Genomic DNA, 55,565 nt, shown 5'->3' on the forward strand with positions numbered 1-55,565 from the left:
GCCGCGCCCGCGACGCTGCTGGGGACCGGGGCGGACGGTGCCCTGCTGGCCGCGGCGCGGGCCGAGACCCCGGATTGGTGAACACGTGCCCGACCAGATGATCCCCTCGTCCACCGCACGCGTGTCGCCGCTGCGGTACGTCCTGCCGGCCGGTACCGAGTTGTGGCGCGTTCACAACGCCCAGTGGGGCGCCACGCAGTTCAAGCCGGTCCAGGCGGATCTCCACTGGGGCGGCGGCCGGTTCTGCGACATCCCGGACGGGCTGCGCCGCGGCAAGGTGCCGTACCTGTACGTGGCGCAGTCGCCGCTCACCGCGCTGTGCGAAACGCTCGGACGGGACCTGGAGGTCAAGGACGGCCGGCGGCGCATCACCCAGCCCAAGATCCGGGACACGCTCCTGTCGAAGGTGGTCGCGGCGGCGGACCTGACGCTGGTCGACCTCACGACCGGGGAGGGCCTGGCCGCCGTGCACCAGGACCACTGGCTGGTCACGTCCTCGGCCCGCCACTACGCGCGCACGCGCCGCTGGGGCTCGTGGATCCGGAGCCAGGCGCCGTGGGCGACGGGCTTCCGCTGGCCGTCCCGTCAGGACTTCGGCCCGCACGTGGCCGACGCGTACGCCCTGTACTCGCCCGAGGGCGGCCCGGACCTGCTGAAGCCCTCCACGGAGGACCCGCTGGAACTGAACACCCCGGCGGGCCGCGACTATGTCAACTCGCTGCTCAAGCCGATGAAGATCCGGGTCGACACTCCCCGCAAGCGGCGGTCCTGAGGGCCGGCCCGGAAGGGGACGAGGGGTGTGGGGCGATCCCCGGCCCTACGGCACTGAAGGCGACTGATCATCGCCGTCTTCGTCGTCCTCACCGTCTTCGTCCTCCTCGTCGTCGATGGCGAGGTCGTGTCGCATCGCACCCCGCATGGTGGCGAGCAGGGCCCAGCCGGCGTCGAGGTACTCGCCGAAGGAGGCGAGTTCGCTCCGCGCGGCGGGGTCGGCGCCCGCCGCGACGATCCGCTTGAGCGTCCCGTAGCCTCCGTTGAGCCATCGGCTCGCGCCGCCGACCTCGGACAGAACCGCGTCCGGGACGATCATCTGCGCCTCGGCGTACCCGGCGCGGAAGGTGATGCGCCGCTCCTCCAGCTCCTGCAGGCAGGTCTGGGTGTCACCGCGCCCTCTCAGTGCGTACGAGAGGTTCACCTGGGCCGTCAGGTAATGCCGGGCGGCGGTGTTGAGCGTGATGTAGCAGCCTCGCCGCATCTCGATCCGCTCCCGCAACCGCTGCTCGGCCCGCTCGGCGACCCGCACGGCCTCGGCGTGCCGGCGCTCCACCCGCTGCTGCTCCGCGGCCGCCCCCAGCTCGAGCCGCTTCGACCGGTCGGCGCGCGACTGGGTGAGCAACGCCGCCCCGAGCGTGCCCACGACGCCCACCGCGGCGACGACGAGCGCGATCCACTGCTCCCCCATGAGTGTGCTCCCCCTTCGCGTCCTACGGTCCGACCGCATGCCGCTCATGTCGGCGGACTACGACGGTACTTCCACGACGAAGAACAGGAAACACGGGCCGGTCGAGAGGGCATGGAAGCCCTCGGAAAACAACTCGCGTGCGGCTGGGTCGGGTTGTGGCTCGCTGAGGGCCGTGATGCGGAAGCCCGCGATGGTGAAGGCGTCGGTCATCGCGTGCAGCGGCCTGCGCCAGAACTTCATGGGGACGGACCGCCCGCTGAACGTTCACTCGAAGGCATAGCTGGTGGTCGCGGAGTAGTCGGGCCGGGGGTCCTGGAACGTGTAGGCCACGAAAGGGTGGTCCACCGACGCGATCAACCGCCCGCCGGTCCTCAGCACGCGCCGCATCTCGGCCAGCGTCGGCCCCCAGTCCTCCAGATAGTGCAGCACCAGCGACGCGACCACGTCGTCGAACGCGCCGTCGTCGAACGGCAGCCGATCACGCAGGTCGACCAGGTGCAGGTCCGCCCCGTCACCGAGCCTCCGTCCGGCCAGTGCCAGCATCCCGGCACTGGCGTCGACGCCGGTGACGATCGCGCCGCGGTCACGCAGTGCGGCGGACAGGGAGCCCGCGCCGCAGCCGGCGTCCAGGACCCGACGGCCGGTCACGTCTGCGGCAAGGGACAGCATCCCGGGCCGCTCGTAGTACGCGTTGACGAGGTTGTTCTCGTTGTCGGCCGCGTACGCCTCGGCGAAGCCGTCGTAGTCGTTCACCCCGGCCTCGGCCGGTCGCACGGACGGGGCGGGACTCTCCGGCACATCGCTCAGGCGTTCCATCGTCGCAGCCTAGTGGTGACGTGATCCACCGGCCAGGTCGGCGAACCAGCGCACGATCGACGACGTGGCCGCCACGTTGGATCCCAGGTGTCGGGACCCGTGGTAGTCGACCTCGCCCAGATCGACGACCGGAGCGTCCACGCCGTTCCTGAGCAGAGCCGCCCGACAGTGGTCCGTGTTGTCGGTGACGGCCTGCTCGTCGCCGGTCGCCATGTAGAGCCGCACCGGGGCGCGGGGCGCCCAGTCGGTGCACACGGCGTCGGTCTCGCGCAGCGCCTCCGCCAGCGGACCCGTCGGGTGCGCGAACAACGCGCGGCCGTGCTCGGTCAGCAGCGCGTCCAGAGTGCCCGGGGTGCCCCGCATCAGCTGCTCCCCCGTGTGGGCGCCGTCGAAGAGCGCCTCGACGGTGCTGTCGTAAGGGGCCCGGAAGACTTCTCCGGGGCTGTCGTAGAGGGGGTGGAGCCGGTTGAACGCGACCAGCGTGTACGCCGCGTACAGCACGCTCGACTTGGGCTCCAGCCTGCCCGCCAGCAGCGCGGGCAGCTCCGCGCCACCGAAGTCGTACGCGCCGCTGACCGGTGCCAGCGCGCCCAGCCGGAACCAGCGGTCCTCGCCCGCCTCCAGTGCCCTGCCGAGCCCCAGCGCCGCCGAGGCGCCCTGCGAGAATCCGGTGACCATGACCTCGCGCTCCAGCACGTGCCCCGTGCGGGGCGCGAAGGCACGGGCCGCCCTCAGCATGTCCAGGGACGCCGTGGTCTCGGACGGGATGTCCATCCAGGGGTGCGGACCGGGTCCCTTGCCCATCCCCAGGTAGTCGGGCGCGACCCCCGCGGTACCGGCGGCCGCATGCGCGATCACCGGCGCGGACACGAACCTGGCACGCTGCATGGACGGGGAATCGTCCCTGTGACTGCCCGTGCCGTGGGCGAAGGAGACGGCCCGGAGCCGTCGTTCGCCGCTGACCGGCAGCACGAACAGCCCGCTTGCCGTGGTGGGTCGGCCGTGCGCGTCGACGGTCCGGTAGACCAGCCGGTACGCGACGACGCCGTACCGGACGGTGTCGTCGGCGAACCCGGCCGCGCCCAGTTCGGTGGACACGGCCCCCGGGGTCGCGAGCGTGTACAGCTTCTCCGCGGAGACCAGCGTGCCCCGGCCCCGCTCCTCGTGCTGAGCCTGGGCACGGGCGGCGGGCTGGGTCGCGGCGGACGGAGTGGCGGCGGCGGAGACGACCGACGCACTCAGCAGCAGGCCGCAGCAGGCGGCTGCCGCCACCCGCGCCCGGCGACGGCCGCGGTACGGGGTTGCGCCGCGCGGCGTCTTTGTCGAGGTGGAGTCGGAGACGGAGATGGCCACGGGTTCCCCCAAGTAGGCGTCGATGACTGCCCCTTCAGCCTCACGTGTCGCGCCCGCCGACGCACGGGTGCTGTCCCCCGGCTCCACCTGACGCCTGCACCCGCTCACGCGCCAGTGGTTGCCCCGGGATCGCCGTCGGCGCGGACGTCGGCGGTTGCCGGTTCGTACACGTAGGTGGGTGTAAAGGAACTCGCCGCGACGTCGCGTGTCGTGAGGACGTGGACCATGTCGTACCGCGAGAAGTCCACGGACGGACCGGCCGCGGCGACGGCGTCCTTGAGGTAGCCACCCTCGGGGCCGGTCATGGCGAAGGCTCGTCTGCTGGGCGCTACACGACGTGGCCGTGGGTTCGGACGGGCATGTCCAACCGGTCGCCCACCTCGGTGAGGACGTCGGGGCAGAAGTAGTACCAGCGCAGGCGTGTGACCCCGCCGTCGGCCGTCTCGGCGCGAAGGACGTCCTCGACCGCCTCGGGGCCGCTGCCGTCGGCCGGAGTGGCCCACATCAGGACCAGCGGGTCGCCGTCCAGCTCCCTGACCTCGGCGCGCCACCGGACGGACGACTCCAGAACCAGGGTGTGGTGCAGCGAGCCGGCGGCGATCCGGGTCCGTCCGACTTCGTGGGCGACGCCGATCACGTCGCTGATGGCGTCCTCGACGAAGAGGTTGGCCAGTCCGTCCAGGTCGTACGCGGTGAACGCCGCGGCAAGGGCGTCGAGGGTCTCGCGCTCGGGAGCCGTACGGCGGGCGAGCGCAGCTGCCCGCTCCGGATCGGCCAGGCGCCCGCGGCCACGGTGCAGTGCGGCCTTCACCGCGCCCTCGGTGGTGCTCAGCATGGCGGCGATCTCCTTCAGCGGCAGGTCGAACACGTCCTTGAGGACGACGGCGGCCCGCTCCTGCGGCGCCAGCAGGGTGGTCATCTCCGCGAGCGCGTCGCGTACCTCGGCGGGGTCGGCGGCGCGAGGGGCGGCCCGCTCTTGCTGCTCCACGAGGAGCGGGGCCGGACGGCGCACCTGGTCGAGGTAGGCGTTGGTCGCGATCCGCACCAGCCATGCCATGGGGCGCTCGACCGGCTGGTGGGTCTGTGCCGCTCGCGTGAACGCCCGGGCGAGTGCCTCCTGGGCCAGGTCCTCGGCGTCCCACACGCTGCCGGTCAGGCGCCGGCAGTAGCGGAACAACTCGCCGCGCAGCGGCTCCAGCGCGACCAGGAACTCGCGGCGCGCGTCCTGCGCCGCTGCCGGCAGGGGCTGCGGCAACCGGCCGGGGTCGGGGGACAGAGAGGGCTGAGGCATGCTTCACGGCTCCTTGCAGGGTGAATGGCTGTACACACCGGTACGACGGGACAGCCTGCAAGTCGGATACGTAGCCGAAGCAGTGATCTGGCTCACGCCATCGGCCCCCGTGGTGGCACCAGTCGTGAGGACTCGCGGGTGAGCGCGGCCTGACGCTCCATCTCGTCTACGGCGTTGATGGTGCTGACGATCCGCCGTCGCGCGGCCCGTACCTCCGGAGCACCACCCGCTCACCCTCCCTTTCCGTGCTGGATTGGCGAGCCGGCAACCCTGCGGGACCGGGCGGCGCGTTGAGAGGGGCTCCCGCTCGCCTGGTCTGATCGCCGACTGCGGTGGCGGACGTCTCACAGCGCCTTTGACCGCGGGTATTCTCTGGCGATGTCGAATCGGTCAGTGGCGGCGGGAGTCAGTCTCGCTGGTGTGATGGCGCACTGTGGCGGAAGCCTGGTGGGCGCCGTTGAGCTTCTGGTGGGGGCAATAGCCTCGGCGCCGGCGGCTCCGGAGCCCTACGGGGCCCTCGCCGAGTTGTGGCAGGACCGACGCTCGGAGTTGAAGGAGAGCCTCGAAGAGGACGGCTCCTTGAGCGCTGTGCTGGCGCAGGCGTACTTCTTGTTCCTTGAAGGGGACATGGACGACGCGGTGATGGCGCTTGGTTCGGTCACGGGCGTGCGGCCCGACGTGGCATGGGGCGCCGCACCTTGGTTCGGCGACGCACGCTTTCTCAGCGCGGTGAGTGCTGCGGCGCTGGCCGAGGCGTGTCTGCGGACGTTGGACTACGGCCACGACCTGGACACCGATGCGATGCGGGAGCGGTTCGCGCCCTGGTTCCATGCCCTCGACGTGGTGTCCGAACGGAATCCCGTGCCGGAGTCGCCGGCCGCCATGGCCCGGCTGCCCCGGGCCTGCGGCCGGCACGAACGGTCCTTCGCTCTGTGCGACCACCTGGCGCGCGTTGGGCGACCTGGATCAGGCTGCTGCGGCCTTCGAATGCGCCCTGCTCCTTCTGTCGTGCCAGCCGGTGCCAGTCAGGATGGCCTTCCGGTTCCTGGTCACGGACAGCGCCTACGGGGTTGCCGATCACGTGACGCTCTGCCCTTCCACGACACTTTCGGGCATGCCCGGGGGCGGTTCGTTCTCCGGGTCGGACGGGAGGGCGATCAACGCGAAGGCGAGCGCGACTGTGGCGGGCACCGCCACCGCCCACCACGCACCTGGGCGGTTGTCGGCGTCCACGAAGGCCGCGACCAGCAGCAACAGGGCCGCTGGAAGAAACAGGAACATGCCGATCACGGCACCGATCAGCGACCAGGCCAGCAGGCCCGTCCCGATGACGAGGCAGGCCCGGGCGAAGACCTTCGGCTGCTCTCGCGACCACAGCGGTACGGATGCCACTACCGCGCTGACGACGAAGAGCCAAGCCAGGAGCGCGGCGAACATGAGGCCCAAGAGCACAGCACCCCCCGCCGCGACGACCGCCGCCACAGCCCAACTCCGCTGCCGGGCGGACACTCTCCGGCATTCCTCCATGACGGCCCCCATCTTTGAACGCGTTCAGTTGAACGCGTTCAAAGTACCGCACGCGCGGTGCGGCGCCAACGGGAGACCGAACAGGCCCTAGGAGTCGGGCCGTCCGGCAGAGCCGGGCCGTTCGGCCGCGATCGAGGTGAGGAAGTCGTCGAGCATGGCGGTCTGCACCCGCTCGGAGAAGCGGTCGGGGTCGAAGAGCGCCTGGACGACGAGACCGTGGGTGAACGCGACGGCGGCGGCGGCGAGTTGCTCCGGGTCGGCGACCTCGGGCAGCTCGCCCTGGTCGCGCGCGGCTTCGAGGTGGGGGCGGAGCGTCGACCGCAGGCGGGTGTAGCGGGCGGCCTGGTCCGCGCCGAGCGCGTCGTCGGCGAGGGCGAGGTCCCACGAGCTGACCCAGATGCGGTTGCGGGCGGTGTCGTCGGGGGTCAGCGGCAGGATGTCCAGCAGCATCGCCCTCAGGGCGGCGAGCCCCTCCGCGGGGCGTGCGCGCCGGGGCCGCTCGGCGGTGCGCTTCTCCAAGAGGTCCAGGGCGTGGGAGACCAGGGCCCGTTTGGTCGGGAAGTAGTGCATGAGCATGCCCGTCGAGGCGCCCATGACGGCGGCGACGGCCCGGAGCGTCAACCCACCGAACCCCTTGTCGGCGAGCACCTGCCACACCGCCTCGGACACGTCCTGACGGCGGGCTTCACGGTCTCCGGGTGCGGGTGGCATGCTGCTACGTTACATGCCGAACGCTCGTTACGTACCTGGAAGGTGACCGTGTTCGCACTGCCCCTCGGCGACAACGCGCAGCTCCGCCCGCTGGAACCCCGGCATGCCCCGGAGTTCCTCGCGCACATGGACCGCGCCCGTCCCTATGTGGACCCCTGGATTCCCTGGGCAACGCTCAGCACCGACCTCGCCTCCGCCACCGCCGTCCTCCAGCGGTACGCCGACCACCAGGCCCAGGACACCCGTCGGATCTACGGGATCTGGCTGGAGGGCACACTGGTCGGCGGCGTCATGTTCACCAGCTTCGACACCGCCTCCGGGGTGTGCGAGATCGGCTGCTGGCTGGAGGAGGGCGGGGCGGGCCGCGGGCTGGTGACCCGGGCCTGCCGGGTACTGATCGACTGGGCGTTCCGGGAGCGCGGCATGAGCCGGATCGAATGGTGGGTCGCGGCGCACAACACCCGCAGCATCGAGGCCGCTCGCAGGCTCGGCATGACCCGCGACGGCGTGCTGCGGCAGCGTTCCGTGTACCGGGACATGCGGCACGACATCGAGATCTGGTCACTGCTGGCCGATGACGCGGCGGCGCCGTCACCGCGGCCGGACGATGCCGTGACCGTGGCCGAGACGGCCGAGACCGCCGGCACCACCGCCGCCGACGTCAAGGCGGAGCTCGACGGGTTGATGCGCGCCTTCCTCGGCGCGTTCACCAACACCGGCGGCGCCACGGCGAACCTCGACGTCGTCCGGGAGGTGTTCATCCCGCAGGGAACGATCATCAAGAACATCGGGGCCGAGCCCGTCGTCCACGACCTCGACGCGTTCATCGAGCCCCGCCGGAAGATCCTCTCCGACGGGACCCTGACGGAGTTCTCCGAGTGGGAGGTCGCCGAGCGGACCGAGATCGCCGGGACGATCGCGCACCGGTTCAGCGAGTACCGCAAGTCCGGCGTCCTGGACGGCCAGTGGTTCGAGGGCTCGGGGCGCAAGACCACCCAGTTCGTCCGTACGCCCGCCGGCTGGCGGATGAGCTCGATGGCCTGGGACGACGAGTAGTGATTGGATTCTCTGTGTAGATCTGGAAAGTGCGTCTAGGGTGGGGAGGAAGGGGTGCCCCGCGGGCCGCGAGACCCAGCGGGCCCAGTGACGCCCAGTGGCACCCAGCAGGTCGAGCGAGGAGAAGCCGGAACCGCGCATGAACGCCGAACAGCCCTCAGCCGTCACCGCCCCCTACCTCTACGACCGGTCCGGAAGGCGCTACTCCCTGGACGACCCCCGCTGGCGGGGCGAGGACGGCGGCCCCCTCGCCGTCAGCGCGATGCCGGGCCTGCGTCCCGAGCAGATCGCCCTCACCGAACGCTCCCTGTGGCGCTACCACGCGGCCCTGCCCGTCCCGGCCGCCCAGCGGGTGAGCCTGGGCGAGGGGTGCACGCCGATGGTTCCGGTGAACTGGGGCGGCCGGCGCGTCCACTTCAAGCTGGAGTGGTTCAACCCGACCTCCAGCTTCAAGGACCGGGGCGTGTCGGTGATGATGTCCCACCTCGCGGCGCACGGCGCCGAGCACGTACTCGAGGACAGTTCGGGCAACGGCGGGTCGGCGGTGGCCGCCTACGCCGCCGCCGCCGGCATCCGCGCCAAGATCATCGTCCCCTCCGCCACCTCGGCGGCCAAGATCCTCCAGGCCCGCGCCTACGGAGCCGAGATCCAGCTCGTGGACGGCACCCGCGAGGAGGTATCCGACGAGGCGATCCGGCAGTCCGAACGGATCCCCTACGCCAGCCACAACTGGCACCCCATGTTCATTCAGGGCACCAAGACCGTCGCCTACGAGATGTGGGAGTCCCTAGGCTTCACCGCACCCGACAACGCGGTCCTCGTGGCCGGAGCCGGCAGCAACGTCATCGGGTGCGACCTCGCGTTCGGCGAGCTGCTCGACGCCGGCCAGATCGACCGGCGCCCGCGGCTGTTCGTCGGGCAGCCCGAGCACTGGGCGACCATCGCCGACACGTTCCACGGCATCGAACCGGCCGACCGCGGTGAGCGGCAGCCGACGATCGCCGAGGGCGCGTCCATCGCCCACCCGGTCCGGCTGCCCGAGGCGGTCGAGGCCATCCGCCGCTCCGACGGCGCCGCCTACGCCGTCCCCGAGGCGGAGATCCACGCCGCGGTCCGCGCACTGAGCGCGCGAGGCCTGTACGCCGAACCGACCAGCAGCGTCGCCGCGGCGACCCTCGACCACTTCATCGCGACCGGCGAGATCGCTCCGGACGAGACGACCGTGGTCGTGCTCACCGGTGCGGGGCTGAAGTCCGCCGAGACGATGGCCGCGGTGTTCGCCGGGCCCGGCGACGGCGCTCAGGAATCGAGCGGCGCGCGATGACACACTCCACCGGTCCACGAGACGCCCACCGCGCCGACCGCCCCGCCGTACCGGAAGACGGGCACCACCCGCCGGAGGACGGGCGCCGCCTACCCCAAGGCGGCCACCACCTGGCGGAGGACGGGCGCCGCCTACCCGAAGACGACCACCACCTGACGGACGACGAGCATCTCGTACGGGAAGTCGAACGCATCGCCGTCGCCGTCGGGCGTGTGTTCCCCGGTCTGTGCGAGGTCGTCCTGCACGATCTGCGCCGACCGGACAGCGCCATCCGCGTCATCGAGAACAACCTCTCCGGACGGCAGGTCGGCGACTCCGCCACCGAACTGGGCCTGCGCCGCATCGCGGACCCCGACTATCCCGGCGTCATCCAGAACTACAGCAACCGGTTCCCCGACGGACGCCCGGCCAAGAGCACCTCGATCGGCATCAGGAACGCCGAGGGGCGTTACGTCGCGGCCCTGTGCCTGAATCTGGACGTCAGCACGCTGTCCCCGCTGGCCCTGACCCTCGCCGGTCTCGTCGCCACCGACGTCGACGACCAGGGTGAGAGCCTGGAGACGCCGCGCGACCGCACCGGGCGCGAACTCCGCTCGGCCATCGACTCCTTCGCGGCGCAGCGCTCCAGTACCCCGCGTGGCCTCAACCGTGACCAGAAGCGCGAGCTGGTGCGGCGGCTGCACGGCGAGGGCTTCTTCGAGACCCGGAGCTCCGCACAACTCATCGCCGACCAGCTCGGCGTCTCCCGGGCGACCGTCTACAACTATGCGAAGGAGCCCGACCGGTGATCGTCCGCCGGGCGTCGCCGTGCGCCCAGGGGCGATGTCCTCGTGGTGCACCGCGTCCCCCGGGGCCGCCCGCAGGCCGGTGGTGACCGTTTGCCACTGGTGACAGCGATGTCATCGCGGGACCGGGAAGGTGGAACGGTGGGGCCGGAGGAGCTCGGGCTCACGGCGGACGAGGCCGCCGTCTACCACGCGCTCGTCGGCGCGCCTTCGGCGCTGGGCCCCGCCGTCGCCGACGCGACGCGACTGCCGCGGGAGCGGACCGACGCGGCCCTGGGTTCGCTGCCGGACCGGGGTCTGGTGGTTCTCGGCGGCGAGGGAAACGGACGGTTCGCGGCGGTCCATCCGGCCGTCGCCCTCGGCGGCGAGCTGGTCGCGCACCGCGAACGCCTGCAGCACGCCGAGCTCACCGTCGCCCAGCTGGTGGAGACCTACCGGGCGACCTCTGTCGACCGGATCCGGACCCGGCGATCGAATCCTGTGGACGTCCACATCCTCCGTCTGCTGCTCGCCGGTCGGCCTAAGCGTGTTCCCCGCGCGGGGGAGGGCACGAGGCCCGCCACCGGCATGCTCGTCGACGGCCCGGTCATGCCAGGGCCTTGCGCAGGGTGTCGGTGGCGAGACCGATGGCGAGTTCCGCGGCCCGCGTCTCGCGCAGTGCGTTCAGCATGACGAAGTCGTGGATGGCCCCCTGGACGCGGAGGGCGGTGACGGGGACGCCGGCGGCGCGGAGCTTCGCCGCGTACGCCTCGCCCTCGTCGCGCAGGACGTCGGCCTCGGCGGTGATGACCAGGGCCGGCGGCAGTCCGGTGAGCTGTTCGGTGGTGGCGCGCAGCGGCGAGGCGGTGATCTGCGCGCGCTCGGCCTCCTCGGTCGTGTACTGGCCCCAGAACCACTTCATGGCGTCGCGGCGCAGGAAGTAGCCCTCGGCGAAGAGGCGGTACGACTCGGTGGCGAAGGTGGCGTCGGTGACGGGGTAGAAGAGCACCTGGTGGGCGATGCGGACGTCTCCGCGCTGCCAGCGCGGCGGTGGCGACCGGGCGCTGGGTCGCGGCCATGACCGCCGCGTCGGCGGCGGGGACGTCGGCGGCGAACTGCCGGTGGAACTTGCTTCGTTCGATGACGAGTTCGGTGCCGGTGCCACTGCCGGGCAGCGGGTACGACCGCGGGTTCACCGCGTCGCCGAGGGTGGCGCCGGGGAACCTGGCGGCGAGCTCGGCCGCGCTCTCGCCCGAGTCCGGGGTGAACGCGGCGATGTAGACGAGGGCCTTCACCCGGCTGTCGCCCCATGCGGCACCACTGATGACGGCGCCGCCGTAGGAGTGTCCGACCAGGACGACGGGTCCCTGGACGGCGGCCAGCTCGCACCGCGGCCCCGGCAGCTGCCCGCGCCCCTCGGCGCCGCCGTCTTCCCCTGGGGACCGTGCTGACCTATCCCCCGGTTCACTGAAGAGCGCCCACGCCAACGTGACGGGCACCGTCGCCGGCCGGAATCGACCACAGGTGTTTACTGAACCAGCCCCCGTGATTCAGCTCCTCGGAGCTAAAGCAGTGCGCAAGCTTGACACCCCGTCGGCCCACAGTGCCTCATGAGGGAGAACCCCCAACCTGCGGACCAGTGGCTCGGGTTCGTGAATTCTGACAACGTTGTCCAACTGGTTGATCAGGATTCTCGGCGCAGGTGGGGGACCCCTTCCCGTTCCTTTGGAGGACAGGCATGTCAAGGTCGCCACACAGCACGTGGTTCACGGCAGTCGGGAGCGCCGTCGCCGGCGTCGCCGGTCTGTTGCTGCCCCTGCTCGGCCCCACCGGAACCGCTCAGGCCGCCGACACCGGCATCCACGTCCGTGACGGTCGCGTCTACGAGGCCAACGGCAACGAGTTCGTGATGCGCGGGGTCAACCACGCCCAGGCCTGGTACCCGAACGAAACCGGTGCTATCGCCGACATCTCCGCCAAGGGCGCCAACACCGTCCGTGTCGTCCTCGGCAGCGGCGACCGGTGGGCCAGGACCGACGCGTCCAAGGTGGCTTCGATCATCGACGACTGCAAGGCCCACAAGGTCATCTGCGTTCTGGAGGTGCACGACACCACCGGTTACGGCGAGGACGGCGCGGCCGCCTCCCTCGACAAGGCCGCCGACTACTGGATCGGCATCAAGAGCGCTCTCCAGGGTCAGGAGGACTACGTCGTCGTCAACATCGGCAACGAGCCCTACGGCAACAGCGGTTACACCGCCTGGACCGACGCCACCAAGAACGCCATCGGGAAGCTCCGCGGGGCCGGCATCTCGAACGCTCTGATGGTGGACGCGCCCAACTGGGGCCAGGACTGGTCGAACACCATGCGGGACAACGCCGCCTCCGTCTTCGCCGCCGACCCTCACCGCAACACCATCTTCTCCGTCCACATGTACGGCGTGTACGACACGGCCGCCGAGGTCCAGAACTACCTGAACCACTTCGTCGGCCATCGACTCCCCCTCGTGGTGGGCGAGTTCGGCGACAACCACAGCGACGGCAACCCCGACGAGAACGCCATCATGGCCACGGCCCGCTCGCTGCGCGTCGGCTACCTCGGCTGGTCGTGGAGCGGCAACGGCGGCGGCGTCGAGTACCTCGACATGGTCAACGGCTTCGACGCCGGCTCGCTCACTCCGTGGGGCAACCGGTTCTTCTTCGGGGCCGACGGGATCTCCTCCACCTCCACACGGGCCACGGTCTTCGGCGGCGGGGGCGGCACCGGCGGCACGGCTCCGAACGGCTACCCGTACTGCGCCAGTGCGTCCTCCGACCCCGACGGCGACGGCTGGGGCTGGGAGAACCACCGCTCCTGCGTCGTCCGCGGCAGCGCCGCCGACCACTGAGCGAAGGGTGCCCTCCCGTCCGCGCGGACCGGAGGGCACCCGGGCGTCCGGACCTCGTGAAGGTAGGGTCGGGGCACCAAGTGTTCAGGATGGAGCTGGGGTGGCAGTGAAGCGGCCGACGATGGCGGACATCGCACGTCGGGCGGGTGTGTCGAAGGTCGCGGTCTCGTACGCACTCAACGACCAGCCCGGGGTGTCGGAGACCACGCGCGCCTCGATCAAGAGCATCGCCGAGGAGCTGGGCTGGCGCCCCAACAGCGCCGCCCGGGCCCTGACGGGAGGGCGCGCGCAGGCGGTCGGGCTCGTCGTCCGCCGGCCGGCCAGGACGCTCGGGGTGGAGCCGTTCTTCATGGAGTTCATCAGCGGCGTGGAGGCCGTACTCGCCGAGAGCTCGTACGCGTTGATGCTGCAGATGGTGTCCGACCAGGAGCAGGAGCTCGAGGTCTGCCGACGCTGGTGGGGTGAGCGGCGGGTCGACGGCGTCTTCCTCATGGACCTGCGGACCGACGACGGCCGGGTGCGGGCCGTCCAGGACATCGGCCTGCCCGCGGTGGCCATCGGGCCACCGGAGGTGTCGGGGGGCCTGCCGGCCATCTGGTCGGACGACGCCGAGAGCGTGCACGAGATCGTGCGGTACCTGGCGGCGTTGGGACACCGGCGGATCGCACGGGTCGCGGGACCCGCCGACCTCGCGCACACGGCGGTGCGTGACGCCGCCCTCCGCGACGCCTGCCGGGAAGCCGGTCTCCCGCAGGCCACCGTGATCCATACCGACTACACGGGGGACGAGGGAGCACGGGCCGCGCGGGCCCTGCTGATCGCACCTCAGCGGCCGACGGCGATCGTCTTCGACAACGACATCATGGCGGTGGCCGCGCTCTCGGTGGCGCAGGAGCTGAGCCTGGCCATCCCGGCCGACCTGTCGGTCGTGGCCTGGGACGAGTCGCCCCTGACGCAGGTGGTCCGCCCCATGCTGTCGGCCGTCACGCGTGACATCCCGGCCTACGGCGCCCATTCCGCGACCGCGCTGCTCGCCCTCATCAACGGCGAGGAGGTGGGCGACGTCCGCGAGGGACACGCCCACTTCGCGCCCCGGGCGAGCACCAGCCCACCGCCGCCGGAGCCGGCCCCCCGCTGACACGGTCACCCACCGGCGGGGCCGGACCGTCCCTTTCGTACCCGGCTACTTGGTGGCTCCCTGGGCGAAGCCGTTGTAGATCCAGCGCTGGAGCAGCAGGAAGATGACCAGGGTCGGCAGGATGACGAGGATCGCTCCGGCCGAGATCGCTTCCCAGTGGGCTCCGAAGGGTCCCTTGAAGCGGAACAGCGCGGTGGAGATCGTGCCGAGGTCCTCGGAGTGCATGTAGAGGAAAGGGATGTAGAAGTCGTTGTAGGTGGTGATTCCCTTGATGATGACGACGGTGGCGATCGCCGGCTTGAGCAGCGGGAAAATGATCTTCCGGTAGATCGTGAACGCGTTGGCGCCGTCGAGCCGCGCCGCCTCGTCCAGCGACGTGGGTATGCCGCGGATGAACTGCAGGAAGACGTACACGGAGACGATGTCCGTCCCCATGTACAGCAGGATCGGGGCCCAGCGCGTGTCGATCAGGCCGAAGCCGTTCATGACCTGGAAGGTCGCGACCTGCGTGGTGACGGCGGGCACGAGCGTGGCGACGAGGAAGAGGGCCATGACGAGCTTCCTGGCCCGGAACGTGAAGCGGTCCACGGCGTAGGCCGTCATCGAGCCGATGATCACCGTCCCGCCGATGGAGAAGAACAGGATGAAGGCGGTGTTCCCGAAGGCCATGAGCATGTTGCCGTCGGTGAACGCCGTGACGTAGTTGTCGAGATTCAGCCAGTTCCCGGGCAGGGAGAGCGCGTTGCCGTCCCCGACTTCCTCCGACGTCTTGAGAGAGGTGAGGAAGACGACGGTCAGCGGCAGCAGGACGACCGCGGTGGCGGCGAGCAGGGACAGATAGGTCAGCACGGTCCCGAGGGGAAGGCGGCGGCGCCGGGGGGCGCGGGCCGCTGCCGGGGCCGCGGTGCGATCGGGGGTCATACGAGGTCCACCTTGTCGTCGGGCACGAGCCTGCGCTGGATCCAGGTGATCAGCAGGATGATCAGGAGCAGCACCACGGCCGCGGCCGAGGCCAGGCCGGTCTTGTTGAACTGGAACGCGAGTTTGACCGTCTGGATGACGAAGGTCTGGGTGCCGGTCGCGCCGCCGGTCATGATGTAGGGGATCTCGAACACCGAGAGGGAGCCGGAGATCGCCAGGATCACGCTGAGGCTGATGACGGGCTTGATGCTCGGGACGATGATGTGCCGGAACCGCTGCCACTTTCCCGCGCCGTCCAGCTCGGCCGCCTCGTAGAGCTCCCCGGGGATGGACTGGACGGCGCCCAGGAAGAGCACGAAGTTCAGACCCGTGAAGCGCCAGACCGACACGCCGGCCAGTGAGGTGTTGGCGGAGGTGGGATCGCCGAGCCAGGGATGGTCGGTACTCACGCCGAGCCCGGCCAGCACCGAGTCGAGGGTGCCGCCGTCCTGGAAGAAGTAGAGGAAGACGAAGCCGATCGCGACGCCGTTGACGAGGTAGGGGAAGAAGAGGATCCCCTTGAAGAAGTTCCGGAACCTCAGGTCGAAGCTCAGGACCACCGCGAAGTAGAGCGCGACGGCGATCTGGACCACGGACGCGGCCAGGTAGTAGCCGCTGGTGAGGAAGACCCGGAAGAGCTCGGGGCGGGTGAAGATCTGTACGTAGTTGTCGAAGCCGACGCTCTCCCGGTCCGGGCTCACCCCGTCCCAGTCGGTGAAGCTGTACGAGATCATGCTCGCCACGGGTACGTAGGTGAACGTGATCAGCAGCGCCAGCGGGCCTGCCAGGAAGAGCCAGGGCGTGATCCGGCGGAGCGGCGAGTTCCGCCAGGAGCGGGGTTGCCCGCCGGTGGGCGCACGGCGCCGGCCCGCGGGAGGCTCTCCCGTGCGCGCTCCGTCCCGCGCGGCCTTCGTGTTCTTGGCGGATCGCCGTGTCATGGCGGCGCCCCCGGGAACGGTGTCGGTTGTCTCGGTCATGTCGGCCTTTCGTGTCCGCGACTGCGGGAGGTCCAGGGGCCCCGGCCGGTGTCGTACGGCCGGGGCCCGCTCCACCGGTCGGTCAGGAACCGGTGGTCTTCGCCGCCTCGTCCCACCTCTTGTTCAGGTCGGCGAAGAAGTCCTCGGCGCTGCCCTTGGCCGCGCCTCGCGCGGTGTCGATCAGCTTCTGGCGGTAGTCGGGCTTGTTCAGGCCGATCTCCGCCGCGTCGTCGATGTCGTTGACCGCCGCCGTCTTCGCCTCGGAGCGGTCGAAGAACGTGACATCGTTGTCAACGAAATCCTTGAGGGTGGCCGGCAGGGGAGCGGACTTGACCGCGGACACCACGCCCTCCTTCTCCGAGAAGCCGGACTTCTCGGTGAACCAGTCGACCCAGGCGCGGGCGGCGGGCTTGTTCTCCGAGTAGACGCTGACGGCCTGCTGGTAGTCGGAGACCAGCGCCGCGCAGAACTTGCCGTCCTTCTGGACGGGGAACGGCATGAAGCCGATGTCCTCCGCCTTGAGGCCCCCGTCGTTCGCCGCGCCCTGCATCTGGGTGAGGGACCAGGAGCCCAGCATCATCGTGGCGATCTTGCCCTCGGCCAGCAGGGCCTTGGAGGTCTCCCAGTTGGTGGTGGTCGGGTCCTTCTCGGAGAGCCCCTGCGCGGCGATGTCGTAGAGGAGGGTGTCGATGGTGCGGAGCTCGCCGCCCTCCCTCCAGGGGGAGACCGGTCCGGCGAGCTTGTTGCTCGCGTCCGCGTCACAGCCGACCGAACCGTTGTTGGCGGTCCACTGGACCAGCGGCCAGCCGTCCTTGAAGTTCGTGTAGTACGGAGTCGCCCCCGTCTTCTCCTTGACCGCCTTCAGGCCCGCGAGGAACTCCTGCGGCGTCTTCGGCCACGCGGTGACCCCGGCCTTCCTCCACAGCGCCTTGTTGTAGACGAAGCCGTTGGCGGTGCCGAACTGGGCGATGCCGTAGACCTTGCCGTCCACCTCGGCCTTGTCGCTGAAGCGGTACTTCGACGACAGCTCGGCGGTGGTGCCGAGGGGCGCGAAGAACTTGGGGTAGTCGTTCTTGGCCACCGCCCCGGGGATGAAGAGGACGTCGCCGTACTCCTTGGTGTTCATCCGGATCTTCACCTCGCCCTCGTAGTCGGTGATGCCGTCGAACGACACCTTGACCTTGGGGTAGACCTTGTTGAACTCGGCGGCGTACGCCTTCAGCACCCCCTTCTGGACGAGGTCGGTCCGCTGCGTGAGGACCTTGATCTCGCCGGAGACCTCCTTCGGGTCGGACGGCGGGGCCGCCGTCTCACCCGTGACGGCGCCCCCTCCCCCGGCGCACGCCGACAGGACGAGCGTCGCGGCGGCCAGCACAGCGCCCGAGAGCACCGCCGTCTTCTTGTTCCCCATAGCCAACTCCTTCAAAGTCACGGCTCAGGTCATCGGTGGGATGTCGGCACTATGTCAGCCGTTCGTGAACCGGTAAAGTGCTGATTTCCCGCGTGATACTCAATCGTTACCGCGGGCGTCACGCACAAAGATCCGGTGAGTCGCGAGTACGGCCTGCGACGTGCCCTATGGGCGCTCCGCTTGACCGGTTCATGGACAGTTAAGTAAATGTACGGCTACCTTGTCGGCCCGTATACGCATCCCGCCCCCTGCCAGGCGATTGGAGCCGCACGCAATGAAGGACGTCACAGAGCTGCACGAAGGCTGGAGCCTGCGCCACGAGGACGCACTGCTCCCCGCCCAGGTGCCCGGCTGCGTTCACACCGACCTGCTCGACGCCGGGGTGATACCGGACCCGTTCCTCGGCCGCGGCGAGACCGAGATCGCATGGGTCGGCCGGCAGGCGTGGTCGTACGTCACCGACCTCGCCCACGACAGCGCGCACGAGCGGTCCGAGCTGGTCTTCGAGGGCCTGGACACCGCCGCCGACATACGGATCGGCGGCGAGTCGCTCGGCTCCACACGGAACATGCACCGCGTCCACCGCTTCGACGTGACCGGGCGGACCGGCCCGCTGGAGGTGCGCTTCGCCTCGGCGTACGACGAGGCCGAGCGGGTCCGCGCGCTCACCGGCGACCGGCCCAACGTCTACCCCGAGCCCTTCCAGTACATCCGCAAGATGGCCTGCTCGTTCGGCTGGGACTGGGGTCCCACGGTCGTGACGGCCGGCATGTGGCGCCCGGTCCGTCTGGAGCACTGGTCGACCGCACGGCTCGCCGAAGTCCGTCCGCTGGTCACGGTCGACGGCACGACCGGCCGGGTCGAGCTCCGCGTGCGCACCGCGCGGACCGAGACCGGGACCGGCCGCCGGCTGACCCTCCGGGCCACCCTCGGGGACTCGGTCGCGGAGGCGCCCTCCGAAGGCGAGGAGACGGTGCTGCGCCTGGAGGTCGCCGATCCCGAGCTGTGGTGGCCCCGCGGGTACGGAACACAGCCGCTGTACGGGCTCGACGTGACGCTCCTCGACGAGGCCGGCGCCCCGCTCGACCACTGGTCGCGGCGGATCGGCTTCCGTACGGTCGAGATCGACCGCTCCGCCGACGAGCACGGCACCGGCTTCACCTTCGTCGTCAACGGCACGCGGATCTTCGCGCGCGGTGTCAACTGGATCCCGGACGACGTCCTGCCCTCCCGGGTCACTCCCGAGCGCTACCGCACCCGCCTCACCCAGGCCGCCGAGGCCAACATCGACCTGGTCCGCGTCTGGGGCGGCGGCATCTACGAGGACGACGCCTTCTACGACGTCTGCGACGAGCTCGGCCTCATGGTCTGGCAGGACTTCCTCTTCGCCTGCGCCGCCTACCCCGAGGAACAACCCCTGCGCGGCGAGGTCGAGGCGGAGGCGCGCGACAACGTTGTCCGCCTTGCCCCGCATGCCAGCCTGGTGCTCTGGAACGGCAACAACGAGAACCTCTGGGGCTTCCGCGCCTGGGAGTGGGAGGCTCCGCTGGCGGGTGACTCCTGGGGCGAGGGGTACTACCTCGGGATCCTGCCCCGGATCGTCGCCGAGCTGGACCCGACCCGCCCGTACACCGCGGGCAGCCCCTGGTCCGGCTCCTGGGACCACCATCCCAACGACCCCCGCCACGGCACCCACCACTCGTGGGAGGTGTGGAACCGCCAGGACTACGCCGAGTACCGGGCCGACGTGCCCCGGTTCTGCGCCGAGTTCGGCTGGCAGGCCCCGCCCGCCCTCGCGACGCTCCGGCGGGCCCTGCCCGGCGAGGACCTCGCCCCCGACTCCCCCGGCATGCTGCACCACCAGAAGGCCGAGGACGGCAACGGCAAGCTCGACCGGGGCATCGAGCGCCACTTCGGGCTGACGGAGGGCGACTTCGACCGCTGGCACTACCTGGCCCAGGTCGTCCAGGCGCGGGCGGTGGCTGCCGGGATCGAGCACTGGCGGGCCAACTGGCCCGTCTGCGCCGGCACAGTGGTGTGGCAGCTCAACGACTGCTGGCCGGTCAGCTCCTGGGCCGCCATCGACGGCGACGGCCGCCTCAAGCCGCTCTACCACGAGCTGCGCCGCGTCTACGCCGACCGCGTCCTCGCCCTCGTACCCGACGGGGAAGGCCCGGTGCTCGCCCTCGACAACCAGTCCGGCACCGCCTGGCGCACGACCGTCACCCTGCGGCGGCTCGACGCGGACGGCACCGTACTCAAGGAGGTCGCCCTCGACCTGGAAGCGGCGGAGCGGACCGTCGTCCGGCTGGTCGTCCCCGCCTCGCTCCTGCCCGAACCCGGTTCGACACGGGAGCTCCTCGTGGCGGACGCGGACGGGCTGAGGGCCGTCCACCTCCCGGTGTACGACAAGGAGTTCGCGTACCCGGAACCCGCGTACGACGTGCTGATCGAGCCGCACGCCGAGGGCGGCGCCGTGGACGTGGTCGTCACCGCCCGGACCCTGGTGCGGGACCTCCTCCTCCAGGCCGACCGGCTCGCCCCGACAGCCGGTGCCGACCTCGGCCTGGTCACGCTCCTGCCCGGCGAGACGGCCCGCATCACCGTCACCGGCTGGACGGGAACCGACCCGGAGGCCGTCCGGGCGGCCCTGTTCAGCGTGGGAGCGGCGTGAGCGCCTCGGCCCCTCGCGTCCCCGGCCCGCGCGTCACGATCAATGACGTCGCCGCACGGGCCGGGGTCTCCAAAGGCGCTGTCTCCATCGCCTTCAACAACCGCCCGGGGGTGTCCCCTCCGACCCGGGAACGCATCTTCCAGGCCGCCAGGGACCTCGGCTGGAGTCCGAACCAGACGGCGCGCAACCTCTCCGGGCGCCGGGCGGGCATCGTGGGTCTCGCGCTCTGCCGGCCCGCCCGGCTCCTCGGGCTCGAACCGTTCTACATGGAGTTCATCTCCGGCATCGAGGACGTCCTCGCCGAGCGCTCCTGCTCCCTGCTGCTCCGCCTCGTCCGCGACCTGGACGAGGAGACCGCCCTGTACCAGGAGTGGTGGCGCGGCCGGACCGTCGCCGGCGCGATCCTGGTGGACTTCCGCCGGGACGACTCCCGGATCCCGCCGCTGCGGGCGCTCGGGATGCCCGCCGTCGCCGTCGGGCATCCGTCGCTGACCGGCGGATTCCCGTCGGTCTGGACGGACGACGCCTCGGCGGCGGCCGAAGCGGTGCGGTACCTCGCGGCCCTCGGCCACCGGCGGATCGCCCGCGTGGGCGGCCTTTCCGGGCTCGGCCACAGCGGGATCCGGGCCGCCGCCTTCGAGGCGACCATGGCGGAACTGGGGCTGGACGGGCGCCGCCAGGTGTCGACCGGCTTCGCGGGCGAGGAGGGAGCGCGGGCGACCCGCAGTCTCCTGATGTCTCCGGACCGGCCGACGGCGATCGTGTACGACAACGACATCATGGCTGTCGCCGGGGCGGCGGTGGCCGCGGAGATGGGGCTCTCGGTCCCCGACGACGTCTCCCTGCTGGCTTGGGACGACTCGCAGTTGTGCCGGCTGACGCACCCTCCGCTGTCGGCGATGAGCCATGACGTCCACCAATTCGGCGAGGTCGTCGCCCGGACCCTCTTCGGGGTGATCGAGGGCACGCACCTGGGCGCCTTCCAGGTACCCACGCCTTCCTTGACGCCTCGGGGGTCCACGGGACCGCCACCTCGTACGTAGCCGCGAAGGGAGGGGAGATTTCCGTATGACTGAGAACAATAGCCGACACATAACCGGTTAAGTGAGTATCACCCCCCGGTCGTCAGCGGTCCCCGTCGTGGCACGGAAGGCGGTGCCCGCGCCCTGAAGGGCGGCGTCCTCCGCGCCCGCGGGCAGATACACGGACCGCCCCGCGCCGATACGGAGCACCTCGCCGGCCGAGGAGACGACGACGGTGCCTTCGGTGCAGAGAACGATCTGCGGAGCGTCAAGCGCCAAGGGGCGAGGCGGCTCTCCGGCCCGGACGACGTAGCGCGACAGGCGGAAGTCGTCGACCGGGGCCGGATACACCCCCTCGCCCCCGTCCTCGTGCGGCGTGAGGACGCGCGTCGGCAGCGTGCCGAAGCGGACGACGCGGAGGAGCTCGTCCGCGTCGACGTGCTTGGAAGTGAGCCCGCACCGCAGGACGTTGTCGGAGCTCGCCATGATCTCCACGCCGAGACCGGAGAGATAGGCGTGGGGCACTCCGGCCCCGAGGAACAGCGCTTCGCCAGGGGCCAGTCGGACGTGGCGGAGCATGAGCGCGGACAGCAGGCCGGGGTCGCCGGGGAAGGCGCGCGCGAGGGCGGCGTACGCGTCGATGTCGGCGTGCCCGGGGATGGCGGAGGGAGCGTCGACGCCGAGCCCGCCCGCGTCGGTAGCCGCCGCCAGCGCCTGCGCGACGGCGTCGAGCAGCCCTGGCAGCGGACGAAGAAAGGCACGGAAGACCTCGGCGAGGGCCTGCGCCTCGGGGACGACGCGCAGCGTCTCCGCGTACGGCCGCAGTGCCGGAACGTTCAGGGAGTCGAGGAGGTCGGCACAGTCCTCAGGGCTCCGGAATCCGCACAGCCCGCGGAACGGAGTGAGGGCCACGATCATCTCGGGCTTGTGCTGGGCGTCACGATAGGTGCGGTGCGGTGCGTCCAGTGGCACCCCGAGGGCGTTCTCCCGCGCGTATCCGGCCTGCGCCTGGGCGAGGTCGGGATGCACCTGCACGGAGAGCGGCGCGTCGGCGGCCAGCAGCTTGACCAGGAACGGGAGCCGGGGACCGAACCGGCGCATGGCGGCCGCTCCGAGCTCGCGCTCCGGATCCTCGGAGATGACCCGGTCCAGGGGGACCACGGCCTCACCCCGGCGGACCCGGGAGGGCGCTGCCGGATGGGCGCCCATCCAGAGTTCGGCCTGAGGCGCGCCGGTGGCCGGTACGCCCATGAGCTCGGGCAACAGCGTGGTGGAGCCCCAGTCGTAGGGCTGGACGGTGTTCTGCAGAAGATCCACGTACTGCTCCTGGAGTGGTGGCCGGCCGAAAGGGAGGATGTGACGCCGCTACGACACGGCGGCGGTAGTGCGTCACACGGCCGTCCGGCCCGTCGCGCCCGCCCCGGCGCGGGGCAGCCCGGTCGCGGCGGCACCGGCGGCGGCCGCGCCGATCAGTCCGGCGTCGAGGGCCAGCTCGGCGGGCACGACGGGGACGTCTCGGGTGAAGTCCAGGACGGCGTAAGACGTCAGGTGGTGCCGCAGCGGGGCGAACAGCATGTCGCCAGAGCGGGAGACTCCGCCTCCGATCACGACCAGGTCGAGCTCCACGAGCGCCGAGGTCGCCGCGATGGCGGCCGCCAGGGCGCGGCCGGCCCGATCGAACGCCCCGAGGGCCCTCGGGTCACCCTCACGCGCCGAGACCTCGACCTCTTCGGCCGTGGCCGGGTGGCCGGGCCGGGGCTTCCAGCCGGACTCCAGCGCGTGGGCAGCGATCGCCGTACCGCTGGCGTACCGCTCGACGCACCCCCGGGCGCCGCACGGACACACCGGACCGTTCTGGTCCACGGTGATGTGGCCGATGTGGCCGGCGTTCCCCGTCGTCCCCGGGTGCACGGAACCGCCGAGGACCAGACCGCCGCCCACGCCGGTCGAGACGACCATGCACAGGGCGTTCGCCACGCCCTTGGCCGCGCCGATCCAGTGTTCCGCCGCCGTCATCGCGACCGCGTCGCCGATGAGCGTCGGCTTGATGCCCGGCGGAACGGCCGGATGGCAGCGCACCCGCTCTACCAGGGGAAAGGCGCGCCAAGCGGGGATGTTGACCGGGCTCACGGTGCCCGCGACGGTGTCGACGGGACCGGCGCTCCCGATGCCGACGCATGACATCGAGGCCCACTCGGGACGCGTCGCCAGGTCGTCCACGACCGAGGCCACCGCACCCATCAGGGCCTCGGCGGACTCGTGTGCGGGAGTCGGCCGCTGCGACCGCACCACGACGCGCCCCTCCGCGTCGACGAGGGCCCCGGCGATCTTCGTACCCCCGACATCCAGCGCTCCGTAAAGCATCACGCCCACCTCTCCGAACCGACCAGCGAGGCAACACTGTGACCCGCCGATGACAACGTTGTCCAGAGCTTAACGGATCCGGTTAAGTACTCGCGTGAGGGATGCCGCCACGAACCGTCCACCGCCGACGAGGGCCGACGAGGGCTTACTGGTCGTTTCAGAATGCGGTTCGTGGGCGGCGGAGGCATGCAAGGCTGCAGGCCGGCTCGAGCAGGCCCTGGTGGAGGTCGGCGCGTCGTTCGTGCGGAGATGATGGCCTGCGTCCTGTGCCACGGCGCGTACGCGGAGATCCCCGACGGCCCGGCCACCTCCTCCGCTACGAGCACCCCAGGCCTGGAGCGAGACCGTCGAGCCGTTCCTCAACGGGGTCCTGACGCCGTAGCAGCCCCTGGATGATCGGATGGGCGCCCTCTACGATCACGCCCATGCCGATCACCTCACCCATACCCGTCCTGCGCGGGTCCGGCAGAGTCGTCCTCCAAGCCGAAGACGACGACCTCGTGTTGACCCGAGACCGCCAGGGCAACCGGCACGGCGTCCCCCAGCTGCTGCCGCTGCTGGACGCCGTTCCGCCGATCCGGGGTCTGCGCGGACGTCCCCGCCGCAGGCCCCGGCGCCTGTATGCGGACCGGGGCTACGACTTCGACAAGTACCGCCGCCTGCTGTGGAAGCGCGGCATCAAGCCGATGATCGCCCGGCGCGGCGCCGCCCACGGATCCGGACTGGGCAAGGTGCGCTGGGTGGTCGGGCGCACCTTCGCCTGGCTGCACCAGTTCAAACGGCTCCGCACCCGCTACGAGCGACGCGCCGATCTCCATCAGGGTCTGCTCGAACCGGCCTGCAGCCTCATATGCCCGCGCCGCCTACGAACCGCATCCTGAGACGATCAGCTACGCCCCGTAGAGCGCGAGGCCGCGGGTGAGCCTGCGCCAGTAGATCGACCGCGCCGCCCCGAGCACCGTCCCGGCCGCCCCTCTCGACCTGCCCGCCTGGTGCCACATGACCAGCCACCACTACCTCGGCGCGGTCTCCGACCCAGACCGCTTTGTGCACGGAAATCAGCCCAGGGCGAGCCAGCGGATGCCGAGCCGTTCGACCTGCGCGGCCTCCGACTCGTTCAGCGGCTCCCGGCCGGTGGCCTTGCGCAGGAAGCGGGAACGGCTCCACCCCAGCTTGTCGGCCGCCGTGGCGTGCTCCGCGCCCAGGAGCAGCTCCGCCACGGCCTCACCGGCCGCCGGGGTGAGCCAGGCTTCGCGCCCGAGTGCGTCGGCCAGGTCGAGGCCGTGGACGGCGACTTCCACGACGCGGGTGAGGACGAACTCCGACAGGAGCATGGCGTCGCCATGACGTGTCCGCACGGTCCGGCTCCCGGGTTGGTCCCGGCACAGCCGGCAGGCCCGCCGCCACGTCGCGGCGAAGTCCTCGGCGAAGGCGGCGCCGTCGGCCGGCCTCGCCGCACGGTCCTGGGCCAGGGCGATCCGCTTGCCGTTGGTCTGCGGTGAGAAGCGGTCGTCCGGGCGGTAGTACTCCACCGCGGAGACCTCCGCCTCGCCGGGTTCCGGCGCGTCCAGCATGGCCGGAAGCCAGTCGATCACCACGCACACGTGTCCGAGCAGGTCGCGTACGGTCCAAGGAGCGCAGCGTGTCGGAAGGTTCCACTCGGCCTCGGACAGTCCGGCCACGGCGTCGCCGAGGGCTCCGCATTCCAGCTGAAACGCTTCGAGAACCTGGTCGTGACCCACGCTGTGTCGCCTTCCGTCCGTTCGCCGTCCCGCGCTCACTTCGCCGTCCCGCCGGTTCCGCTCCGCGCTCGCTTCTCAGATCATCGACACGCGCGCCGAAGCGGTCCCGGTTGCAGACCGCCGGAAAAGATCGCCAAGCAGGCGCCAGGCTTCTCCGCCGATCGTCCTCGTGGGGCGTGCGATAGGTTCCCCGCCATGATCGAACCTGGAACCTTCACCTGGCCGACGACTCCGATACCGACCGAACGGCTCGTGCTCCGCGCATCCGAGGCCCGGGACCGTACGGCCTTCGTCGAGCTGTTCGCCTCGCCCGAGGTGGGCACCTACATCGGCGGCGCCCGGACTCGCGACGAACTTGAACGCGCGATGCCCGAAGTGCCCGGCCGACGCCCCGGCTGTTTCGTGGTCGAACTCGACGGAACGATGATCGGCATGATCACGCTCGACCCCCGCGGTGCCGAGCGCCGGGGACACGTCCGCCCCGAGGCAGGAGAGACCGAACTCGGTTACCTGTTCCTGCCCGAGGCGTGGGGACGCGGGTACGCCTTCGAGGCGTGCGCGGCAGCACTCGACTGGCTCACCGGCGCACGGCCCGGTGAACCCGTGGTGCTCTCCACCCAGAGCGCCAACGACCGGGCGATGCGCCTCGCCGCGAGACTGGGCTTCACCGAGGTCGAGCGGTTCGAGGAGTACGGCGCCGAGCAGTGGTTCGGCGTGCGCGCCCCGGCCACACCGGCCGGATGAAGGGCGGCCCCATGAACGCGATCGTCCTGATGTCGGATCCGAAGGTCGCCGCCGTGCCCCTGATCGAGTCCGGCGAACGCCTCGTGGACGTCCGCCCCGGCGGCCGACTGCTCGTCGACACCCGCAAGCAGGACCCGGCGGACGCCTTCGCCCACCTGCGGGAAGGCGTGCTGGAGCAACTGCTCACGGCACAGACGATGCTGCCGGCGGACATCCGGCTGTTGTTCGTCGAGGGATACCGACCCCCATCCCTCCAGCGGGAGTACTTCGAGGAGTACGCAGGCCGGCTGCGGGCCGCCAACCCCGGCTGGTCCTCCCATGAGATCCACTCGGCGGCGAGCAGGTACGTCTCACCCCCCGACATCGCGCCGCACAGCGCCGGCGCGGCCGTCGACCTCACCCTCGCCGATGCCGACGGACACGAACTGGACCTGGGCACGCGCATGAACGCGGACCCGGAGGAGAGCGCGGGCGCCTGCTACACCCACGCCCCGGACATCAGCGAGGAAGCCCGCGCCAACCGGAAGCTGCTGGGCACCGTGCTCACGGCCGCAGGGCTGGTGAACTACCCCACGGAGTGGTGGCACTGGTCCTTCGGGGACCGCTACTGGGCCTTGCTCACGGGAAAGCCCGCGGCCCTCTACGGCCCCAAGGAGCTCGGCTCGCGCAGCTGACCGACCAGACGTCCCGTTCCGGCCCGGGCAGCGTACCGACGGCGAGCCGTCCGCCCTGGTCCGGCAAGAGGAGTTGTCACGACGTGTGGATGAGGAGTGGTTGCCTGCCGGCAGGCGAAGGGACTTGAGTCTCCCGTAGGGGGAGACACGAAGGTAGGGGCATGAACGGCGACACGCTCTACTCGATCGGCGAACTTGCTCGACGGACCGGTCTCACGGTCAAGACCATTCGGTTCTACTCCGATCGCGGAATCGTGGCGCCGACCGACCGCAGCCCGGCCGGCTACCGCCTCTACAACATCGACGCCGTCGCACGCCTGGACCTCGTGCGCACCCTGCGCGAGCTGGGACTGGACCTTCCCACGATCCGCAAGGTCGTGGACCGTGAGCTCTCGCTTCCGGAGGTCGCCGCAGCGCATGCCGAAGCGCTGACGGTGCAGATCCGCGTCCTGCGCCTGCGGCGCGCGGTGCTGACGGCGGTGGCCGAGCGCGGGTCCACACCTGAGGAGACGGAACTCATGCACCAGCTGGCCCGGCTTTCCGAGGACGAACGCAGCCGTCTGACCGGCGATTTCCTCGACGCCGTCTTCGGCGGCCTTGACGCCGCCCCCACCTTTGCGGGGGTCATGCGCTCGATGACCCCCGAGTTGCCCCGTAACCCGAAGACAGAGCAGGTCCAGGCGTGGGTGGAGCTGGCCGAAATGTTCCTGGATCCGGGTTTCCGCGCCGTCGTGCGGCGGATGGCCGAGGACCAGGCGGCCGAGCAGGCCCGAAACGGCGTGACGGTCCCGCGCCGCGACATCACCGCAGCCGTCCGTGACCTGGCCGGCCCGTCCCTGGCCGCCGGCATCGACCCGGCCTCGCCCCAGGCTGATCCGATCGTCGCGCAGTTCACGGCGTACTACGCGCACCTCCTCGGCCGCCCCGACGACGTCGAGCTCCGCCGCCGGCTGGCGTCGCGGTTGGAAAGCGTGAACGATCCGCGCTGGGAGCGTTACCTCCAGCTGCTCGCTGTGGTCAACGGCTGGCCGGCCCCGGAGAGCATGGCTCCGGTGCTCGACTGGTCCGTCCAGGCTCTGCGCGCCCGGACACGGCAATGACGGGGCGGTCACAAGGCGGCACGGGGCGGATGCGGCCGGCGTCGGGTGGAAACGCCGCCATATATCATCAGCTGATGAGCACCCAGGTCGTACTTCAGGTGGCCGCGTCGCCGGTCTCTCCCGCTCTCGTTCTTCGCCCCTGGCGCATGGAGGACGTCGCCGCATTGGTCGAGGTGAGCCGGGATCGGGCACTGCGCCGGTGGGCGAGCTCTGGCGTGAACGACGATGCCGACGGGATACGTTGGGTGCAGGCTCAGCAGCAGGGCTGGGCAGCGGGGGATCGGTTCGGCTTCGCTGTCCTTGAGGCACAACCCGGTTCAGTTCGCGAACAGTTGGCGGGCAACGTGGTCCTCAAGAAAGTCACCTCCGGCGAACCGGCAGCCGAAGTGGGCTACTGGACCGCGGCGCACGCCCGCGGGCGGGGAGTGGCCTCCCGCGCTCTGGAGGCACTCACCAACTGGGCCTTCGACACCTTCGAAGCCGACGGGCTGGAGCGTCTCGAACTCCTGCACCAGGTGGACAACCTGGCATCGTGCCGGGTTGCACAGAAGAGCCGCTACGACTTCGACACCCTCCTGCCCGCGGCACCGCCCTCCTTCCCCCACGATGGCCACCTGCACATACGGGCGCGAGAGCGTCTGAGATCCTCCCGGCTTCTGGGGACCGGCTGAGGCTGCTCGCGCCGAGACGGGCTCGGGGCGTCCCTCCGCACCGGCTGCGTGGGCGGCCGACGTGCTCTGTGTGCCGGAGGCCGGGCCGCCGAGTTGTCATGGATACGGACTCCGGAGAAGTCCGCGCCGAACTTCGCCTCCATATCGGTGCGGGTCGAGTCGTCCAGGGGCCGGCCGGCGGTGGTCAGCACGTCATGGACTGCGGAGCGTTGCACCTGCTCGCTGGGGACGGCGGATCGCTGCACCGGCTCCGGCGCGTCGCTCCCCGGCCCGGCTTGATGGCTGCAGCCGGGGCCGTGCTGCTGGTGGGCGGTCTGGGCCCAGGGGTGACCGGTCTGGCTGAGCAGCTGCACCATGGCCGCGTTTCCAGCGGTCCGCTGGATGTTCAGAGCGCCGGACGGAGGTAGGGGAGCTCGGGCCGCCACCTGTCGTTCGGCACCGGAGGTCGTGGGGCTGTGTTCCTGAGACATACGAGGGATCGCCTTTCATGGAAGTGGGCTGAAGCCATCCATGACAGAAGTCCCGGCACGTGCAGAAGGGCAGAAAGGGCGGAGGGCGGGGCAGCCTTCGCTGCCCGAACGCAGTTCGCCGGGCTGTCCCGCCACGAGCGTCAGGAACTGCGGTCCAGCATCCAGGTCAGGACCTTGCGCTGGAGGGGCAGCACCTCGGCATGGCGCGCCGGCCCCGTCTCCGTGAGTTTCACCTGGAGACCGCGCCGGTCGATGACCAGTCTCGCGGAAACGGGCCAGTCCCGGTCGATCTGGGGCATCGCCGTAGCCCTCAGCCGGCTTGACCATCGGAATCGTTCGTGGTCGACCGTTTCCGCGACGCCCCAACGAGTCCCCGCCACGTACCTGCACAAGATCCGAACGCGGGATGCGGATCGGCTGCCAGCGCATCGACTCCCGCTTCATCGCCTACCGTGAAGTCCTGGGACTGGACGACGGGTTGGACCACCGCTCCTTCCGAAGGTCCTACGTCACCCACCTGATCGAGGATGGCTGGGACCCCCGCCTCGTCCAGCAACAGGTCGGTCACGAGCACGCCGGCACCACGTAGCGACGGTTGGATACGCGAGCCCACCGGTATCGCCCCCGGGCGATCCGCATGCCGTCGGGCAGAGGGGGAATAGCCCAGGTACTCATGTCCGCAGAGTGAGCAATCCTGGGGGGAATCATGACGGGTGACCGTCACGACGCGGCCGGCCCGGCTCGCCGCACCCGGCACGAGAAGATGACGGCTTGGTGGGGCCGCAATGCGCTGTGGGTCGTCATAGGCGGCTTCCTGCTGCTGGTGGCGGTGTCCTACCTGATGGTGCTCACCGACGACGACCCCGGCGGTGGCAGGCCGTGCCCGCCCGACAAGGTCTGTGGTTTCGTCCGTTGACCTTGCCGAACCGGGCAAGCGAACCCGACCAGCCTGCTGGGCCCCCTCCGTAACCTCGGTGAAGACCGTCCCTCGGCGTCCTTGAGGTCGCCATGCTCGAACAACAGCCACGGCTTGCGGGTCCGCACCTCGTGCGGAAGCGTCGCGGCGCGCTGCGCTCGTCCCGGCGTCGACGGCCCTACTCCTCGGCCGCCGCGCTCCGGGTGCGGAGTTTCGCCGCCAGACCGTGCCGGGGTGCGAGGAGCCAGACCAGGGCGAACAGGGCCGTCAGGACGACGACGACCGAGCCGCCCGCCGCCAGGTCGTACGCGTAGCTCACGTACAGCCCCGCCAGGCTGCCCGCGCAGCCGAAGAGGGAGGCGAGCGCCGTCATCGCCCACAGCCGTTCCGTGAGCAGCCGGGCCGTGGCGGCCGGGGTGATCAGGAGGGCCAGGACGAGGATGTTGCCGACGGCTTCCAGCGACATCACGATGGTCGCCGTCACGACGACGTACAGCGTGAGGTCGAGCGGCAGCACGGGCAGGCCGGCGGCGCGGGCGGTCTCGCGGTCGAGGCTCACCGCCACGAGTTCCTTGCGCAGGGCGATGACGACCGCCACGAGAACCGCGCCCATCACCGCCACCCGCCAGATGTCCGCCGTGTCGACGGCCAGGACCTGTCCGAACAGGAAGGACGAGAGGTCGGTCGTCCAGCTGTCCCTGGTGGAGACCAGGACGATGCCGAGGCCGAACGCGAAGGCGAAGAAGACACCGATCACGGTGTCCTCCTTGAGGCGGCGGTTCTGTGAGACGAAGGCGATGAGCACCGCCGTCGTCACGCCGGCCGCTGCTCCCCCGATCAGCAGGTTGCCCTCGAAGGCGTAGGCCAGGGCCACTCCGGGGAAGGCGGAGTGGGCGACGGCGTCACCGATGAACGCCATCCCGCGCAGGACGACGTACACACCGACGACCCCGCAGACCAGGCCGACGATCGCGGCCACGGTGAACGCACGCCGCATGAAGGGCAGCGTCCACGGGTCGGTGAAGAAGGCGAGCAGGTCGGTCATGACGCCACCTCCGCGGCACTCGCACCCGCGGCCTCGACCGTGCCCGCACCGGCACCCGCAAGCGCGACGGCGCGGTCGAGGCCGAAGGCCCGCAGCATCTGCTCCGCGTCGGCGAGCAGTTCCGGTCCGCCCTCGGCGACGACCGTGCGGTTGAGAAGAACCACCCGCGTACAGGTGCGGGCGGCTGCCGCCAGGTCGTGTGTGGTCATCAGCAGTCCCCTGCCCTCGGCCGCCAGACGGCCGAAGAGCTCGTTCAGCAGGTCCTGGGTCGGGACGTCCACTCCGGTGAACGGCTCGTCAAGGAGCAGCAGTCGGGGTTCGGCCGCGAGCGCCCTCGCCACCAGGACGCGCTGGCGCTGGCCGCCCGACAGCTCCCCGATGGGGCGTCGGCGGAGGCCGGTCAGCCCGGCGAGCTCCAGCGCGGTGTCGGCGGCGGCGCGGTCGTGGGCACGGGGGCGTCGCAGCCAGCCGATCGTACGGGTGCGACCGCTCAGCACCGCACCGGCCACGTCGATGGGGAAGTCCCAGGCGAACTCGTGCCGTTGGGGTACGTAGCCGATCGGCCCGCTCGTCCCGACCCGGCCCGACGCGGTCGTCGCGAGGCCGAGGACGGCGCGCAGGAGGGTGGTCTTTCCGGCGCCGTTCGGGCCGAGGAGACCGACCAGTTCGCCGCCGGAGACGGTCAGGGAGGCGTCGTGCACCGCCGTGCGACCGCCCAGCAGGACGGAGACCCTGTGCACGCCGAGCAGCTGCTCGGGGGCGGCGCTCACGAGGAGCGCCTGCGGGCGAGGAGGACGGCGCCCGCGCCGGCCGCCGCGAGGGCCGCGGCCGTGCCGGCGAGGAGGAGCGTGCTCTCCGAGCCGGTGTTCGCCATGGCGCCGCCCGTGGGGGAACCGGATGCACCCGTCGAGCCGCCGCTCGTCGCCGGTCCCCCACCGGTGGCGCCCCCGGTCGAACCTCCGGTGGCCGTGTCTCCGGTGGAACCACCCGTGGACGCTCCCGTAGAACCGCCCGTTGCCCCTCCGGTGGACCCGCCTGTCGGACCGCCCGTCGGCCCCCCGGTCGCACCGCTCGTACCCGCTCCGGTGGATCCGCCCGTCGTGCTCCCGGTGGATCCACCCGTGGATCCCGTGGATCCCGTGGATCCGCCCACCGGTACCTGGTTCGGGTCGGCGGCGCCCACGCTGAAGGCCAGCGTCTCCGTATCGCTGCTCTGCGTCCCGTCGGCGAGGGTGGCGGACATGGTGAGGGTCAGCCGGTACACGCCCTCCTTGCCGAAGGCCCAGCCGCCGTGCGCATGCGTGTTCTGCGGTACGCCGAAAGCGTCCGGGACTCCGTCACCGCTGTTGAAGCGGACGGTGGCGCCCGAAAGCCCGTCGTAGTTGTAGAGCGCGAAGTTCCCCGGGCCTTCGGCCTTCGCCAGCGAGAACTCGACCTCGCCCCGCGTGGCGCCCGCCGTCATGTTGTCGGTGGACCAGCCAGGCCACAGCAGTCCCGGCTGCTGCACCTGGTCGAGGAGCCAGACCGGGTCGCCGGCCTTCCCGAGGAAGGCGAAGTCCTGGTTCGCCGGGATGGTCTTCTTCGCCGCCGGCTTGACCTGCAGGACCACGGACGAGGGCTCGCGCCACACGGTCTTGCCGGGGACGGTGCCGTCCTTGACGTGCATCTGCAGCTTGCCGCCGACGACACGAGCGGCGATGTCGATGTGCCCCTGGTCGAGAACCTGCCGCGAGGTCTCCACCGGATCCGGAGCCGGAGCCAGGGCCGGAGCCAGGGCCGGAGCCAGGGCCAGGACTTCGTCCAGGGCCGCGCGCCCGGCCGGCGCCTCGGGCTCCGCTGTCCCGATCGGACCGGGAGGAGCGACCGGTTCCGGGGCGGAAGGCGCCGGGGTGGGGAGCGTCTCGTCTCCTACCCGGGCGGTGTACCGCGTCTCCGTGAGCCGCGGCTGCCCGTCCACCTCGGCCTCCGCCGTGAACGTGAGCACGTACACGCCGGGAGCGTCGAACACCCAGCGGGTCTCCCCGCGTGCGGCCGTCGGCAGGTCCCAGCCGTCCGGAAGGCCGTCGGAGCTGTCGGAGCTGTCGGAGCTGTCGGAGCGTACGAGGGGCTCCCGCTTCTCGGCACCGGCCATGCCGGCGGCCGCGTCGGCCGTCTCGTACGAGGTGAGGGATCCCGGTCCCTCGACGCCGGTCAGGGACCAGCGCACGGTGCCCGCCCGCTCCGCTGGGACACCGATGGTGTCCCAGCGGGGCGTGAACTCCCACTGGTCCGTGCCGTCGGGCCCGGCTGTCCGGTGGGTGTCGTCGATGTCGAGGACACCGCCCGTCCCCAGGCTCAGGGCTCCGTCGGCCCACGTCACCGGGGCGAGGACCGGTGATGCGGCACGTCCCGGTCCGCCGTCCGCGGGCGGGACCGTCATGGCCGTGCCCCCGAGAGCCAGCGCGCCCGCCGCCGCGAGGGCGACCCTGCTGTTGCGTACGAGCCTCATCGGGCTCAACTCCCCTTCCGGCCCAGACAGCGGGCCAGTTCGTTCGCGTTGTGGCGCATCATCGCGACGTAGTCGTGGACCTTGTCGTCGAAGGAGTCGCCGTAGATGGTGCAGATGTCCACGCCCTCGTCCTCGGCGACGCGGCGCAGGACGTCCGCGCGCGCGGCGAGGTTCGGCTCCAGGAACACGGCCGGGACCTCCTTCTCCCGGATCGTGGCGCGGAGCTTCGCGATCTCGGCGGCGCTGGGTTCACGGCTCGGCACGGGCACCACGAAGCCCGCCACCTCCATGCCGTACGCGTGGGCCAGATAGCCGAAGGCGTCGTGCGTGGTGATCAGCTTGCGGTTCTGCGCGGGGATGGCGGCGAGCTTGCCCGCCACCTCGTCGTCCAGCGCGGCCAGTTGCTTCACGTAGCGTGTGGCGTTGCGCTCGTACGTGGCCCGTCCCTTCGGGTCCGCTTTGATCAGCTCGGCCTCGATCCGGCGTACGTACCCCTCGGCGTTGGCGACGTCCTCCCAGGCGTGGGGGTCCATCTCGCCGTGGACGTGCTTGCCGATCACCGCCTGCGGCAGTACCCAGAGGTCCGCGCCGGGCCGGCCGAGGAAGCGGTACGTCTCCTCCTGGGGCACCGACTCCTTCGCCCGGTCCGGCACGGACAGCACGACCGCGTCGGCAGCGTGACGGGTGCGCTCGCCGGTCGTCGGGTCATCGGAACGCACGTACACCGAGTGGGTCGTGGCGTCGAGGGCGACGTCGGCGTGGCCGCCGTCCAGCGTGGTCTTCCCCGCCGGGGCCGGGGTGTCGCCGACGACGAACGTGATGGTTCCGCTCCCGATGGGCGCGGTCCTCCCGTCGAGCGTCTCGGTCCGCCCCTGGACGGTGAGCCGGTACGTGCCGGGCTTGCTGAAGGTCCAGTTGACGTGGGTGTGGGCCTCGGGCGGCAGCGCGAAGGAGTCCTTCGCGTCGAAGCCGTCGGTGGAGTCGACGTAGCTCTGCGGGGTCCCGAGGGTGTCGGTCAGATAGACGTGGAGGTCGCCGGGGCCCTCCAACTTCGTCGCGGTTGTACGGACTTCGGCACCGTCTCCGGCGACCTCGCCCTCGACGGCCCAGCCCAGCCACAGCACGTTGAGGCCCAGGTCCTCCTGGAGCTTGATGACCGAACCGCCGTACTGCTCCAGCTTCTCGCTGATCGACACCTTCGGCGTGCTCTTCGGCGCGTTGGTGTGGATCATCTTCATGATCCCGGGTTCTTCGAGCAACAGCCCGTTGCTGAAGACGAGTTCCGACTTCGCGATCCTGACGGCATCCCCCGGACTCGGCTCGTACGAGTGAGGGTCGCCGTGGTGCGGTACGACGGAGGTCACGTCGACCCGGTCGCCGCCGACGTGGCGGACGAGGTCGGCGATGATCGCGGTGGTCGTGGAGACGGTGAGCTCGGCCTTCTTCGAGTCCCCGCCGGATCCCGCTCCACACCCGGCCGCGAGCAGCGCGGTCGCGAGCGCGGCGGCTGCGACGCCGGGGGCCGCACCTCGGACGCGGCTCATCGGACACCCCGCTTCCTGCGGGCGATGACGACGACGGCGCAGCCGGCCGCGAGCGCGGCGGCCGCGAGGCCGGCCGGGATCGCGGCACCACCCGCGCCCGTCGCGGCGAGGCGACCGCCGCCGGTGCCTGCGCCTCCGCTGCCCGGCGGGAACGTGGGGCCGGGCCCCGTGGAGGAGGAGTCCGCGTCGCCGGGGTTCACCGCCGGACTCGTCGTGGGCGGCGGCCCGGTCGGGGTGGAGCTGGCGGAGGCGCTGCCGGTGACGGTCGGAGGAGGCGTCGGCCCGGCCGTCGCTGTGGCGGATCCCGTAGGAGTGGCCGAAGGTGAGGTGGGCGCGGACGTCTGCGAGGGGGTAGCCGTCGCAGACGCGGTCGCGGTCGCGGTCACAGACGCGGTGGGCGTGCGCGTCGGCGTGGGATGCCCCGTGGGCGTCGGAGTTGCCGTGGGCGTCGGGTCGGGGGTGCCGTCGCCCGGCTCGACCGTCGCCGGGTCGACGTCGTCGCCGACGAGGACCGCCAGGGTCTCGCGGTCGGAGACCTTCGCGCCCGAGGGCAGGGTGGCCGTCATCTCCATCGTGATGCGGTAGACGCCCTCGGCGTTGAAGATCCACAGCGGGTGCGCGTGGGTGAAGGCGGGAAGGTCGACCGTGCCCGGCTCGGGCTTCGCGCCATCCACGGTGACGCCGATCCGGATGCCGAGATCGGGGTCGTCCTGCCACTGGCCGAGCACGAACCGGCCGGGGCCCTCGATCCTCGGAAAGGTCACCCGCACTCCGCCCGGCGCGTCCGCCGGCAGGATCTCCATGGTGTTCCAGCCGGGCCAGAGCAGCCCTTCCTCCACCTCGAAGTCCTTGTCGACCCAGAGGCGGCTGCCCGGCTCGCCGAACCCCTCGAACTGCGGGACCTCCTCGCGCGGCGGGATCACGATCTCGTGGCGCGGGTCGAAGTGCAGCAGGACGTCCGAGGGTTCACGGAGGACGGAGGCCCCGGCGACGGTCCCGTCCTTGACGCGGAACTCGAGTCGTCCGTTCCGCAGCCGTGCCGTCAGGTCGAGGTGGCCGCCGTTCAGCACGGCGCGCTCGCCGGCCGGCGCCTCCCTCGGGGGCGAGTCGGCGGCGTGGGCGAGCGGGGTGGCGGCGAGCAGCGACAGGGCGACCGCGAGGGTGGCGGCTCGTACGGGACGGGGTGCGATGGGGGCCCGCATGGCGGGGCGTCTCCTTCGGGCGTGAGGGCGGGGGACCACGGCCGCGCCGGGGGCGATTCGAACGGCGGGCACGGCCCGCCCCCGGCGCGGGGCTTGTGACGCGGGTCGGGTCAGCCGACCTGGAAGGTGTACGTCGCCGAGGTCGGGGCGACCGGCGTGCCGTTCGCCAGCGTGCCGCTCACCTGGAAGGTGGCGGTGTACGAACCGGCGTGGGTGAAGACCCAGTTGGCGTGGTCGTGCTCGGCGGCGACGACGTCCCTGGTGTTGGTGAGCGTCACGTCGCCGCTGTCGAAGTGGCGGTTGCTCTTCGGGCAGAGGCCGTTCTTGTAGACGGTGAGCTTGCCGGGACCGCTGACGGAGGTGAGTTTGACCTGGACCTTGTCGTTCTGGAAGACGCCGGTGCCGATGTGCTCACCGGAGATGCCGGGCCAGAGCAGGTTGGTGTTCTCGACCTGCGGCAGGCGGTAGACGGTGCCGCCCGCCGCGCCCAGGTGGCTGTAGCAGGTGCCGGTCGGCACGGTGTACGCGGACGCCGGCAGCGCACGGAGGGTGACGTCGGCGGGGTCGTACTCGACGTCCGGGGTCACGGACTCGTCGTGGACGTGGAGTTCGAGCGCACCGGCGGCGTACTCGACGTCGAGGACGTCGACGTGCCCCGCGGAGAGGGTGGTGCCGGTGGCGTGAGCGGCGGTGATGCCGCCGACGGCGATGGCCGCGGCCATGGAACCGGTGACGGTGAGAGTGCGCGTGAAGGCACGCAAAAGAAGCCCCCCTTGGGCAGTGGATTGAGCGTGTACGAACAAGCAAGACGATAATCATTTTCATGAAGGGGGCGCAAGCGACTCTGCGCGACGGACGGGAGGGATGCAATGCCGAATTGATAATGGGTCCCATTTTCATATACCGTGCGGGCACCGTCCTTCCTACCCATGCCAGGAGATCCTGATGGCCGTTCCCAAGCGGAAGATGTCCCGCAGCAACACCCGCCACCGCAGGGCCCGGTGGAAGGCCACGCCCCTTCAGCTGGTGCCGGTCACGGTCGACGGATCGGTGCACCAGGTGCCGCAGCGCCTGGTGAAGGCGTACGAGCGCGGCCTGATCCGCCCCGAGGGCTGAGCGGCTCATGACGACGCACGACCGACTGCCCGTGACCGTGCTGTCCGGGTTCCTCGGCGCGGGGAAGACCACGCTGCTCAACCACGTCCTCGGCAACCGCGAGGGCCTGCGGGTCGCGGTCATCGTCAACGACATGAGCGAGGTCAACATCGACGCCGCGCTCGTCCGCGGGGGCGGGGCCGCGCTGTCGCGCACCGAGGAACGCCTGGTCGAGATGACCAACGGCTGTATCTGCTGCACCCTGCGCGACGACCTCCTGGAGGAGGTCGACCGGCTCGCCCGCGAGGGCCGCTTCGACTACCTGCTCATCGAGTCGAGCGGCATCTCGGAGCCCCTGCCGGTCGCCGCCACGTTCTCCTTCCCCCGCGACGACGGAGCCACCCTCGGCGACCTCGCCCGACTCGACACCATGGTCACGGTCGTGGACGCCGCGAACTTCCTGCCCGAGCTCGCGGGCGGCGACGAGCTCGCCGCGCGCGGCCTCGCCCCGTACGAGGACGACGAGCGCACCGTCAGCGATCTCCTCATGGACCAGATCGAGTTCGCGGACGTCATCGTCCTCAACAAGCTCGACCTGGTCGGGCCGAGCCAGGCGGCACGACTGCGTGCCACCCTCGCCCGCCTCAACCCCGAGGCCCGGATCGTGCCCGCGGTACGGGGCCACGTGGCCCTCGAACAGGTCCTGGGCACCGGCCTGTTCGACGTCGAACGGGCGCAACAGGCCCCTGGCTGGGTCAAGGAACTCAACGGTGACCACGTCCCCGAGACCGAGGAGTACGGCATCTCCTCCCTGGTCTTCCGCTCCGGCCTTCCGTTCCACCCCGGCCGGCTGTGGACCTTCGTCACCAAGGGCCTCGACAGCGGCACCTTCGGCCACATCCTGCGGTCCAAGGGCTTCTTCCGGCTCGCCGGCCGCCCGCGCGTGACCGGTCTGTGGTCACAGGCCGGCGCGGTGGCCCGTTTCGAGCCCGCGGGCGCCCTCGGCCCGGACACCGCCCAAGGCCAGGAGCTGGTCTTCATCGGCACGGGACTGCGCGCCGAAGCGCTGCGGGCGGCCCTCGACGCCTGTCTGCTCGGCCCGGGCGAAGCCGTTCCCGCCGAGGACGACTTCCCGGCCTGGGAGACGTACGGCATCGACGACGCCTGCGAGCACGAGGCGCACGACCCGGCCGTCGGCGCGGTCGCCTGAGGCTCCGGGCGGACGGTGGTCGCAGCCACGGCATCGTCCGACCCGGTTCGTGTCCGGCCCGGTCCCCCGCGGGGGACCGGGCCGGAGTGCGTGCTCAGCCGTGCGGGCTCACCACCCGTGCTGTTCGTTCCGCGGCGTCGAGCAGTGCCCTGGTGACGGTGTGCCGCGGCATCCCCATCAGCTGACGGGCCGGACCCTCCTCGACCGTTCGCCCCGCGTCGAGGACCGCGATCCGGTCGGCGAGGTCGCCGGCGGCCACGAGATCGTGGGTGATGAACACCAGGGCGAGCCAGTCGCGATCCCTGAGCCGGGCGAGAGCGTCGAGGATGGTCCGCCGGGTGGCCGCGTCCAGGCCGGAGGTCACCTCGTCGCAGACGAGGACGTGCGGCCGGGCCAGCAGCGCCCGGGCGAGAGCCGCTCTCTGGAGCTCGCCGCCGGAGAGCGCGCCGGGGCGGCGCCCGGCGAGGTCCTCGGTCAGGCCGAACTCCCCGAGGGTACGAAGGGCCGCGGCGCGCGCGTCCTTCGGCGCGGCTCCCCGGAGCCGTACGGCGCTGCGGGCGACCTGGTCGAGGACGGGGCGGTGCTCGTCGAAGGCGGCCTTCGCGTCCTGGAAGACGTACTGGACGGCGGCCAGTTCGGCGCGGTCACGGGCGCGCAGACTGCGTGGCAGCGGCTTGCCGTCGAGCAGGACCGTGCCGCTGTAGAGGGAGTGCAGTCCGGCCAGACAGCGTCCGAGGGTGGTCTTGCCGCTGCCGGAGCGGCCGACGAGTGCCAGACACTCCCCCGTCGCGACCGATACGGCGATGCCGCTCAGCACCTCGGCCGCTCCGTGACGCGTGCGGTGCCGCGCGGTCAGGTGCCGCGTCTCCAGGCGGACGGGCCCGCGCACGCGGGGCGCGCGGGTGGTGCGGGGCCGGTCCGGTGCGGGGCCGTCGAGGACCGACAGGACCGGCCCGCGGTCCACGACCCGGCCGGCTCGCATCACCACGACCTCGTCGGCCAGCTCCCGTACGACGTCGAGGTCGTGGCTGAGCAGCACGACGGCGATCCCCTGCCGGGCCACCGCCGCCAGCTCGGCCACGACGCCCTGTCTGGTGAGGGCGTCCTGGCCGGTGGTGGGCTCGTCGGCGACGATGACGCGCGCGCCGAGCAGCAGCGCCTGCGCCAGGACGACCCGCTGCTGCTGGCCGCCGGACAGCTGGTGCGGATAGCGGCGCAGCACGGTCGCCGGATCCGGGATCCGGGCCAGGCGCAGCGCCTGCTCGACACGGTTCCGGCGGGCCCGCCGGTCGCCTCCCTGACGGGCGGCGATGTCGGCGAGCAGCGCTCCCACGCGTCGGGCGGGGTTGAGGACGGCCGCCGGGTGCTGCGGTACGTACCCGACGGGGCCCGCCGGTGTGCGGACCGCGCCGTCGATCACGGCGCCGTCCGGGTACGTGCCGAGGAGGGCGAGGCCGGTGGTGGTCTTGCCGCTGCCCGAGGGGCCGATGACAGCCGTGACCTTGCCGGCGTACGCGGCCAGGCTCACGCCCTCGACGATCGCGCGTCCGCCGATCTCCACGCGGAGGTCACGCACTTCGGCCACGGGATTCATCGCGCCGCTCCCTTCACACCGCGCCGCTGGAGGGCGGCGTCGAACAGCAGGTTGGTGCCCATCGACAGTGCCGCGATGAGCAGGGCGGGCACGACCACGGCCCAGGGCTGGAGGAACAGGCCCGCGCGGTCGCGGTCGACCATCACCGCCCAGTCGGCGGCGTCCGGCTGTACGCCCACGCCGAGGAAGGCGGCCGTGGCCACCAGGTACAGGGCGCCGGTGAGCCGGATCCCGGCGTCGGCGGCGAGGGTGCGGCGCATGGAGCGGGCGACGTAGCCGATCGCCGTGCGCCACCACGACTCGCCCTGCATGCGCAGGGCTTCCTCGGCGGGCCGCGAGGAGATCTCGACGGCCGCCGCGTGGACGACACGGGCCGCGTCGGGTACGGCGGCGAGGCCGACCAGGACCGTCAGTCCCACGGGGCCCGGAGTGAGGGTGGCGGCCACCAGGAGCACCAGCAGGAGGGAGGGGACGGCGATGACGACGTCCAGGGGACGCATCAGCGACTCCTCCAGCCAGGTGCGCCGGGTGAGGGCGGCCACGAGACCCAGGGGGACGGCGACGAGGTAGGAGAGCCCGGTGGCCGCGAGGGCCACGAGCACGACGGAACGGCCGCCGAGGAGCACCTGGCGCCAGACGTCGCGACCGCTGAAGTCCGTACCGAGCCAGTGCGTGGTTCCGGAGGCGAAGGAGACGGACCGGGGGCCGGCCTGGCCGGCAAGGAGCGGGCCCACGACGGCGAGCAGGAGGGGAAGGCCGATCAGCCCCAGGGCGAACAGGTACCTCGGTGGGACGTGTCTCATGCCGCCACCTCCGATCGGGGTGCGAAGCGCCGGGCGACGAGGTCGGCGGCGAGGTTGACCAGGACGGTGACGACGCCGAAGACGACCGCCATGCCCTGGACGACCGGGAGGTCGCGGGCCGCGACGGCGTCGATGAGCACGGTCCCCAGACCGGGGATCACGAACAGGGCCTCCACCACGATCACTCCGCTCAGCAACCAGTCGCAGGTGCGGGCCAGTTGCTGGGTCGCGGGGGCCAGGGCGTTGGGGAGGGCGTGGGTCCAGGTGACGCGGGCGGCGGAGATTCCGTAGCGGCGCGCCTGGGCGACGTACGGGGAGGCCGTCGCGTCGATCATCCCGGCGCGTACGAGCCGGCTGATGGTGCACACGGGCCGGGACAGCAGCACGACGACGGGCAGGATCAGGACGGCGGGATCGGTGAAGGGGTCGGTGCCGACGGCGGTGGGCGGCAGCCAGCCCAGCCAGAGACCGAAGAGGGTGGCGAGCAGGACCCCGACGGCGAACTCGGGCACGGCGTGCACCGCGAGGGTCAGCGCGCTGACGGCCCGGTCGAGCGGGCCGCCCTCGCGGCGGGCCGCCAGGACGCCGAGGCCCACGGAAAGCGGGACGAGGAGTGTGAGGGTGGCGGCGGCGAGCAGCAGGGTGGGGCCGAGTGCGGCGGTCAGGATGCCGGTGACGGGACGGCCGGTGACCAGGGAGGTACCGAGGTCACCGTGCGGCAGACCGGTCACCCAGTCGTGGAGGCGCTCGCCGGCCGGCCGGTCAAGACCCATGGCCGCGCGGATGCGGGCGATGCGCTCCGGGTCGGGCTGGTCCCCGGCGAGGGCGACGGCCGCGTCGCCGGGCAGGGCTTCGGTGAGGACGAAGACGAACAGGACGACGGCCGCCGTCTGCCCCAGACCGAGGAGCAGCCGGCGGCCGGCCCATGACAGGTGGGGTGTCACGCGAGCCAGATCTTGTCGAAGCGGGCCCAGTCGAGGGTGTTGGCGGGGGCCTGCTTCGACACCCCGTGCACCGTGGGCGTGGTGGCGACGATCCAGTCGGCGAAGCCCCAGATGAGGAAGCCGCCCTCGTCGTGCAGACGGCGCTGCATCCGCTCGTAGAGAGCGGCGCGCCGCTTCTCGTCGGGGGTGGACTGGGCCTGCTGGTACAGGTCGTCGAAGTCCTTGTGCTGCCACTTGGTGGCGTTGGTGGTGGAGCCGGTGAGCAGGCGCTGGGAGATGTGGGACTCGATGGGCATGGCGCCGGAGCGGTAGGAGGCGAACGTGCCGGAGGACAGGATGTCCTTCCAATAGGTGTCCTTGTCGCCGACCTTGACCTCGACGGTGACGCCGGCCTTGGCGGCCTGTTCCTTGAAGATGCCGGCGGCCTCGATGAAGCCGGTGGCGGCGGGGGCGGTGTCGAGGGTGACCCTGAGCCCTTCGGCGCCGGCCTCCTTGAGTAGCGCGCGGGCCTTGTCGAGGTCCTGGGTGCGCTGCGGCAGGCTGCTCGCGTAGTACTGGTAGCCCTTGCCGAAGAGGTCGTTGCCGATCTCGCCGGCGCCGGAGAGGGCGCCGTCGACGAGTTCCCCGCGGTCGGCGATGAGGAAGAAGGCCCGGCGGACCCGGGGGTCGTCGAACGGGGCCCGGTCGGTCTTCATGACGAAGCCCTGCATGGCGCTGCCGGGGAGCCGGATGACGTCGATCCGGCCCTTGCCCTCGTGGGTGCGGGCGGTGGCCGGGTTCAGTTCGTGGGCGTAGTCGACCTGGCCGGCGAGCAGGGCGCCGACCCGTGCCGACTCCTCGGCGGCGACGAGGAACTCCAGCTCGTCGAGGTGCGGGGCGCCGTCCCAGTAGGCGTCGTAGCGCTTGACGACGAGGGAGCTGCCGGGGGGAAGGCGGCGGCCTGACGCGGCGGCAGTCCGTCGGCCGGGTCGTACGTCCACCTGCCCCGGGAGCTGCTGGCCGTCGAGCTCGACGGACCGCTCGACCTGTACCGCGGCGCGGGACGCGACTGAACCGACCGCTGGCCGAGGTCCGCGGCCACGACACCCGACGCGACGGCCCCGGGCGTCGCGCGAGTGCCCGCGTCCGCGCATGGACCGGCACCCGGTGGGCAGGCGCCGACGGTGAGAGGAGGTCCGCGTCCGCCCGAGCGGCGGCCTCGGCGGCCTCCCAGGCAGGACACGTTCACGGAGGAGGAACCCATGGTCCTCGTGACGGCCGACCTGATCGGCGCGCCGTGCTGGCTCAGCCTGGCGGCGCGCGATCGGACCGCCGCGGAACGGTTCTACGGCTCGGTGCTGGGCTGGACGTTCCGCCGGGGCGCGCTGGGACAGGCGTTCTCCGTGGCCGAGGTGGACGGGGTGCCCGTGGCGGGCGTCGCCGCCGTGGCCGGCGAGTTCGCCGTGCCCGTCGCGTGGACCCCGTACTTCGCCGTCGACGACGCCGATGCCGCCGTGGGCCGGGTGCGCGAGCGCGGCGGCACGATCGGCGTCGGCCCCGTCGCCTATCCGCCACGCGGCCGTGCGGCCCTGGTCGCCGACCGCGAGGGCGCGACCTTCGGCATCTGGGAGGGGCGGGTCCTCTCCGACTGGCGCGTCGGCGACGGAGCGGCGCCCATGTGGCTGGAACTGCACACCCGGAACGCCTTCGACGCCGCCCTCTTCTACGGCGAGGTACTCGAATGGGCCGCCGCCGAAGGCACCGGCTGCTGCGACATCTCGTACGAGGAGGACCAGGTCGTCCTGCGCCGCGAGGGCGACGCGGTGGCCCGCCTCAACAGCGGCCCCGTCGAGGAAGCCGCCCCCCGGGCGCAGCTGCGCCCACGGTGGCTCGTCCACTTCAAGGTCCGCTCCCTGGGGGAAGCCACCGCGACGGCGGTCGAGAACGGCGGCACCCTGCTCCCGGCGGGAGCCTGGCCGGACGACGGCAGGCCGGTGGGCGGCAGGTCGGCGGACGGCGGACAGGCGGCCCTCCGGGACCCGGACGGCGCCCTGTTCACCCTCGACCAGTCGGTCACCGACCCATGGCCGAAGGGGACGTCACCATGACCCGGCCGAACACACCCGAGCCCGGGGACCGGCACCCCGACCGGGCAGACGCCCTGGAGGCCCAGCTCGCCGACCGCACCGCCGACCTGCGGCGGCTGCGGGCCTAGTACGAGGACTACCGCGAGCGGGTGCGGCTCGACCAGGCCGCCGTCGGCGAGATCGCCACCGCCAAGGTCCTCGACACGCTCCTGCCCGTACTCGACGCCCTCGACCGGGCCCGGGTCCTCGGCGAGGTCAGCGGTGGGCTGCGGACCGCGACGGAGGCACTGGAGGAACGGCTCGCGGACCTCGGTCTGGAGCGCGTGGGCACTCCGGGCGAGCCCTTCGACCTGATACGCCACGAGGCCGTCGACCACCAGATCTCCGACGACGTGGACGCACCGGTCTGCACGGCCGTCCTGCGCCCCGGCTATCAGGTGGGCACGAGGCTGCTCCGCCCCGCCCAGGTCTCGGTCACCGAACCCCCGGATCATGTGCCTCCGGAAGCGGCGGCTCACCGGGGCTGAACGGTTCACCCCCGACCGGAACCGCCCGTCACCCCAGATCGTCGCCGGCGAGGCGCAGCGCCAGTTCCTGGAGGATGCCGTCGGTGTGCGGCTCGGCGCCCGTCTCGTCGTAGGCGTCCGCGACCGCTTCGAAGGCCGTGATGAAGCCGTTGACCAGAGCACTCAGCGGCTCGGACAGCTGACCGAGCACGGACAGGCCGACCTCCTCGGGACTCCCCACGGCGGGAACCACGAACTGGCCGGGGATCACCTCGCCCAGCAGATCCGAGACGAAGGTCTCCGGGACACCGGCCCGCAGAGCCGTGAGAGCGGCGATGGCCTTGAGCTTGATCTCGTTCTCCGTCATGTTCCGAGGATCCCCGGTGGCGACCGCCCCGGCACACCCGGGACACGCCGGGCTCCCACGTCTGGGCGGCTGTCCGCGTCCCGGCGCGTGGTGCTGCGGTGCAGATCCACGCTTCCGCCGCCCCAGGGACCGATGATCCCGAGTTCACCTACCCGGCTGCGGGGAAGCCTCAGATGCCTCGTACTCACTCCCGACGCCGGAGTCCCCCGCGGCGGCGGGCACACCCGAGGAAGGGAGAAGCTGAGGAATGCCGTCGACGATCGGGTAGCTCCGGCGCAGACGCGGATTGTGGAGAGCGGCCCCGGTCTCGTCGAGGACCAGCGGCCCCTTGTCGAGCGGGCAGGCGAGAATCTTCAGCAGCGGGTTGTCGGGCTTCATGGCCGGGTTCCTTCGGAAGTGGGGGTGTTCGCTTCGTGTCGCGGCAGGGTGAGCAGGACCGTCAGGGCGAGCACGGTGCCGCCGAGACGCAGTAAGAGGCGCAACGGGTCGTCGGGCAGCGGCTCGTCGAACGCGATCGTGCCGCTCACGATGGAGAACACGCAGCTCACCGTCGAGCAGACCGGGACGATCAGCGACGCCCGGCAGCGCTGGAGGGCGGTCTGCGACAGGACCAGTCCGCTGACGCCTGTCAGCAGCAGGAGGTACGGGTAGGGGGAGGCGAGCAGCGCGGGCACGGAGCCCAGGAGGTCCGCGGTGTCCAGATGCCCGGAGACACCCTTGATCGCGAGCGAGCTGACGCCGTAGATCAGACCGACCGCGACCGCGTAGGCCACTCCGGTGGTCGGCTGCCGATGACGCCGGCGGGCGCGCCGCTCCGCGGCCGCGTACAGCGCGAGACCGGCCGCGAGGGTGGGCAGGCACAGTGCCAGCAGGATGCCGGTGGGAGCGGTACGGCTGATCTCCTCGACGGCCCCGTACAGCGAGGCCACCACCATCACGAGCGCCAGACCGATGACGGCCACCGCACGGCGCTCGCGGCCGGAGGGCCGCTCGCCGAGTACCACCGACGAGAGCACGAGCAGGAGGACGAGACCGGACAGGAACAGGCCCTGGGCTGCGGCGATCGGCAGGGTGCGGTAGACGGCCAGCTGCGCGGCGAACCCCAGGGCCAGCGCCATGGCCCCGCAGATCCACAGGGGTCGGCCGGCCAGCAGAAGGAGGGCCCGGCCCGGCTGTGCGGCACTCAGCCGCGGCATGCCGGCCAGCGCCCGCTTCTCCAGGACGAAGCCGGTGCTGTACAGGACGTTCGCCACCAGCGCGGCGACCACACCCCACACCACGGGTCACTCCCTTCTCGCGTGCACGAGGAGGATGGACGCGAGCGACGGCGCCCCGCAGGCCAGCCGGTCCAGCGGGCGGAGCGGGCGCGGGACTCCGTGGAACGGCGCACCGGCGACCTTCACCACCTCGAACCCGGACGCCGCCACGAACTCGCGCAACGCGCGCGCCGTGTAGAGCCGCAGATGGCCCACGACCTCGCGGCCCGGTCTGCCGTGGACGCGCCGCAGGCTCACCTCGGAGAACACCGGCTGGACTCCGGCGAGCAGCAGCGCGCGGTTGTACCAGGCGCCGAGGTTCGGAGTGGAGAGCATGAGGTGCCCGCCGGGTCGCAGGACCCTGCGCAGTTCGTCGAGGGCGCTGTCGGGGTCGACGAGGTGCTCGACGACCTCGCTGAACAGCACGGCGTCGGCACTGCCGGAGGCGAACGGCAGTCCGCTGCCGGTCAGCTCGCCGCGGACGACCTGGCTGAGGCGCGGGGCCGCCCGGCGCAGGGCGTCCTGTGACCAGTCGATCCCCACGACGCGGTGCCCGTCGAGTACGCGGGCGGCGATCGCGCCCGCCGAGCCGTCTCCGCAGCCCACGTCGAGCACGGTCGCGGCCGGCCGGCCGGGCCCCACCGGGCCGAGCGCGTCGGCCAGCATCCGGGCCTGCCGCAGGGTCCTGGCCTCACCGGACGCCACGGGAACGGTGGGGTTCTCGTAGAAGTCCCGCAGCCCGGGGGTGCGCGGGGACGGCGAAGTCGCCTCCGTGGCAGGTGACTTACCGGCTACGTCCGAGCCGGGGGCTGCCGCTTCGGTGGCTGCCGCTTCGGCTGAGGGGGCTGCCGCTTCGGTGGCTGCCGCTGCTTCTGGAGCCGGCGATTCGGCTGAGATGGTCATGACGGCCCTCTTGTGGTTGTCCTGGGTGGGGCGGGTACCCACCGGTGTCGTGTCCGGACGTGATCTGTCGTCCCCGGCCGGAGGGAGAGACGTCGTCGCCAGCGACTCCGCGAACAGGCCCGCCAGTTCCGCGCCCGCCGCGTCACCGAGCAGCGCCCGGGACCAGCGCAGCGTCACATGCAGCCGCCCGCCGGTGGAGGCCGCCGCCACGCTCAGCCCGCGCGGCATCCGCGCCGGGGCGGAGAACCACACGGCCGTCGCCCGGCCGGCGTCGCCGAAGTCCAGCGCGTACGGCACGCGTCCGAGGTTGGTGACGAGCGCCGTCGACGTCCAGGACGCCGCCGCCCGCCGTGCGCCCCGGGTGAGCACGCCCCGGACACCGACCGGCAACAGCGGTGCCGTCAGCAGACTCGCCCCGGCTCCCATAGGGGCGCCATGGGCCGACTTCAGCGCGCGGGTCCGCCGGGCGGTGCCGCGCAGCAGCCGGGCCACGGCCTCCGGGTCGGGCCGCTCGCCGAGCAGCAGCTCCGTGTCGCGCGGGTCCTCGGAGGTCATGGTCACCTCGACGAGCCGGGTTCCGTTGCCCATCGGCATCTCCGCGCCGCGCGGACGGTCGTCCACGGGCATCGTGAGCCGTACCGGACCGGCCGGCCGGCCTCGCGAGACGTTCCAGCGCCCCACCATCAGTGAGGTGGCGACGAGCAGTTGGTCGTTGACGGTCCAGTGCGGAAGGCCTCCGTTCCGCCCCGCGCGCCGCGGAACGGGCAGGTCCATCTGCACCATGCCGTTGCCCACGGCGCGGGCGCGCACCGGCCCGGGGCGGGAGTCCGGCGCGACCCGTACGGGCCGTTCCCGTACGGTGCGGCCGGTGGCGCCGGTCCCGCTCGGAGCCGAACCCGAGCGTCCCGGCCGTTTCCGCGCGGGCACCGGGAGGGCCGCCGTGCCGCCGTACTGTTCGGCGGCCGTGGCGAGCACCCGCAGCCCCGACCCGGCGTCGAGGGCCGTGTGATGCATCGTCAGTATCAGTACGGTTCCGCCCTCTTCGCCCTGGACGACGTCCAGGCGCATCGGCGGCGCCAGCGTGAGCGGCGGGCATTCCGTCAGGGCGCGGGACCTGGCCAGCGTCAAGGCGTCAGGTCCCGGACCTGGCCCCGAACCCGGATCTGGACCTGGACCTGGCCCCGGACCTGGCCCCGGCTCCACGAAGTTCACCGGATCGCTGTCCGGGCGGCCGGTCAGTTCCCACGCGAAGGACCGCCGGTGACGTCGGTGGGGTACTTCCCGTGCCAGCACCCTGGGGTGCGTCGGCAGGGCCCGCCGGAACGCGGCCCGGAGCCGTTCCGGGTCCGGGCGTCCGGGCAGATGGACCTCGATGTGGACGGTCTCCGGTTCGTCGTCGTCGAGGCAGTGCCGCGACACCTCGTCGACGGTCGGAAAGGGGATCCGGACCCCGCCGGGAGAGGGTGCGGTCCCCCTCCCGGCGGCGCTCCACAGTGGGGTCACGAGAGGCCACCGTCCTCGCCGGTGGTGCGCGGCCGGGCCGTGACCACCGGCCCGGCTTCCCGCGCGCCGGAGCCGTAGTCGCCCTCGTACCCGGCGCCGTGTTCCCACCCGCCGTCGCCTTCATGCCCGGCGCCGTCCTCCCACCCGCCGTCGCCTCCGTGCCCGGCGTCGTCCCCCCGTCCGGCGGCCGGGGACGTCGGCCTCACCGCCGTCACCAGCGCGGCGGACAGGGCCACCAGCGTGAGCGCCTGCGCCGGCCCGCTGAACGCGCCCGCCCCGTCGGCGACGGGATCCCCGGCACCCAGGGCCGCGACCAGACCGGCGCCGGCCATCGCCGCCGCCGCGGTCGGCACCAACACGGCCGGCCGGAACCGGGCCGCCACGGCGAGTACGGGCACGACCAGGGCCAGCGGGCCCGCCGCCACCGCGACGACCGCGGTCAGCGCCAGCGTGCCCAGGAGCATCCCCGGGGCCGCCGGCTCGGACAGCCTCTCGTCGGTACCGTCGTCGTCGCGCCGGCGGCCCACGAAGGCCAGGGCGGCAAGGACGACGAGCGCGAGCGCACCGCCGACCAGGGCTGTCCGGTACGGCCCGGAGGGCTCGAACTCCATGGTCACCGTGCCGGACGCGCCGGCCGGGATCACCCAGGCCTGCTGCCAGCCGTCGAGGCGTACCGGCTCGAGCTCCTCGCCGTCCAGGGTGGCCTTCCAGCCGTCGTTGGCGTTCTCGAAGGTCCGCAGGTAGGCGGCCTCGCCGGCGCCCGCCGACACCGTGACGGTCCGGCTGTCGTCGGTCCACCGGGTGACGGTGGCCTCACGGCCCTCGGCACCCGCGAGGGCCCGAGGGGTACCGCGGGTCAGCGTGACGTCGGTGATCGCCAGCGGGCCCGCGTCGGCCGCCTCCACCTCGTGGTCACCGGTCGGAAGCGCCAGGGTGCCGTCCTTCTCCTCGCCCGCGCAGAGGGCGACGGTGACGGGACGCCGCTCGGTGAGGTCCCTGACCAGTCCGGAGGCCTTCGTCTTGTGCAGGACACCGCCCACGGCGAGGTCCGGGCCCCCACCGCACGGCAGCGAGAAGCGCGCGGTCGCCTTCGGCCGCGGCACGCGCAGATCGGCCAGGGCGGGAACGTGTACCTCGCTCAGTCCGACGGGCAGCTGCAACTGCGCGTCCGCCACCGGGTTGTGGACGGTGAGCGGCGCGACCCGGGTGACGGTGATGTCGAGCCGGTTCGTCTCGATCCCCGGGAAGCGGACCCGCCCGTTCTCGTCCACGTCGGCCACCGCGGCGCCGTGCGGGGAGCTGATCATCACCTGCTCGGGCCGGGTGGACACCCCGCCCGCCGGTACGAGGATGATCTCGTCGATCTTCGTCATCGAGGGCCAGCTCAGGTGGACGACCGGCCGGTCGCCAGCGATCCAGGCGGTCGTCAGATCGCCGTCGACCAGGTTGCGGGCGCCGAGCGACGTGCCGGCGCGGCTGGTGGAGTCCACGGAGGCCGTCAGCCGGTTCTTCGGTCCGGGGGCCGAACGGTCGAGCAGTTCGTCCAGCGCGCCGCCGGGTACGGCGACGGCTCGCGCCGACACCCGGTACTCGCCCGGCTCTCCGGTGCTGAACCGCCGGTGCAGTCCGACCTCGGCCGACGCGGGCGCCAGGCCGCCCGCGTCGGTACCGCGGTGCAGGGAGTACACGGTCGCCGCCGCGTCGGTGCGCTGCGCGTCGGCGGGCAGCACCAGCATGCGCGTGACCCGCACGTCCGGGATCGACACCTCGGAGAAGCCGACGCCGGAGAGGCCGGGGCGCGCCTGCTGCGCGGCGAGGACGGTGATCTTCATCCAGGAGGCCTCGCCGGCGGGAGCCTTGACGGTCTGCGGCAGGCCGTTCGTCTTCAGGGGGCTGTCGGCCGAGCCGCGGTCGGTCTCGATCCGCACCTGTGTGGGCGCCGCGCGCAGGGCGTCGCCCGGCAGGGGTGTCAGCTGGAGGGAGGCCGGGATGTCGGTCGGCCCGGAGAAGTCCACGCGGAGCCACTGGCCGACCGGCTCGCCCGGGCTGCCCTCGGCCCACGCGGTGTCGGGGTCGCCGTCGAAGGCGTTCACCGGGTCGTACTGCGGCAGGTGGAAGAGCCAGTTGCCGCTGCTGGAGGCCGTCACGGCCTCGGCGCCGCGCAGCGCCGCCGTCGTCTGGTGGTCGGTGCCCTCCGACGGCAGGATCTGGTGGGGCTTCTCGCCCGGGTTCTGCAGGCTGCCGGAGTGATTGCGCTCGTCCGCGGTGTAGGTGTACGAGGTGTTGTTGTTGACCAGGCCGAAGCGGGTGTCGGCCCGGCGGAGCCCGTCCGCCACCGCGTTCACCGGTGCGACGACGCCCTTGGGGAGCTTGTCCCCGGCCAGGACGGCGGGCCGCCCGGCCATCGAGGGATCGGCGGACAGCTGGAGCAGCGCCTCGGGTCCGCCACTGACCACGGCCGTGTCGGCCACGGCCGCGACACCGACCCTGTCGGGCCGCCCGTCGTGGTTCCGCGGCTCGTAGATCTCGACGGCCTGGAGCCGCGGATAGAGCGCCTGCACCTGGAGCGGGGTGTCGGCGGCGATGCGTCCGCCGGTCACCAGCGGGCCGAATCCGGTGACCTTGCGGTAGCCGGACGACTCCAGGGTCCGCTTCACCGTCTGCGGCGGGACGTAGCCGATCTGGTCGGGGTCGAGGTCGTTGCGGACGACCACCTCGTGCATGCCGGCCCGTGCGAGGTACGCCCGCAGGCCGGGGACCTCGGCGCCGGACAGCAGCGCCTGCTCGACGGCGTCCGTCGTACGGCGTGCTCCGGGGGTGCCGAAGGGGACGAAGTCCCGCTGTGCCCAGGGGCTCTCGGCGAGCACGTCCAGCGGCTCGTCGATGGGGGAACCCCAGGTGTAGATGCCGTGCGCCGTCGCCGGGACGACCAGGGCCCGGCTGTGCGGGGCGTTGTCCTTGAGCCAGCCGGCGGCCTTCTCCCAGTGGGTGGGCAGCTTGGTGAACGCCCCGGGCTGGAGGATCGAGCCGTTGACGTACGGGAGGGCAAGACCGGGGAGTACCAGGACCGCCGCGGTCGCGGGCACCCAACGGCGGCCGCGGAGGGCGCGGGAACTTCTGCGCTCGGTCAGCTCGGCGGTCAGATGGGTCAGCCCGAGGACGAGCGCGAGGGCCAGTCCCGGCTGGAACTTGTATATGTTGCGGAAGGGCTTCAGCGGACCGTTCAGCCAGTCCTGGACGGCACCGTGGAAGGGACCGCCGAAGGCTCCGCCGTAGCCGGCGAGCGTGATCAGGACGACGGTCAGGACCGTCAGGAGGAGCCAGCGGCGCTCCGGCAGGTCCCGCCGGGCCAGGCCCGCGAGGCCGAGGGCCGCGGCGAGCGCCGAGCCGAGGACCGTGACGACGGAGGTCGCGACGGTCCAGCCGGCCGGCAGCCACGCCTCACCGAAGTGCAGATAGGCCACCCAGTTCCCGGCGCCGCGCAGCAGTTCGGTCGCGGACATGGTGGCGGTGGTGGTGTCGGCCTGCTCGACGTACGGCATGAAGTTCTCGCCGTACGCGCCGAGCAGGAGCAGCGGCACCACCCACCACACGGTGGCGAGGACGACGCCCGGTGTCCACCAGCCGAGGAGCGCGCGCCGGCGTCGACCGGGTGGACGGCTGAGGAGGTACAGACCCACGGGCAGCAGCGCGGCGAGCGTCGAGGCGGCGTTCACACCGCCCATGAAGGGGATCAGCAGCGCCGAACGGGCGGCGGCCTTCCGGGGGCTGTACGCCGCGGAGGTCAGCGGCAGCAGTACCCAGGGCAGCAGGGCGCCGGGCAGCGCGGCGGCGGAGGTCGAGCCGATGACGATCGTGAAGGTGGGCCACAGCGCGTAGGCGACGGCGCCGAGGACGCGGCTCGCGGGCGTCCCCACGCGCAGCCGCTCGGCGAGCCGGAGCGCGCCCCAGAAGGCGGCGGTCACGATGACCGAGAGCCAGAGCCGCTCGGCCAGCCAGACCGGGACCTGCAGGAGGTCCATGAGCGCGTAGTAAGGGAGTGCCGGGAAGGCGTAGCCGACGTACTGGTTGGCGATGCCGCCGAGGCCGACGTTCCCGTTCCACAGCGAACCGAGGTCGCCGAGGAAACGCCAGGGGTCGAGGGCGACGCCGAGTTTGGTCTCGAACGTCATCTTCCCGGGTGACACGGCGAGGAACGCCACCAGGACGGCGGCCCAGAAGCCGAACAGCAGGCGTCGTCCGCGCGGTTCGCCGGCCGTCTCCGACGGCGCCGGGCCGGGCTGCGGCACCCGGGTGGGTGCCTGGACCGTAGTGGTCATGACCGCTCCTCGCTTCGCGTGCTCATGGGCTTCGCCTGAGAATCAGCAGCAGATTCCAGGTGGCGATCTCGCGGAGTCCCGGCACCCGGGTGATCGTGCTCGCGAGGAACGGCCAGTAGCGTGATCGCGCCGTCACGACCCGCACGTCGTCGCGACCTCGGACATGCCGCAGGGTGGGACCGATGTGGACGGGGAAGAGGTTCTCCCCGAGGGTGTGCTTGGCCGGGCGGCCGGTGCGCCGTTCGTAGCGCGCGCGGGCCCGGTCGGCCCCGAGGTAGTGCCACGGCGCGGTCTCGTGACCTCCCCAGGGCGAGAGCCAGTTGGTGAACGACAGGTAGATCAGCCCGCCGGGGCGGGTGACCCGTGCCATCTCGCTGATGAACGTCTGCGGGTCCGCCACGTGCTCGAGGACGTTGGACGAGAAGCACACGTCGGCGGCGCCGTCGGCGAGCGGCAGCAGATACCCGTCGGCGAGGACCGCGTCCTCGGTGGTACGGCCGCGGGCGCCCAGCTCCCGCGGGTCGGGTTCGAAGAGGTAGCTGTGCGCGCCACGGCGGCGGAACTCCTCGGTGAAGTGGCCGCTGCCGCCACCGACGTCGACGACGATCTTGCCGGTCAGGTCGACATGGTGTGCCACCTGCGCGACCGAGTCGCGGGCCAGCAGGGTGTAGCACCGCTCGGGATCGCTGGGTTCGCGCAGGAACGCCCGGAAGAGGGCGGTCGATCGCCTCAGCGACGGATCCTTGAATCCGCGGTCGGTGATCTCAGCCACGGCCGCTCCCGTCGCGTCCCGGCCTCGCGGCGCGGGCCGCGGCCTCGGCGGCGACCGCCCGGAACTGGCGGACCGTCGCGCTCCAGCGGAAGCGTTCGGCGCGCTCGGCGGCGGCACGCCCCATGGCCGCGCGCCGGTCGGTACTGAGGGCCAGGGTGCACCACGCGGCGGCGAACGAGCTCTCTCCCCGGGCGAGCACCCCGGTCTTCCCGTCCTCGACGGAGTCGCACAGGCCGGGTATGTCGAAGCCGATCGCGGGGGTGGCCCGCGCGGCCGCCTCGGTGACGACAAGACCCCAGCCCTCGACGAGGGAGGGGTGCAGCAGCAGCCACGCCTCGCACATCAGCCGGTGCTTCTCGGCCTCCGACACCCGGCCGGCGAAGGTCACGGAGGGGCCGGCCATGGCTTCGAGGCGTTCCCGTTCGGGGCCGTCCCCGACGATGACGAGGCGGCCGCCGGTGACGGGGCGGACCCGCTCCCACAGGCGTAGCAGCAGGTCGATCCGCTTGTACTCCACCAGCCGGCCGACGGCCAGGAACAGCGGTTCCTTCGCCTCGGGCAGCAGGGGGCCGGGTTCCTCGACGCCGTTGTTGACGATCCGGATGCGGTCCGGGGCCACGCCGATGGCGCGCAGCTCGGCGGCGGTGGACTCGGAGACGGCCACCATCAGGTTGTCGCGATGGGTGCCTGCCAGGGCCCAGTGCTCCAGCCTGCGTCCGAGGCGTGCGGCCGGGCCCGGGTAACGCATCTGCCAGAGATCGGTGTGCACGTGGTTGACCAGGCACACCGTGGGTCCGCGGTGCCACAGCGGTGCCAGGTACGGCATGCCGTTGCACACTTCGACCAGCAGGTCGCAGTCGCCGACCTCGCGGGCGAAGGTCGCCCTGGCGCGAAGGAAGTGACGGGCGTCGCCTCCCGCGGAGACCACCCGGTAGTCCCGTGTGGCGGCGGGGCCGCCGCACACGAGCGTGACCTCATGGCCTCCGGCGGTCAGACCGTCGGCTATCCGGTCGATGAGCAGTTCTGAGCCCCCGGCGGCCTGGTTGGCCAGGTCACGGCGGGCGAGGAAGGTGATGCGGCGCGGGGTGGCGTGGCTGCCGGTGGGGGGCTGAGCGGGGACGGAACGGGAGTCCTTCTGGCCCGGGGCCAGAGCGGACGAGCGCTGGGGCATAGCGGTGCTCCAACTCGGCGGCTGCGGGTGGGATGCGTAGGGGGATACGCATGGGATACGCGTGAGGGTGTGCCGGGCTTCCGGGGATGAAGCGCTGGGCTGGCTCGTACGGGGTGCTGCGGGTACCGCGGCGACGGGCTGCCGGGGTGACAGCCGGTGAAGCGGAAACGTCGGCCTTACCGCGGGGTAACATCAGTCTTCGTTCAAGCATTCATTCCGGCTACTCACGCTGATGACAAGTTCGGGACTTTGGCCGGCCCCGTTTCCTCACACCGATGAGTGATCGCTCCGCCGGGGCCCGCGGATCAGCAGCACCGCGCCGGCGACGGCCGACAGGCCGCCCGCGATACCGCCCACGAGGGGCGCGGTCTCGCCGAGCAGCTTCAGCCGGGCGCTGTCCTCGGAGGCCAGCTCGACCTGCTCGCGCCGGGTCGCCTCCGTGAACTCCAGCCGCTCGCTGGACAGCAGGGTCACCGCGTCCTTCCGTGAACCGGGGGCCCGCAGCGTCTTCTTCGGCGCGATCAGCGCGTTCATGATCCGCCCCGTGCGCTGGTCCACCGTGAGCTCGATCCGCGCGTTGGAGTACCACTCCTCCGCCGCCACCTGACCCGGCTTCGTGCTGCCCACCAGCACAGCGGGCACCAGGCGGGTGCCGGTCGGGGTGGCCTTGACGCTGCCGACGAAGCGGTACCCCTCGCGCCCGTCGACCTTGGCGACCTCCTG

General features: G+C 71.8%; 51 protein-coding genes and 6 pseudogenes (2 of these 57 cut by a window edge). 23 read left to right on the plus strand and 34 right to left on the minus strand.

Features of this window, described 5'->3' with window-relative positions:
* Together ACWFR1_RS13245 and ACWFR1_RS13250 are read left to right on the plus strand one after the other, a co-directional pair.
* Positions 1–81, plus strand: partial view of a hypothetical protein gene (locus tag ACWFR1_RS13245; RefSeq protein WP_453550014.1) — the 3' end only. 735 nt of this gene lie to the left of the window's left edge; 81 of the gene's 816 nt are visible here — the last part of the coding sequence; its start codon lies off the left edge, out of view; the stop codon is at positions 79–81.
* Between the two features lie 4 nt (positions 82–85).
* Positions 86–772 (plus strand): RES family NAD+ phosphorylase, encoded by a 687-nt coding sequence (locus ACWFR1_RS13250; protein ID WP_453550016.1) that lies wholly within the window; start codon positions 86–88, stop codon positions 770–772.
* Between the two features lie 45 nt (positions 773–817).
* Here ACWFR1_RS13250 and ACWFR1_RS13255 read toward each other — a convergent pair whose 3' ends face one another.
* From ACWFR1_RS13255 to ACWFR1_RS13275, 5 genes and pseudogenes are all read right to left on the minus strand, one after another.
* A complete protein-coding gene (locus ACWFR1_RS13255; protein ID WP_453550019.1) occupies positions 818–1,462 on the minus strand; it encodes a hypothetical protein in 645 nt (214 codons plus the stop codon).
* Positions 1,463–1,519: 57 nt separating this feature from the next.
* A pseudogene (locus ACWFR1_RS13260) lies at positions 1,520–2,278 on the minus strand (class I SAM-dependent methyltransferase).
* 9 nt (positions 2,279–2,287) lie between these two features.
* A complete protein-coding gene (locus tag ACWFR1_RS13265) occupies positions 2,288–3,631 on the minus strand; it encodes an alpha/beta hydrolase family protein (protein ID WP_453550021.1) in 1,344 nt (447 codons plus the stop codon).
* Positions 3,632–3,735: 104 nt separating this feature from the next.
* Positions 3,736–3,936 carry a hypothetical protein gene (locus ACWFR1_RS13270; protein ID WP_453550023.1) on the minus strand — a complete coding sequence of 67 codons (201 nt, stop codon included), beginning with the start codon at positions 3,934–3,936 and terminating at the stop codon, positions 3,736–3,738.
* A gap of 23 nt (positions 3,937–3,959) precedes the next feature.
* Positions 3,960–4,922: a sigma-70 family RNA polymerase sigma factor gene (locus ACWFR1_RS13275; RefSeq protein ID WP_453550026.1), complete on the minus strand. Its 963-nt coding sequence runs from the start codon at positions 4,920–4,922 to the stop codon at positions 3,960–3,962.
* Between the two features lie 423 nt (positions 4,923–5,345).
* On the opposite strand from ACWFR1_RS13275, the pseudogene ACWFR1_RS13280 reads away from it, so the two are divergent.
* Positions 5,346–5,925: pseudogene (locus tag ACWFR1_RS13280) on the plus strand (hypothetical protein); the annotation flags it as partial.
* 74 nt (positions 5,926–5,999) lie between these two features.
* On the opposite strand, the gene ACWFR1_RS13285 reads toward ACWFR1_RS13280, so the two are convergent.
* Entirely contained in the window at positions 6,000–6,404 is a 405-nt protein-coding gene (locus ACWFR1_RS13285) for a hypothetical protein (RefSeq protein WP_453550140.1), read from the minus strand.
* Between the two features lie 132 nt (positions 6,405–6,536).
* The gene (locus tag ACWFR1_RS13290; protein ID WP_453550028.1) at positions 6,537–7,160 is read right to left on the minus strand and encodes a TetR/AcrR family transcriptional regulator; all 624 of its coding nucleotides are present in this window, start codon (positions 7,158–7,160) and stop codon (positions 6,537–6,539) included.
* A gap of 48 nt (positions 7,161–7,208) precedes the next feature.
* Between ACWFR1_RS13290 and ACWFR1_RS13295 the strand changes: the two genes are divergently transcribed.
* The 4 genes from ACWFR1_RS13295 to ACWFR1_RS13310 all read left to right on the plus strand — a co-directional run bounded on the left by ACWFR1_RS13295 (position 7,209) and on the right by ACWFR1_RS13310 (position 10,997).
* Complete coding sequence (locus tag ACWFR1_RS13295; RefSeq protein WP_453550132.1) at positions 7,209–8,216, plus strand: GNAT family N-acetyltransferase; 1,008 nt, start codon at positions 7,209–7,211, stop codon at positions 8,214–8,216.
* A gap of 139 nt (positions 8,217–8,355) precedes the next feature.
* A complete protein-coding gene (locus ACWFR1_RS13300) occupies positions 8,356–9,540 on the plus strand; it encodes a threonine synthase (RefSeq protein ID WP_453550030.1) in 1,185 nt (394 codons plus the stop codon).
* Positions 9,537–10,328 (plus strand): helix-turn-helix transcriptional regulator, encoded by a 792-nt coding sequence (locus ACWFR1_RS13305; RefSeq protein WP_453550033.1) that lies wholly within the window; start codon positions 9,537–9,539, stop codon positions 10,326–10,328. Before ACWFR1_RS13300 ends, ACWFR1_RS13305 begins: the two co-directional genes overlap by 4 nt.
* Positions 10,329–10,436: 108 nt before the next feature.
* Positions 10,437–10,997 carry a helix-turn-helix domain-containing protein gene (locus tag ACWFR1_RS13310; protein WP_453550035.1) on the plus strand — a complete coding sequence of 187 codons (561 nt, stop codon included), beginning with the start codon at positions 10,437–10,439 and terminating at the stop codon, positions 10,995–10,997.
* Here ACWFR1_RS13310 and ACWFR1_RS13315 read toward each other — a convergent pair.
* Positions 10,912–11,343 (minus strand): annotated as a pseudogene (locus ACWFR1_RS13315) (alpha/beta hydrolase fold domain-containing protein); the annotation flags it as partial. The gene ACWFR1_RS13310 and the pseudogene ACWFR1_RS13315 overlap by 86 nt on opposite strands.
* 101 nt (positions 11,344–11,444) lie before the next feature.
* On the opposite strand from ACWFR1_RS13315, the gene ACWFR1_RS13320 reads away from it, so the two are divergent.
* The 3 genes from ACWFR1_RS13320 (at position 11,445) to ACWFR1_RS13330 (ending at position 14,329) form a co-directional block, all read left to right on the plus strand.
* Entirely contained in the window at positions 11,445–11,585 is a 141-nt protein-coding gene (locus tag ACWFR1_RS13320) for a hypothetical protein (protein WP_453550141.1), read from the plus strand.
* 457 nt (positions 11,586–12,042) lie between these two features.
* The gene (locus ACWFR1_RS13325) at positions 12,043–13,191 is read left to right on the plus strand and encodes a cellulase family glycosylhydrolase (RefSeq protein WP_453550038.1); all 1,149 of its coding nucleotides are present in this window, start codon (positions 12,043–12,045) and stop codon (positions 13,189–13,191) included.
* A 106-nt stretch (positions 13,192–13,297) separates the two neighbouring features.
* Complete coding sequence (locus ACWFR1_RS13330; protein ID WP_453550134.1) at positions 13,298–14,329, plus strand: LacI family DNA-binding transcriptional regulator; 1,032 nt, start codon at positions 13,298–13,300, stop codon at positions 14,327–14,329.
* Positions 14,330–14,374: 45 nt separating this feature from the next.
* Here the strand turns inward: ACWFR1_RS13330 and ACWFR1_RS13335 are convergent, their stop codons facing one another.
* From ACWFR1_RS13335 to ACWFR1_RS13345, 3 genes are all read right to left on the minus strand, one after another.
* Positions 14,375–15,250, minus strand: a complete 876-nt coding sequence (locus tag ACWFR1_RS13335; RefSeq protein WP_453550040.1) for a carbohydrate ABC transporter permease — start codon at positions 15,248–15,250, stop codon at positions 14,375–14,377.
* On the minus strand, positions 15,247–16,227 hold the full coding sequence (locus ACWFR1_RS13340) for a carbohydrate ABC transporter permease (protein WP_453550136.1): 981 nt from the start codon (positions 16,225–16,227) through the stop codon (positions 15,247–15,249). The genes ACWFR1_RS13335 and ACWFR1_RS13340 overlap by 4 nt, the downstream gene beginning before the upstream one ends.
* 121 nt (positions 16,228–16,348) lie before the next feature.
* Positions 16,349–17,677 carry an ABC transporter substrate-binding protein gene (locus ACWFR1_RS13345; protein ID WP_453550042.1) on the minus strand — a complete coding sequence of 443 codons (1,329 nt, stop codon included), beginning with the start codon at positions 17,675–17,677 and terminating at the stop codon, positions 16,349–16,351.
* A 274-nt stretch (positions 17,678–17,951) separates the two neighbouring features.
* Between ACWFR1_RS13345 and ACWFR1_RS13350 the strand changes: the two genes are divergently transcribed.
* Together ACWFR1_RS13350 and ACWFR1_RS13355 are read left to right on the plus strand one after the other, a co-directional pair.
* Complete coding sequence (locus tag ACWFR1_RS13350) at positions 17,952–20,351, plus strand: glycoside hydrolase family 2 protein (protein WP_453550045.1); 2,400 nt, start codon at positions 17,952–17,954, stop codon at positions 20,349–20,351.
* A complete protein-coding gene (locus tag ACWFR1_RS13355; RefSeq protein ID WP_453550048.1) occupies positions 20,348–21,394 on the plus strand; it encodes a LacI family DNA-binding transcriptional regulator in 1,047 nt (348 codons plus the stop codon). The genes ACWFR1_RS13350 and ACWFR1_RS13355 overlap by 4 nt, the downstream gene beginning before the upstream one ends.
* A gap of 57 nt (positions 21,395–21,451) precedes the next feature.
* Here ACWFR1_RS13355 and manA read toward each other — a convergent pair whose 3' ends face one another.
* Entirely contained in the window at positions 21,452–22,690 is a 1,239-nt protein-coding gene (gene manA / locus ACWFR1_RS13360) for a mannose-6-phosphate isomerase, class I (protein WP_453550051.1), read from the minus strand.
* Between the two features lie 72 nt (positions 22,691–22,762).
* Positions 22,763–23,737 (minus strand): ROK family protein, encoded by a 975-nt coding sequence (locus tag ACWFR1_RS13365; protein ID WP_453550054.1) that lies wholly within the window; start codon positions 23,735–23,737, stop codon positions 22,763–22,765.
* Positions 23,738–24,261: 524 nt separating this feature from the next.
* Here ACWFR1_RS13365 and ACWFR1_RS13370 point away from each other — a divergent pair.
* Positions 24,262–24,618 (plus strand): annotated as a pseudogene (locus tag ACWFR1_RS13370) (transposase); the annotation flags it as partial.
* Positions 24,619–24,795: 177 nt separating this feature from the next.
* Here ACWFR1_RS13370 and ACWFR1_RS13375 read toward each other — a convergent pair.
* Positions 24,796–25,479: a maleylpyruvate isomerase family mycothiol-dependent enzyme gene (locus tag ACWFR1_RS13375; RefSeq protein ID WP_453550057.1), complete on the minus strand. Its 684-nt coding sequence runs from the start codon at positions 25,477–25,479 to the stop codon at positions 24,796–24,798.
* 195 nt (positions 25,480–25,674) lie between these two features.
* Between ACWFR1_RS13375 and ACWFR1_RS13380 the strand changes: the two genes are divergently transcribed.
* From ACWFR1_RS13380 to ACWFR1_RS13395, 4 genes are all read left to right on the plus strand, one after another.
* A complete protein-coding gene (locus ACWFR1_RS13380; protein ID WP_453550059.1) occupies positions 25,675–26,223 on the plus strand; it encodes a GNAT family N-acetyltransferase in 549 nt (182 codons plus the stop codon).
* A gap of 11 nt (positions 26,224–26,234) precedes the next feature.
* Positions 26,235–26,897, plus strand: coding sequence for a M15 family metallopeptidase (locus ACWFR1_RS13385; protein WP_453550062.1), 663 nt, complete (start codon positions 26,235–26,237; stop codon positions 26,895–26,897).
* A 161-nt stretch (positions 26,898–27,058) separates the two neighbouring features.
* Entirely contained in the window at positions 27,059–27,997 is a 939-nt protein-coding gene (locus ACWFR1_RS13390) for a MerR family transcriptional regulator (RefSeq protein ID WP_453550063.1), read from the plus strand.
* A 74-nt stretch (positions 27,998–28,071) separates the two neighbouring features.
* On the plus strand, positions 28,072–28,668 hold the full coding sequence (locus tag ACWFR1_RS13395; RefSeq protein ID WP_453550065.1) for a GNAT family N-acetyltransferase: 597 nt from the start codon (positions 28,072–28,074) through the stop codon (positions 28,666–28,668).
* On the opposite strand, the gene ACWFR1_RS13400 is transcribed toward ACWFR1_RS13395, so the two are convergent.
* Both ACWFR1_RS13400 and ACWFR1_RS13405 read right to left on the minus strand, forming a co-directional pair.
* Positions 28,554–29,138, minus strand: coding sequence for an eCIS core domain-containing protein (locus ACWFR1_RS13400; protein WP_453550067.1), 585 nt, complete (start codon positions 29,136–29,138; stop codon positions 28,554–28,556). The genes ACWFR1_RS13395 and ACWFR1_RS13400 overlap by 115 nt on opposite strands.
* 140 nt (positions 29,139–29,278) lie before the next feature.
* The gene (locus ACWFR1_RS13405) at positions 29,279–29,437 is read right to left on the minus strand and encodes a hypothetical protein (protein ID WP_453550069.1); all 159 of its coding nucleotides are present in this window, start codon (positions 29,435–29,437) and stop codon (positions 29,279–29,281) included.
* A 20-nt stretch (positions 29,438–29,457) separates the two neighbouring features.
* On the opposite strand from ACWFR1_RS13405, the gene ACWFR1_RS13410 reads away from it, so the two are divergent.
* On the plus strand, positions 29,458–29,727 hold the full coding sequence (locus ACWFR1_RS13410; RefSeq protein WP_453550071.1) for a tyrosine-type recombinase/integrase: 270 nt from the start codon (positions 29,458–29,460) through the stop codon (positions 29,725–29,727).
* A gap of 117 nt (positions 29,728–29,844) precedes the next feature.
* Positions 29,845–30,054, plus strand: coding sequence for a hypothetical protein (locus ACWFR1_RS13415; protein ID WP_453550073.1), 210 nt, complete (start codon positions 29,845–29,847; stop codon positions 30,052–30,054).
* A 178-nt stretch (positions 30,055–30,232) separates the two neighbouring features.
* Here the strand turns inward: ACWFR1_RS13415 and ACWFR1_RS13420 are convergent, their stop codons facing one another.
* The 6 genes from ACWFR1_RS13420 to ACWFR1_RS13445 all read right to left on the minus strand — a co-directional run bounded on the left by ACWFR1_RS13420 (position 30,233) and on the right by ACWFR1_RS13445 (position 37,094).
* Entirely contained in the window at positions 30,233–31,099 is an 867-nt protein-coding gene (locus ACWFR1_RS13420; RefSeq protein WP_453550075.1) for an anchored repeat-type ABC transporter permease subunit, read from the minus strand.
* Entirely contained in the window at positions 31,096–31,869 is a 774-nt protein-coding gene (locus ACWFR1_RS13425; RefSeq protein WP_453550077.1) for an anchored repeat-type ABC transporter ATP-binding subunit, read from the minus strand. Before ACWFR1_RS13425 ends, ACWFR1_RS13420 begins: the two co-directional genes overlap by 4 nt.
* Positions 31,866–33,587: a choice-of-anchor M domain-containing protein gene (locus ACWFR1_RS13430; RefSeq protein WP_453550080.1), complete on the minus strand. Its 1,722-nt coding sequence runs from the start codon at positions 33,585–33,587 to the stop codon at positions 31,866–31,868. The genes ACWFR1_RS13425 and ACWFR1_RS13430 overlap by 4 nt, the downstream gene beginning before the upstream one ends.
* A gap of 5 nt (positions 33,588–33,592) precedes the next feature.
* On the minus strand, positions 33,593–35,131 hold the full coding sequence (locus ACWFR1_RS13435) for an anchored repeat ABC transporter, substrate-binding protein (RefSeq protein ID WP_453550083.1): 1,539 nt from the start codon (positions 35,129–35,131) through the stop codon (positions 33,593–33,595).
* On the minus strand, positions 35,128–36,333 hold the full coding sequence (locus ACWFR1_RS13440; protein WP_453550085.1) for a choice-of-anchor M domain-containing protein: 1,206 nt from the start codon (positions 36,331–36,333) through the stop codon (positions 35,128–35,130). The genes ACWFR1_RS13435 and ACWFR1_RS13440 overlap by 4 nt, the downstream gene beginning before the upstream one ends.
* 110 nt (positions 36,334–36,443) lie before the next feature.
* Positions 36,444–37,094: a choice-of-anchor M domain-containing protein gene (locus tag ACWFR1_RS13445; RefSeq protein ID WP_453550087.1), complete on the minus strand. Its 651-nt coding sequence runs from the start codon at positions 37,092–37,094 to the stop codon at positions 36,444–36,446.
* 184 nt (positions 37,095–37,278) lie between these two features.
* Here ACWFR1_RS13445 and rpmF point away from each other — a divergent pair, with 184 nt between their 5' ends.
* Positions 37,279–37,449: a 50S ribosomal protein L32 gene (rpmF, locus tag ACWFR1_RS13450; protein WP_453550090.1), complete on the plus strand. Its 171-nt coding sequence runs from the start codon at positions 37,279–37,281 to the stop codon at positions 37,447–37,449.
* Between the two features lie 7 nt (positions 37,450–37,456).
* A complete protein-coding gene (locus ACWFR1_RS13455) occupies positions 37,457–38,638 on the plus strand; it encodes a GTP-binding protein (RefSeq protein ID WP_453550092.1) in 1,182 nt (393 codons plus the stop codon).
* A gap of 94 nt (positions 38,639–38,732) precedes the next feature.
* On the opposite strand, the gene ACWFR1_RS13460 is transcribed toward ACWFR1_RS13455, so the two are convergent.
* From ACWFR1_RS13460 to ACWFR1_RS13475, 4 genes and pseudogenes are all read right to left on the minus strand, one after another.
* On the minus strand, positions 38,733–40,232 hold the full coding sequence (locus tag ACWFR1_RS13460) for an ABC transporter ATP-binding protein (protein ID WP_453550095.1): 1,500 nt from the start codon (positions 40,230–40,232) through the stop codon (positions 38,733–38,735).
* Positions 40,229–41,035, minus strand: a complete 807-nt coding sequence (locus ACWFR1_RS13465) for an ABC transporter permease (RefSeq protein ID WP_453550098.1) — start codon at positions 41,033–41,035, stop codon at positions 40,229–40,231. The genes ACWFR1_RS13460 and ACWFR1_RS13465 overlap by 4 nt, the downstream gene beginning before the upstream one ends.
* On the minus strand, positions 41,032–41,979 hold the full coding sequence (locus tag ACWFR1_RS13470) for an ABC transporter permease (protein ID WP_453550100.1): 948 nt from the start codon (positions 41,977–41,979) through the stop codon (positions 41,032–41,034). Before ACWFR1_RS13470 ends, ACWFR1_RS13465 begins: the two co-directional genes overlap by 4 nt.
* Positions 41,976–42,905 (minus strand): annotated as a pseudogene (locus ACWFR1_RS13475) (ABC transporter substrate-binding protein); the annotation flags it as partial. The gene ACWFR1_RS13470 and the pseudogene ACWFR1_RS13475, both read right to left, overlap by 4 nt.
* 315 nt (positions 42,906–43,220) lie before the next feature.
* On the opposite strand from ACWFR1_RS13475, the gene ACWFR1_RS13480 reads away from it, so the two are divergent.
* Complete coding sequence (locus tag ACWFR1_RS13480; RefSeq protein WP_453550103.1) at positions 43,221–44,066, plus strand: VOC family protein; 846 nt, start codon at positions 43,221–43,223, stop codon at positions 44,064–44,066.
* 122 nt (positions 44,067–44,188) lie between these two features.
* A pseudogene (gene grpE, locus ACWFR1_RS13485) lies at positions 44,189–44,572 on the plus strand (nucleotide exchange factor GrpE); the annotation flags it as partial.
* 28 nt (positions 44,573–44,600) lie between these two features.
* Here the strand turns inward: grpE and ACWFR1_RS13490 are convergent.
* The 8 genes from ACWFR1_RS13490 to ACWFR1_RS13525 form a co-directional block, all read right to left on the minus strand.
* Entirely contained in the window at positions 44,601–44,918 is a 318-nt protein-coding gene (locus ACWFR1_RS13490) for a hypothetical protein (protein WP_453550105.1), read from the minus strand.
* Positions 44,919–45,062: 144 nt separating this feature from the next.
* Positions 45,063–45,296, minus strand: a complete 234-nt coding sequence (locus ACWFR1_RS13495) for a Trm112 family protein (protein ID WP_453550107.1) — start codon at positions 45,294–45,296, stop codon at positions 45,063–45,065.
* Complete coding sequence (locus ACWFR1_RS13500; protein ID WP_453550109.1) at positions 45,293–46,198, minus strand: DMT family transporter; 906 nt, start codon at positions 46,196–46,198, stop codon at positions 45,293–45,295. Before ACWFR1_RS13500 ends, ACWFR1_RS13495 begins: the two co-directional genes overlap by 4 nt.
* Before the next feature lie 3 nt (positions 46,199–46,201).
* Positions 46,202–46,912 (minus strand): class I SAM-dependent methyltransferase, encoded by a 711-nt coding sequence (locus ACWFR1_RS13505; RefSeq protein WP_453550138.1) that lies wholly within the window; start codon positions 46,910–46,912, stop codon positions 46,202–46,204.
* Between the two features lie 1,664 nt (positions 46,913–48,576).
* Positions 48,577–52,899 carry an alpha-(1->3)-arabinofuranosyltransferase domain-containing protein gene (locus ACWFR1_RS13510; protein ID WP_453550111.1) on the minus strand — a complete coding sequence of 1,441 codons (4,323 nt, stop codon included), beginning with the start codon at positions 52,897–52,899 and terminating at the stop codon, positions 48,577–48,579.
* A gap of 22 nt (positions 52,900–52,921) precedes the next feature.
* Positions 52,922–53,671, minus strand: a complete 750-nt coding sequence (locus ACWFR1_RS13515; RefSeq protein ID WP_453550113.1) for a class I SAM-dependent methyltransferase — start codon at positions 53,669–53,671, stop codon at positions 52,922–52,924.
* A complete protein-coding gene (locus tag ACWFR1_RS13520) occupies positions 53,664–54,842 on the minus strand; it encodes a glycosyltransferase family 4 protein (protein WP_453550115.1) in 1,179 nt (392 codons plus the stop codon). Before ACWFR1_RS13520 ends, ACWFR1_RS13515 begins: the two co-directional genes overlap by 8 nt.
* Before the next feature lie 267 nt (positions 54,843–55,109).
* Positions 55,110–55,565 carry the final stretch of a DUF3068 domain-containing protein gene (locus ACWFR1_RS13525; RefSeq protein ID WP_453550118.1) on the minus strand. The gene runs 501 nt beyond the window's last position, so only the last 456 of its 957 coding nucleotides appear in the window; its start codon lies beyond the right edge, outside the window — the gene reads right to left on this strand; the stop codon is at positions 55,110–55,112.

It is taken from the genome of Streptomyces sp. NPDC055103, from assembly GCF_053607625.1.

Coding starts and splice junctions, on each gene's coding strand:
- rpmF (WP_453550090.1), top strand. CDS start 37,279: ATGGCCGTTCCCAAGCGGAAGATGTCCCGCAGCAACACCCGCCACCGC.
- ACWFR1_RS13455 (WP_453550092.1), top strand. CDS start 37,457: ATGACGACGCACGACCGACTGCCCGTGACCGTGCTGTCCGGGTTCCTC.
- ACWFR1_RS13520 (WP_453550115.1), bottom strand. CDS start 54,842: ATGCCCCAGCGCTCGTCCGCTCTGGCCCCGGGCCAGAAGGACTCCCGT.
- ACWFR1_RS13435 (WP_453550083.1), bottom strand. CDS start 35,131: ATGAGCCGCGTCCGAGGTGCGGCCCCCGGCGTCGCAGCCGCCGCGCTC.
- ACWFR1_RS13420 (WP_453550075.1), bottom strand. CDS start 31,099: ATGACCGACCTGCTCGCCTTCTTCACCGACCCGTGGACGCTGCCCTTC.
- ACWFR1_RS13300 (WP_453550030.1), top strand. CDS start 8,356: ATGAACGCCGAACAGCCCTCAGCCGTCACCGCCCCCTACCTCTACGAC.
- ACWFR1_RS13380 (WP_453550059.1), top strand. CDS start 25,675: ATGATCGAACCTGGAACCTTCACCTGGCCGACGACTCCGATACCGACC.
- ACWFR1_RS13430 (WP_453550080.1), bottom strand. CDS start 33,587: ATGAGGCTCGTACGCAACAGCAGGGTCGCCCTCGCGGCGGCGGGCGCG.
- ACWFR1_RS13395 (WP_453550065.1), top strand. CDS start 28,072: ATGAGCACCCAGGTCGTACTTCAGGTGGCCGCGTCGCCGGTCTCTCCC.
- ACWFR1_RS13275 (WP_453550026.1), bottom strand. CDS start 4,922: ATGCCTCAGCCCTCTCTGTCCCCCGACCCCGGCCGGTTGCCGCAGCCC.
- ACWFR1_RS13440 (WP_453550085.1), bottom strand. CDS start 36,333: ATGCGGGCCCCCATCGCACCCCGTCCCGTACGAGCCGCCACCCTCGCG.
- ACWFR1_RS13270 (WP_453550023.1), bottom strand. CDS start 3,936: ATGACCGGCCCCGAGGGTGGCTACCTCAAGGACGCCGTCGCCGCGGCC.
- ACWFR1_RS13510 (WP_453550111.1), bottom strand. CDS start 52,899: ATGACCACTACGGTCCAGGCACCCACCCGGGTGCCGCAGCCCGGCCCG.
- ACWFR1_RS13305 (WP_453550033.1), top strand. CDS start 9,537: ATGACACACTCCACCGGTCCACGAGACGCCCACCGCGCCGACCGCCCC.
- ACWFR1_RS13385 (WP_453550062.1), top strand. CDS start 26,235: ATGAACGCGATCGTCCTGATGTCGGATCCGAAGGTCGCCGCCGTGCCC.
- ACWFR1_RS13335 (WP_453550040.1), bottom strand. CDS start 15,250: ATGACCCCCGATCGCACCGCGGCCCCGGCAGCGGCCCGCGCCCCCCGG.
- ACWFR1_RS13490 (WP_453550105.1), bottom strand. CDS start 44,918: ATGACGGAGAACGAGATCAAGCTCAAGGCCATCGCCGCTCTCACGGCT.
- ACWFR1_RS13345 (WP_453550042.1), bottom strand. CDS start 17,677: ATGGGGAACAAGAAGACGGCGGTGCTCTCGGGCGCTGTGCTGGCCGCC.
- ACWFR1_RS13350 (WP_453550045.1), top strand. CDS start 17,952: ATGAAGGACGTCACAGAGCTGCACGAAGGCTGGAGCCTGCGCCACGAG.
- ACWFR1_RS13405 (WP_453550069.1), bottom strand. CDS start 29,437: ATGCCCCAGATCGACCGGGACTGGCCCGTTTCCGCGAGACTGGTCATC.
- ACWFR1_RS13365 (WP_453550054.1), bottom strand. CDS start 23,737: ATGCTTTACGGAGCGCTGGATGTCGGGGGTACGAAGATCGCCGGGGCC.
- ACWFR1_RS13480 (WP_453550103.1), top strand. CDS start 43,221: ATGGTCCTCGTGACGGCCGACCTGATCGGCGCGCCGTGCTGGCTCAGC.
- ACWFR1_RS13340 (WP_453550136.1), bottom strand. CDS start 16,227: ATGACACGGCGATCCGCCAAGAACACGAAGGCCGCGCGGGACGGAGCG.
- ACWFR1_RS13290 (WP_453550028.1), bottom strand. CDS start 7,160: ATGCCACCCGCACCCGGAGACCGTGAAGCCCGCCGTCAGGACGTGTCC.
- ACWFR1_RS13415 (WP_453550073.1), top strand. CDS start 29,845: ATGACGGGTGACCGTCACGACGCGGCCGGCCCGGCTCGCCGCACCCGG.
- ACWFR1_RS13255 (WP_453550019.1), bottom strand. CDS start 1,462: ATGGGGGAGCAGTGGATCGCGCTCGTCGTCGCCGCGGTGGGCGTCGTG.
- ACWFR1_RS13310 (WP_453550035.1), top strand. CDS start 10,437: ATGTCATCGCGGGACCGGGAAGGTGGAACGGTGGGGCCGGAGGAGCTC.
- ACWFR1_RS13400 (WP_453550067.1), bottom strand. CDS start 29,138: ATGTCTCAGGAACACAGCCCCACGACCTCCGGTGCCGAACGACAGGTG.
- ACWFR1_RS13325 (WP_453550038.1), top strand. CDS start 12,043: ATGTCAAGGTCGCCACACAGCACGTGGTTCACGGCAGTCGGGAGCGCC.
- ACWFR1_RS13495 (WP_453550107.1), bottom strand. CDS start 45,296: ATGAAGCCCGACAACCCGCTGCTGAAGATTCTCGCCTGCCCGCTCGAC.
- ACWFR1_RS13390 (WP_453550063.1), top strand. CDS start 27,059: ATGAACGGCGACACGCTCTACTCGATCGGCGAACTTGCTCGACGGACC.
- ACWFR1_RS13460 (WP_453550095.1), bottom strand. CDS start 40,232: ATGAATCCCGTGGCCGAAGTGCGTGACCTCCGCGTGGAGATCGGCGGA.
- ACWFR1_RS13465 (WP_453550098.1), bottom strand. CDS start 41,035: ATGAGACACGTCCCACCGAGGTACCTGTTCGCCCTGGGGCTGATCGGC.
- ACWFR1_RS13320 (WP_453550141.1), top strand. CDS start 11,445: ATGACGAGTTCGGTGCCGGTGCCACTGCCGGGCAGCGGGTACGACCGC.